The organism is Acinetobacter sp. IK31 (assembly GCF_035615195.1).
Lineage (GTDB): Bacteria > Pseudomonadota > Gammaproteobacteria > Pseudomonadales > Moraxellaceae > Acinetobacter > Acinetobacter calcoaceticus_C.
Genome location: NZ_JANBOB010000016.1, coordinates 346028 through 403698, shown reverse-complemented (window position 1 = coordinate 403698; position 57671 = coordinate 346028). Strand labels below are relative to the sequence as shown.

The following is a 57671-nucleotide window of genomic DNA, read 5'->3' as shown; positions in this document are numbered from 1 at the left end:
AAATGCAGTACCGTAATTTTCAATTAATGTATTACGGAAGTTTGTTTCAAACTGAGCACGTTGCGCTGCTGTACTATACTGATTTGTTGCATAAGTACCCATCACAATGCGTGTAAATGCTTGTGAATCAACATACGGGTCTAAATTCTGACGCACAATACTCTTCACTAATGCTGGATTACTTTGCAATTTTGCATGATCAGCTTTTAAACGAGTAATCAAACCATCAGCAACACGCTTGATGAACTCAGGCGGTGCTTCTGAAGGTGCAGCAAAAGCTGTACCGACAATCATAGTAGACAAAAGACTTGCTGTCAGGGTTTGTTTAAACAACGTATTCACCAGGAACCACTCCTTCAAATAATCTTTTACTCAACAAATGATGCTTGTGCACTGCTTGCAGGAGCATCTGCTTCTGTTGAGCCTGAACCGGCAGCAACTTTACCCGCCCCGCCACCAGTAATAAATTTACTAATTAAATCTTCTAAATCCATAGTTCCTTGAGTGTTTGAAATCGTGTCACCTCGTTTCAGGTAGTTCACACCACCGCCAGGTACAACTTTCAAATATTTCTCACCCAACAAACCATTCGTTGCTACCATTATATAAGCATCTTCATCAATACTAGTGATGGACGTCATGTTACTGGTCAGTTGCTGTTCCATTGTTTTTTGTTGCTCTGGAGAAGCTTGGGTATAATCCGAGCTATAACGCAATTCTTCCAGTGCATTTTTCTGAACTTCTTTTAATTGTTCAGGATTGAAACTTGTCAATTTGCCATCTAAACCAAATGTTACGGTAGCCAAACGCGTAACTGGATCAAGCGTAATTGAATCAACACGACCAATTGTAACACCACTCATTGTCACTTTAGCACGCGGCTTTAGCCCATTGACGTTATCAAACTGAGCCTTCATGGTATAACTATCACTTAAGTTCGTACCAACAAGACCACTGACTTTCATCGCTAAAAAAAACAATGCAATACCGAAGATAATAACAAAGACACCAACGGCCAGTTCACTACTACGTGATTTCATTAAATCCCTCCGAACATGACCGCAGTCAACACGAAATCAAAACCTAAAACACATAATGAAGAATACACAACCGTCCGGGTCATTGCCGTTGCAATGCCTTCTGGTGTCGGATCACACGCATATCCTTGATATACGGCTACCCATGTACAAATCAAAGCAAAAACAATACTTTTAATAATCGTGCCATTGAAAATGTCATGCCAGAAACGCACTGTATTTTGCATACCACTCCAGAAGGAGCCTTCATCAGCACCTAAAAAGTCAACCCCGACCATCTTGCCACCAATAATACCAATGGCTGCAAATATCACAGTTAACATTGGCAAACTGACAATACCTGCCCAAAGACGTGGTGATACGATTTGCTTTAAAGGGTCAACACCAATCATTTCCATACTGGCAAGCTGTTCGCTTTGCTTCATTGAACCAATTTCGGCAGTCAATGCAGAACCTGCTCGTCCTGCAAATAGCAATGCAGCAACCACAGAAGCAAGCTCACGGAGTAGTGTTAACGAAATCGCTGTACCCAACATCGACTCAGCACCGAAAGTGACCAAAATGCTATACATCTGCAAGCCAAGAACCGCACCAATAAACAAACCAGAAACGGTAATAATAAGTAAGGACATCACACCTACGCGGTGCATTTGGTAACCGAAACGACCGAAACCACCCTTGGTAGGAAATGAAAAAATAATCTGCAAGAGCATATGTGCCGCAGCACCAATGCCTCGAATCCGCTCAATAACGAGTCTACCTAACCAGGCAATCGTATTCATGGACGAACCTCGTTATTTAAATAAGTTTGATGACTAAACTGGTATTCAACCGGTCCTTCTGCCGAACCTGTTAAGAATTGGTGTACAAATGGAGAAGCATATTTTTGCAACTCTTCAGGTGTACCCTCTCCCTGAATTTTTCCTTCAGCTACCACATAGATGTAGTCAGCAATCGATAATGTTTCTGCGACATCATGCGAAACAATAATTGTTGTTAAATCTAACGCTTCACGTAGTGAACGAATTAAACGTGTCAAAACACCTTTCACAATTGGGTCTTGACCTGCAAAAGGTTCATCGTACATGATTAAATCGGGATCAAGTGCTATCGCGCGAGCCAATGCCACACGACGATTCATACCACCTGAAAGTTCTGTCGGCATTAATTGTTCAGAACCACGCAGACCCACCGATTCGAGTTTTAATGCAACCAGTTCAGCAATGAGATTTTCAGGAAGCTTAGTATGCGCTCGGATTGGAAACGCTACATTTTCATAAACGGACATATCCGTAAATAGAGCCCCACTCTGAAATAACATTCCCATACGTGCACGGGCTGAAAAAAGTTCCTGACGAGACATTTTGGCAATATCTTTAGAGTCGAGTAAAACTTCCCCCTGATCTGGAACTAATTGTCCACCAATCAGACGTAATAAAGTTGTTTTACCTGTACCAGAAGGTCCCATAATGGCCGTAATCTGGCCTCGACGTATATTTAAACTAATATTGTCATAAATGACGCGTTCCCCTCGATTAAAACTCAAGTTTTTCACTTCAATAAGCGGTTGAGTCGAGAGAGGAGTTTTATTATTCATAATGGCAATCGTTCCTGCACTTTTATGCACGCATACTATAACACTGAAAATTAGCAAACTTGTTGTAATTTTGACAAAAGCAAATCGAACTTATTTTATAGAAATAGAAGAAGTATATTCGTAAAAAGAGGTCAATTCAGAAGCTTGGAATTGCTCAACAGAACTTCCATTTATAAAAGCATAGGCAAAGTAAACACCATTACACAAAACGAGTGCAATAAAAAGATAAGGCAAACCATGCTGAAGCAAAAGATTCTTCAATTGTGCCATTACTGTTTCTTTTCGTTTACTTTTACGCATTATTTAATAAAAAATTGAACCAATTCACATTTTGTTAGTTTATAACAAAACTGAAAAATAAAAAAGGCCAGTATTTTTACTGGCCTTTTTTCAAACTAAATATTGATTAGCGGTCGAATTTACGACGCGGCGGTTTATCATCAAAACTACGACGCGGACGATCTTCACCACCGCCAAACGCTGGGCGTTCACCACGTGGTTTATCATCGAAGCTACGACGTGGGCGATCTTCACCACCACCAAAGCTACGTTTTGGACGATCATCGCCACCGCCGAACGCTGGACGCTCGCCACGTGGTTTGTCATCAAAACTACGACGTGGACGATCATCACCACCACCAAAGCTACGTTTTGGACGATCATCGCCACCGCCAAACGCTGGACGCTCACCACGTGGTTTGTCATCAAAACTACGGCGCGAACGATCTTCACCACCAAACGCTGGACGCTCACCGCGTGGTTTGTCATCAAAACTACGACGTGGACGGTCTTCACCACCAAAACTACGTTTTGGACGGTCACTCAAACCACCTTCACGACGTGGTTTATAATCTACGCGATTACCACGGTTGTCATCATTCGATTCAAAACGCGGTTTATCATTGAAACCACCTTCGCGACGTGGACGATCTGCACTGAACTCACGACGTGGACGATCTTCAAAACCACCTTCACGACGTGGACGGTCTGAATTGAACTCGCGACGTGGACGATCTTCACCACCGCCAAACGCTGGGCGTTCACCACGTGGTTTATCATCGAAGCTACGACGTGGACGGTCATCACGACCACCACCTTCACGGCGTTTAAAGTTGCTTTCGCCTTCAAAACGACGACCGCCACCAAAACCACCGCCGCCACTACGACGACCATCACGACCACCGCCGCCATTACCACTACGGCCACGACCACCGCCATCACGACCTGAACGAGCAGGAGGTGGAGATGGCTCTAAGCCTTCAATTTCAGAAACACTCAAACGTGCTTCTAAATATTCTTCAAGTGCACGGATCTTACCGCGTTCACGATAAGTCGCTAAAGTAATTGCTTGACCAGTACGACCAGCACGACCAGTACGACCAATACGGTGTACATAATCTTCATGCTTCATCGGAAGACCAAAGTTAATTACGTGAGAAATAGTCGGAACGTCAAGACCACGAGCAGCAACGTCAGTTGCAACTAAGATTTTTGCACGACCTTCACGAATACTACGTAAACGACGGTTACGAACTGTTTGTGGCATTGCACCATGAAGTGCAACAACAGAATGACCTGCTTCAGCAAGTTCTTCTGCCAACATATCTGTATCTTCTTGCGTGCTAGCAAAAACAACAGCTTGATCTAAGCTTTCATCACTTAACCAATGTGTAAGTAATTTTTTCTTATGTTCAAAGCCATCAGTCCAATGCAATGTTTGTGTAATATCTGTATTGGTTGAATGACCTGTTTCAATTGCGATACGCATAGGATCTTTCATCATGCATGATGCAAGACGAATGATACGATCAGCAAATGTTGCAGAGAACATTAATGTTTGTTTACGGTTAGCCGCTAATTCGCTAATTGCTTCTAAGTCTTCAGAGAAACCTAGGTCAAGCATACGGTCCGCTTCATCAACGATTAAAGCATCTACTTGATCTAATTTAATTTGACGACGATTCACCAAGTCAAGTAAACGACCAGGTGTTGCAACAACAACTTGCGCGCCTTTTAATTGTTGAATTTGTTTTGCAAATGGCATACCGCCCATAATGGCAGCAATACGAACACCTTTCATGTGACGTACAAGTGCAATTGCATCTTGACTTACTTGCTGTGCCAATTCACGAGTTGGTGAAATTACCAAAATATTCGGTTGAGTCACTGCTTTCATACGGTCTTTGAACGGTACAGCAGACTCTTGACCAGCTAAAGCATTTAATGTTGGGAGTAAGAATGCTGCAGTTTTACCAGAACCAGTTTGGCTTGATACGAGAAGGTCTTTACCTTCTAAAGCAGCAGGAATTGCTTGTTCTTGCACGGCAGTTGGGGTAGTAAAACCTAAACCTTCAAGCGCTTGTTGTAAGGTTTCATGCAAAGAAAATTCGGCAAAAGATTTGCTCATAGAGAGTTTCACCCTTGTGGGTGCTCCATTTTTAATAAATACAAAATAGACATCGGCAAAAAGCGGCAAAGCAAAAAGAGCTGAAACTTTTATTCAGCGGCAATCCGAGTAACGACGATGTGGACTAAACGCATGCTTGATTACGGCCGAACCTGAAGAATCGCTGAGCGATCGGGGCGCAAGAAATGGTCCTCTCTATGGACAGCGTGCGCTTACAATGAATAGAACAGAATGTTCAGGTAATGAACGGAAATTTAAGTGCGTTGGCGGATTATAGCAGAAATAAATTAAAAGTCATGTGTTTTAATCAACTTTATACATATTTCTAGAATTAATTTAATTTTACTCTTTACCAAAAACATAAAACCCTCTGATTAAAGAGGGTTTTATTAATAATACACTAAATTATTTTGCAGCTTTATCCCAAGCTGGAACAACTGTTTGCATTAACGGTTTTAGCATTTTAAGCGAACATGCGAGTACTTGACCATTTTCAAATGAGTTATTGCCACCACGTGCATCAACAACCGCACCGCCTGCTTCTTTAAGAATAAGTTCACCAGCAGCAATATCCCATGGCTTTAAACCAAGCTCAAAGAAACCATCAAAACGACCCGCAGCTACATATGCTAAATCTAGAGCAGCTGAACCGCCACGACGGATTTGTGCACCTGCTTGAGTAACCGCTAATAATGATGCGAAGTGCTGCTCTGCATAAGATACGATTTCACCATCACGTTTAGCACGGTAAGGATGGCCTACTGCCAAGAATGTATTTTCTAAAGTATCTTTTACATTGGCACGAATACGGCGTTGATTCATAACTGCACCGCGACCACGGCTAGCAGAGAATAATTCATCACGTACTGGATCGTAGATTACGCCGTGTTGAGTAACACCTTTATGCTGAACTGCAATAGAAATACAGAAATGAGGGAAACCATTAATAAAGTTTTGTGTGCCATCAAGCGGGTCAATTACCCAGCACCACTCTGCATCATGGCCTTTACCTTCTTGTAAACCAAACTCTTCACCTAAGAAGCTATGGTTTTTATAACTTTTACGCAACGTATCAATCGCTAATTGTTCTAAATAACGATCTAGACGTGTTACCGGGCCATCAATGCCTTTCTCTTCAACTTGTAAATCGAGTTTATGACGATTTTGATGCGCTTTTAAAAGCTCTTGACCAACTGTTTGAGCCGCACGCGCAGCCATAACCACCATAGGTTCCATTGAACACCCACTAGACAAATTTGAAGATTTTGACAAAGAATAATGCATAAAAGCGCAGATATTTTAGCAAATATATGCGCTTTTAGGGGGAAAATGTTTCAAATTTTTTATGAAGGCTTAAACTACCTGATTTAGCTTAAGCCAAGCTCGCTCAATTGAGCTCAAAATACCTTTAGCATCTAACCCGCAATCTTGTAGCATTTGTCCATGTGAAGCTTGTTGTAAGAACAAGTCTGGCAAACCTAAATTTAGAATAGGTTTCACAATTTGTTCTTGCGCCATAAATTCATTAACCGCACTACCTGCACCGCCCATAACAGCATGCTCTTCAACAGTGACAAATAAATGAGTGTGTTCAGCTAAACCACGAATCATTTTTTCATCAAGTGGTTTCACAAACCTCATATTTACAACACGCACACCCACATCATGTTTTTGTGCAAATTGTTCAGCAGCCTCTACAGCTACCATCACTCGGCTACCAAATGCCAAAATTGTAATCTGCTCTTCACAGCTCGTCTTTACTTCAGCAACAATTTCAGCTTTGCCTAATTCAATAGCGGTCAACTCTTGCTGAATTTCAACACCTACCCCTGCACCACGTGGGTAACGTACCGCAGCTGGTCCATTGTAGACATAGGCTGTATGAAGCATCTGACGGCATTCATTTTCATCTTTGGGCGCCATGATGACTATGTTTGGAACTGTACGCATGTATGCATAATCATATGCACCTGCATGAGTTGGACCATCTTCACCAACCAAACCTGCACGGTCAATCCCGAAAGTCACATCAAGATTTTGTAATGCAACATCATGAATAAGCTGATCATAACCACGCTGCAAGAACGTTGAATAGATTGCAACAACAGGTTTTAAGCCTTCACAAGCCATTCCTGCTGCAAGCGTTACAGCATGCTGTTCAGCAATCGCAACATCAAAAAATCTCTGTGGAAATTCTTTAGCAAACTGAACCATGCCTGAGCCTTCACACATCGCCGGTGTGATCGCGAGTAGACGCTCATCTTGGGCCGCCTCATCACATAACCACTGACCAAATACATCAGAATATTTAGGTGGTGTTTTACCTGCTGAGGTTGCATTAATTTTGCTAATTGCATGATAGGTAATCGGATCCGCTTCTGCGGGAGTAAAACCTTTACCTTTTTTAGTATAGACGTGTACTAAACGTGGACCTTTACGCTTCTTCAGAGCATTAAATACTTGGGCCAGTTGATTTACGTCATGACCATCGAATGGACCAAAGTAATCAAAACCAATTGCTTTAAATAAGTTATCGGCAGCATCTGTTGCTGATTGATGCAAACGAGAGTTATAAGTCCATTTTGGATGCGGCTGTATATATGCTTCGCCATCTTCATTAACGTTAACTAAATGGCCTTTTTCCCAAATTGCAGCCAAATGTTTAGCAAAGCCACCTGTACTACAAGAAATTGACATGTCATTGTCATTGAGCACAACAATTAAATCGGCATTATGTGCAACAGCATCGTTCATGGCTTCAAATGCCATACCTGCTGTCATTGCACCATCACCGACAATACAAACGACTTCACACGGGTCTTTTTGATAACGACGTGCTAACGACATTCCTAGCCCAGCTGAAATTGCTGTTGATGAATGTCCTACGCCGAATGTATCGAAAACTGATTCTTCTCTGGCTGGAAATGCGGCTAAACCGTTTTTAGATCGAATCGTGGTCATTTGTTCACGACGACCTGTCAGGACTTTGTGCGGATAGGCCTGATGTCCTACATCCCAAACTAATCGGTCATTTGGAGTATTAAAGCAATAATGCAGCGCAACCGTCAGCTCAACCACGCCGAGATTAGCACCGAAATGGCCACCACTCTGGCCTGCTGCATATAAAATATATTGACGCAACTCATCAGCCACTTGAACCAATTGGCTATGCTCGAGCTGACGTAATTGTTGAGGATGATCAATTGCATCTAACAATGGCGTAACAGGGCGTTGAGTTGGAATTTCGGTATACAACATATGTGGCAAAGCCTTTATAAGCCTGGCAAATCCTAAGCTGGGTCAAAATGGGTCGATCATACAATCGAATGAAGTCACCTTCAATCAGCCACATTTGCGAACGAGGTCATGCAAAGCAGTCTCTCATACATCATGGGTATGGTTGGCAGATTATCCTGAATAATCTGACTATTTATCAACTATTATCGTCTTCTTTATACAAAAAAGAAAACCTTCATACGCAAAATGATTATGACAATTCGACCAATCTCCCAGCATTACGCTATACTTTAAACCGTTTTCGGTTAAAAGATGAGTTAATCTGTGCCTATAGAGTTCATTGCAACATCAAAACTCCCGACCGCTTTTGGTGAATTCAATATTTCTGTTTTTCAAGATCCGGTATCAGGTGAAGAACATGTGGCACTTTCTAAAGGGTTAGAAAAACCACCCACAGGCCCTGTTTTAGTTCGTGTACATTCAGAATGTTTAACAGGTGATGCTTTTGCGTCATTAAAATGCGACTGTGGTCCTCAATTGCAGGCAACTCAAAAGCTCATCAACGATGCAGGCCAAGGCGTTATTTTATATTTACGTCAAGAAGGTCGTGGTATTGGACTAACGAATAAAATTCGCGCCTATGCTTTACAAGATCAGGGACATGACACCGTAGATGCTAACTTACTTTTAAATTTACCTGCCGATGCACGTCGTTACGATATGTGTAGCATCATGCTAGATCATTTAGAAGTGAAAGAAGTTAAGTTAATTACCAATAATCCTTTGAAAATTCAGGCGCTCAAAGATCAAGGAATTAATATTGTTGACCGCGTTCCATTAACCGTTGGGCGCAACCCTTTTAATGAAGAATATTTAAAAACCAAACGTGAACGTATGGATCACCTTTATCAAAAAGATGATTTTTAAACCAAAATTATAAATTTAAAAATAATTGGAAGGGATTTCTAAGACATTTCTTAAAAATCCCTTACTTTTTTTATGGTTTTGTGCTTTGATGTATCTATCTCCTATCTCAATCATCTTTGAGGGTCACTATGCAACATCCGACTTCCACAGATATTCAACGTGTCCGCGAATTTCTCCTCGATTTACAAGCCCGTATATGTGCTGGTTTAGAACAACAAGAAAAAGCTGGCGGCGGTACGAGTGAATTTATTATTGATGATTGGGAGCGCCCAGAAGGTGGCGGTGGCCGTTCGCGAGTTTTGCAAAATGGTATAGTGATTGAAAAAGGTGGTGTGATGTTTTCTCACATCAACATTAGTAAACTCCCCCCTTCTGCTACAGAACGTCACCCTCAAATTGCTGGTGCTAAAGCACAAGCACTTGGTGTTTCGTTAGTGATTCACCCTAAAAACCCCAATATTCCAACTTCTCATGCCAATGTACGTTTATTCGTTGCAGAGCCTGAAGGACAAGATCCAATTTGGTGGTTTGGCGGTGGTTTTGACTTAACACCATTTTACCCAGATGAACAAGATGTTATAGATTGGCATCAAGCCGCTCACGACTTATGTCAGCCTTTTGGTGACAATGTCTATGCTGAACATAAAAAATGGTGTGACGATTACTTCTATTTAAAACATCGTGATGAGCAACGTGGCGTCGGTGGTTTATTTTTTGATGATCTCAATGGCTGGGATTTCGAAACCTGCTTTAAATATATTCAAGCTGTCGGTAATGGCTATTTAAATGCCATCTTGCCGATTTTTGAAAAACATCGTGAACAGCCTTACACCGAAGCCCAACGAGAGTTTCAGCTTTACCGTCGTGGTAGATATGTTGAATACAACTTAGTGTATGACCGCGGAACATTGTTTGGTTTACAAACAGGCGGACGTATCGAATCTATTTTAGTCAGTCTACCTAACCTTGCAGGTTGGTCGTATCGTCCTGAATGGGATGAAGACTCTCCAGAAAAACGTTTAACTGACTATTACCTAAAACCACGTGACTGGCTAAATTCAAAAGAAAAAGTCGCTTAATTTTTTGCTTTTTGGAGATTCTTTGGCTTCCACCCTAAAGAATCTCCTTTTTTATTTTCAACTTCTTTGTTTCTATTCAAATATTTTTTCTGATTCCAATTTGGCTTATAGTGAGGCCTACTGAATATTCAGTATAGGTTTTATCTGCTTCATGCCATTTTAAAATTTTGGATATAAGAATGACCAAACAGTTTGCAGTAATTGGCAACCCGATCGAACAATCACGTTCTCCTGAATTGCATCATGCTTTTGCTCAAAAAACAGGTGTTGACCTGAACTATCAAAAACGTCTTGCCCCTCTTGATGGTTTTGAACCAAGTATGCGTAGTTTCTTTGCAGAAGGCGGAAGTGGCATGAACGTTACTGTGCCGTTTAAAGAACAGGCTTTCGCTTTGTGCAATGTGTTAACCGAACGTGCTCAAATTGCTAAAGCTGTAAATACGTTATGGATGGAAAATGGCAAATTGCACGGCGATAACACAGATGGCCAAGGCTTAGTCGCCGCAATTCAAGCTTTAGATTGGGACCTAGAAAATACAACTATTTTAATTTTAGGGGCTGGTGGTGCAACTCGTGGTGTTATTTACCCACTCGTACAGGCTGGCGCGAAGAAGATTGTGATTGCAAATCGCACCGAAGCCCGTGCTGAACAACTTGTAGATGACTTAAAAGCTGCAGCTCCACAAACTCAATTACAAGCAATTTCCCTCAATGAGCTAGAAGGGAAATTTGACATTGTGATTAATGCAACTTCTGCAAGCCTTTCAGGAGATGCTCTACAGCTTCCTGAAAATTTACAATTCGAACACGCTTATGAAATGGCATATGGCAAACCATCTAGCTTCCTTGATCAAGCTAAACAACGCAATGTGCCCTATTCTGAAGGTTTTGGGATGTTAGTGGGTCAGGCAATTGAAGCCTTCTATATCTGGAATGGCGTAAGACTTGAATTAAAAGATTTTCTATAAATATAAAAAAAGAACCTACATGATGTAGGTTCTTTTTTATTTCATTTATTATTTTTTGGTCGTAACCATTTGCTGATAAACGTCTCGGAAAATCTCATAATCAATAAACTCATTATGTTCAGGTTTTAAATTCTGAATTGTTTTTTCCGTAAGCTGTTGTTTACGTGCTGCAACATACACTTTCCCTAAAATATCAGCAGTTTGTGATAACAATGGTTTTTCTTCAGCAGAAGCACCATTTTGTTGTTCAAATTCTAATTGATATTGTTTCGAGAAAAGCTGCTCAGGCTGCTTATATTGTTTCTGTAATTTTTGCCATGCTTCACGCCCTGCCTTGCCTTGTATCGTTGTAATCACAATATGGTCTACAGCACGGCCTAACTCATTATCAAACTGATCTTCTTGCTCAAGATGATGCTTTTTCTGCAATGCCTCGATACGCTCTAAAGCCTTACCTTGAGGATTATAGGTTTCTTCTTCAGAGAACCAATAAGCATAAACTTCGGCAATTTCTTGCAACTGTTGAACTGAGTAATAATTAATATATGACGGTTTGTCGGCAGTCAATTTTGCAATAAACACAGCCTTATACGTTTTGTCATAGGCACGTGTTGCATCATAAGTTTGGTTAGCCAATAGCGCCAGACTCGAATCTAAATCTTGTATATCGCTATGTGAGCCAACTGGATGTTCAGAAACATCACTCTGCCCAAGTTTTTCACTAAAACCTTTTACGAAGTTTTCAAATAAAGAACCTTTGCTTGCCTCTGCAACTGATTTAGCTTGTTTAAGTTGCTGCTGGTCAATTGAAGTTGCTTTACCATAATTTAAAATTTGCATGTCTGCTTTAATATTAAAGCGATGATTAAACTCGGCTGGTGTATATGCAATGTCATAGTCTACGTTGACTAAACGGCCTTTTTCATCCAATCCCACATCAACTGCAATTGGATTTCTTTGTTTTGGTAAAGCTTGTTCAATCTCTACTTTATGTTTTAACCATAAAGTTTTGAATGCGTCATCATTAACAAACTGGCTCTGATCATAAGCAGCAAAAGTTTGTTTTAGTGCAGCTTGGCGAGCCTTATTCTGAGTTTTTTGGGTACTTTCAACACTTTGATTAAGAACATCAACACCATATATTTGACAGTAATTAACATCCCCTAAAACTACTGGTTTTTTAAGAGTCTGTAACTCAACACATTGTTCTTGTGTAAGGGTTGGGCCTTCTTCATCTTGTGCGATTTCTTCAGCATCTGCTACAGCAGCGTCTTCAGCTTGAGCTGAGTCAGAAGCTTCCTCTGCCGCAGCTTCTTGTGCACTCGCTTGTTCTTCATCGCCCTCTTCAGAAGCCAATGTACCGCCAAAATGAGCGTTAATGAGTGAATAAAGTTGCTGGCTGACTGCGGCTGCATCTTCAGACGAAACCTTCTGCCCCTCAGCACCAGCCGCCTTTTTCTTAGCTTCAGAAGTAGCAAGTTCAGTTGCTATAGATTCAGCAATCTTTTGGTCATCAAACCCTAAAACATTTTTTTGAAGATATTTTTCATTGACTTGACCATAGAGTTCCGATTGCAGCAGTAACTCTTCAACCGTACCTTTTAAACGAATTTTTTCTACAATTCCTGCCTTACGGTCAGCCTCTGTAATAGATAAACGTTGTAAATTTTGTGGTTCAGCTAGACGATAAGATACGGCACCAGAAGCTTTCGCATATTCAATAAACTTCTTCATATCGACGTTTGTAAACAGATTTTTATACTTTGAAAAATCGACATAAGCTAAGTTGTTTTGATTGTCTTTATTGACCAAATAAGGCATTAATCCGAAATAATTAACGTAAAATTTATAGTCTTTTAGATCAATGACCATTGGCAATTTTGCCTGCACCAATAAGGTCGGTTTCTCATATCTTGCAGTGAGATTAAAAGATCCCATTTTTTGACGATAATGAACTGAACCATCGTAACTAAATTGGAGGTCATTTAATAAATTGATTAATACGGCATTCACTTTTTCTGAACGAGATTCGCCTGATACACCCGAAGCTGATTGCTCATTTGCAATTGCAGTATAAAGCGCCTGCTTTTGTTTTTTATTCAAATTAATTTTTTGTTCACGTAAATATTGATCTACTTTTTTTTGTACTTCAGCATCAAGTTGAACCGTTTTCTCTACAGCGCTTATTTTCTTGGGCTGATTTGGATCAACATTAACTTTAAAATTCCCGCGGTAGTCATAGCTTGGGTATTCATACATTGCATTCATACCCTGAATGACTTTTTGATCTAAATTAGCAGATGCCACTGAGGGGCGTAGGTTATGCTGCGCACAAGCGGTCAAACCCAAACTGAATAAACATAAACTGAGATATTTTAAATGCATAACCTTTTTTAAAACCTTATCGCTTTATCTTTTTAGCAAAACTTGCTAAAAATAAAAAATAGTTGTTTTTTCACATAAAAGTATAAGTCCTGAATGTAGCAGAAAATGTATTTTCAGGTGTATTTATTTTCGACAAAATTCGCTTTTCTGACATTTCTTTCGGATGTGATTATCATTGTATTTTTATCATGCGAGTGAATAATCAAATCATCGATTCAGATAATCCCACAATGATTCAAAATTAGGATTAAAGCCATGCCAGCATATAAAGCCCCGCTACACGATATTCGCTTCTTAATGAATGAAGTATTAGATTACCCTGCTCACTACAAAACTTTATCAAATGGTGAAAATGCAGATCCAGATACGGTTGATATGATTCTTGAAGGTGCGGCAGATTATTGTGAAAACGTATTATCGCCACTTAACCAATCTGGGGATGAAGAAGGTTGCCATTTTGACAACGGCGAAGTAACTACACCTAAAGGCTTTAAAGAAGCTTACGACCAGTTCGTAATGGGCGGTTGGCAAGGCCTTTCTTATCCAGAAGAGTTTGGTGGTCAAGGTCTACCAATGTCTTTAAACCTCATCAAATCAGAAATGATGGGTACGGCAAACTGGTCATTTACGATGTACCCTGGCTTAAGCTCAGGTTGTATGAACACCATCTTACAATTCGGTACCGATGAGCAAAAACAAACGTATATGCCTAAACTTGTTGAAGGTACTTGGAGCGGCACAATGTGCTTAACCGAACCTCAATGTGGTACCGACTTAGGACAAGTTAAAACTAAAGCTGAACCTCAAGCAGATGGCACTTATAAAATCTCTGGTACGAAAATCTTTATTTCTGCCGGTGAACATGACTTAACTGAAAATATTATTCACATTGTACTTGCACGCCTTCCAGATGCTCCTGCTGGTACTCGTGGTATTTCATTATTTATCGTACCTAAATTCATCCCTACTGCTGAGAGTGGTATCGGTGAACGCAATGCAGTAACTTGTGGTTCAATCGAACACAAAATGGGGATCCGAGCTTCTGCAACGGCTGTACTAAACTTTGATAATGCCACTGGTTATTTAATCGGTGAAGTTAACAAAGGCCTACACGCAATGTTTACCTTCATGAATACAGCACGTATTGGTACTGCTGTTCAAGGTATTGCGCACGCCGAGTTATCTTTCCAAGGTGCACTACCTTATGCGAAAGATCGTATGTCTATGCGTGCACTTTCTGGCAAAAAAGATCCAGACAAAGTTGCTGATGCAATCATTCATCATGCTGACGTACGTCGCCTGTTGTTGACTCAAAAAGCAATTGCTGAAGGTGGTCGTTCAATGATCTATCATGCTGCAAAACTTGCAGACAAAATGACAGATGCATTAACACGTGGTGATCAAGCTGCTTACGAAGACTACGATGACAAACTTGGTTTCTATACACCAATTTTGAAAGGTTTCTTAACTGAACTTGGTTTAGAGGCTGCAAACAACGGTATGCAAGTTTACGGCGGTCATGGCTACATTAAAGAATGGGGCATGGAACAAATCGCTCGTGATGCTCGTATCTCAACGCTATACGAAGGTACAACAGGCATTCAAGCACTTGACTTGATTGGTCGTAAAGTATTGCTTAGCTCAAAAGGTAAAGTGGTTCGTGATTACACTGCTGAAATCTTAAAATTCTGTGCTGCACACGCACGTAATAAATACTTACGTCGTTTTGCTTGGGATTTAACTAAGCTTTGTGCCCAGTGGAACACTTTAACTGTTCGTATCATGCTTGCTGCACGTAAAGACCGTGACATCGTATCTTCTGCTTCTGTAGACTTTTTAATGTTCTCTGGTTACGTAATGATGGCTTACTTCTGGGCTCAACAAGCAGTTATTGCTTCTGAGAAACTTGAAGCAGGTGACGGTGCAGAAACGCCTGAATTCTATAAAGCAAAAATCAAAGTTGCAGACTTCTACTTTGACCGTATGTTACCTCGTACTCAAGGTCATGCAGAGTCGATGGTGACAACTTCTCGCACATTAACATCATTACCAGTTGAACACTTCAGCTTTGACTACTAATGATTTTTAAATCGTGAAATAAAAAAGAGCGCAATTCATATTGCGCTCTTTTTTATTTAAGTAAAATTGAATATTTATTCTTTAGTCAGAACATAAGCTTGCTTTGGAACAAAATAGTTTTGCTCCAAAAACTCACGGTTTTTACCGTGGTCGCTATAAAACAGTTTTTCTAGATTCACGATCAATCTTTTTTTTGAATCAGTCTTAAAATAAAAATTAACGTTAGATAAAGGACAGTGGATGGTTAACTCATGCTCTCTTTCATCTACTTTCCAATTTAAAGAAGGGCACAATTCATTTACAGCAGCGCTTTTGGCTCCATCTTTACTCCCCACGCGACCAAAATGAATCACATTCCAATAAGCCGATCCATTGGGCAATAAATTTAAAATGTACTCCGCTTCGCCTGATTCACAATCGGCAAAAGCATCCTCACATGAAATTCGAGTGTGATATCGCCCTACATACTGCAATGCAATTCCGCTTAATTTTTCAGTTTGATCTAAATTTTGCTGAGGTAAAAAAGTACGTCCTGCTACATAGTCTAATGTTTTTGTAGATGTACTATTTTTTATTAAATTTTCTTCATGCATAGAATTAGAACTTGCACTAGAGTGATCTTTTGAGTTGGTATGGTTTATATCACAAGCACTAAGTGTCATACACATCATAGCCGCGACAGCCAAATGCTTAACTACAAAACCAGACCACTTCAAAGACATATACATTATTCACAGATAACAGCAATAACCAAGTTCACATTGATTTCAGGCACTAGCTTTATTGCTGTCATAAACCTCTAAGCCCTGAAAGGGTGCATTTTATTAGATGTTGGTTTCTTTCTTTTCAATCCTTTACATATTTTAACCATTTTACTTTTTAGAAGACTTTAAACCCGTTATTTCGTCTCCATATTTTTATTAAGCAAGAGAATAAGCAATTCCTTGTAACTTTTTATCTTTAAGGAGAATTAGATGGCCAGTTCTGGTTTATATCGCTCGAACCGACATAGCATGATCGCCGGTGTAATGGGTGGTATTGCTGAACGTTTTGGTTGGAACGTGACTTTATTACGCATTATTTTTATTGTGATTTCAATTATGAGTGCGGCCTTTCCCGGAATCTTAGTTTATCTGGTTTTGTGGGTAGTCATTCCGAAAAAGCAGCCAGAACATATTGAAGGCTATCGACAAGCCGTCCGAACTGTACATGAAGAGCAAACACGTTAATTAATTTTGGTCGCTACGGTTGCATCCCCTAATCAACCGTAGCTTTTTTTATTCTTAAAAATTATAACTTTCGATTTAACTGTTGCTGTAGTGCAGCAATCATATCGGCTCGGCTAATCATTCCTATAAGCTTGCGATCTTCAACTACTGGAATATAGTTAAACGACTTCTCAACGAAGTATGGCACAAGATCTTGAATGGGCTGTGTTGGCAATACCGTGACCACTCTCCGGCTCATAATCTGTTTTACATAGTGCTGCCAAGAGTTTCGTGGGTCTGCTGCACCTTTAAACCATTCAACAACTTCATATAAAGCTAAAGTTCCCACTAAATGATTTTCAGCGTTTACAACAGGTAAGCTCATTAAATTGACATGTTTAAACTTATCTAGCGCCTGATGAATATCATCATCTTCATGTAGCTTAATCACATCACGGCTCATAATATCCTGACAGGTATATTGATTGACTATGCGCTCATTGGCATGTTCTTGAGCTTCTAAAATGATCTTTTCTAAATCGTACTGACTAATATCTAGCAATTCAGTGTGATGCTCTAATGCGTACTCAATATCTTTCGGCTGAATTGATACCTTTTGAGTAGGTGTTGGGTCTTTACTACGCTCATTAAGATGAGCAGTAACCGGATAATGTCTTCCAATTAATCTATTAAAAAAGACGGCGAAACCGAGTAAAAGTAAAGAGTTAAGTAAAACTGGGTAAAAAACAAAATAAAAGCCTAATTTATGAATTGCTGCCCCACCCAGTACAGCCGTAATGGCTACAGCGCCACTCGGTGGATGTAAAGAGTCGGTGGTCATCATTAAAAATATAGCAAAACCCACAGCCACACTAAAAGCCGTGGTTAAATCAGGAATCCACTGCGCACAAGCAACTCCAATAATGCCCGCTAAAGTATTACCAACAATGACATTCCACGGTTGAGCCAATGGACTAGTGGGCACAGCAAATAATAAAACAGATGAGGCACCCATAGGTGCAATGTACCAAGCATTAATTCCGCCAAGAACATACCAGCTAATTAAGGAAGAAATTGCTAAACCACACAATGCTCCAACGCCGCAAAGCAACCGTTCTTTTAAAGGTAAAACCTTAAAATTCGGTTTTAAAATCTGTAACCATTGTCGCTGTATAACACTCACAGTACACCTTTGGGGATATGCCGTCATTTATAACGGGCAAAAGTATACGCCCAAAGCCACATAAAGTGCATTTAAATTATATCTTCAAAGAGAAGAAAACCTGTTGAACCAACTTCCACCCTTTTAAAACTTTAATATTCAATTAATTTTTCATTTAAATAGCGCCAGTAGCGTTTTGGTAAATATTGCACATGAAGCTTTATATTTTGGCGTTCTGTAATATTAACGCTTTTAAAATAATCTTTCCAAAGCTGGTCATATAAAACCTCTTGCTCGTCTAACTCGAGCTGAAAGCTTTGGCTCATTCCATTTTTTAAATTACGGTCAACCTCAGAAGCCTCAAGTGAAACTTCATGTATTTCTCGTAAATCATAATAAAGCCCAAACTTACGTTTTTCATCATAAATCAGCCAACGCTGATCTTGGTAACGTCGTTTAAAATGAGGCTGAATAAGCGGTAAAACATTAAAATCGGGCCGAACCAGACTTAAAAAAAGCTCATCTTTGGTTTTTTTAAAACGGATAAAAGCTTCCATCCGATGCTTTTCTCGTCCGACCTTTTTCGTCCACTGTGCAATCGCTAAAACACTAGGATTTGAATAATCTCTTTCTATGGAAACATGGCTAGTAAACACATAAATACAGTAATTAAATAAATGCTGATAGGCATCTAAAGACTCAGATAAATAAGCAAAATAAAATTGTCTTAACGAAGAAAATAACAGCTTTTTTTGCAGCGCGGACCAAACACGCTCAGCATGTTCCTCGTTATTTATAACCTCAATTTTATCGGCAAATAAACCATGTTGAGCAGCATCGTTCAAACAGAGTCTGACCTGTAATTCTTTAAATTGAAATGCACGAAAAATACAGCTTAGCAGCCCAACCATTGAACCATCAAAATAGTAAGCGACTTCATCATTAAACATCGCTAAAACCCAAGGCTTAATTGTGGCGAAAGCTGCTGCACATATTTCGAAGATCCCTGCGTTAAAATCTGCTGCCGAATAAAACTTGAAGACAGTTCTTTTTGGAATTTTGGACTGTCTTCACAGCGAATAAAGAATTTGGCTCGCTGGAAGGCCACGCCTAATTTTTTAAGTAAATCGATATGAATTTTTCCAAAACGGCGAGCCTGCACAATTTTCTTAGCCGATTTCACCCCAATGCCCGGCACACGTAAAATCATTTGATAATCTGCACAATTTAAATCTACCGGAAACTGCTCAGGATGTCTTAAAGCCCAACTTAATTTTGGGTCTACATCTAGATCTAAATTTGGGAATTTTTCATTGACGATTTCATTGACCTGAAAACCGTAAAAACGCATCAGCCAATCACTCTGATAAAGCCTATTTTCCCGAAGTAACGGCGGTGCAGAACCAACTGCTGGCAAGTAATTATTTTCGGTATTAATTGGAATGTAACCCGAAAAATAGACTCGTTTAAGTTTAAATTCTTTGTAGTGCTTGTCTGCCATAAACAAGACATCTTGGTCTGACTCTTGATGAGCACCCACCACCATTTGGGTGGTCTGCCCTGCTGGCACATATTTCGGTACATGCTTAATAATTTGACGTTCGTCTTTAAGCTGGATGAGCCTGTCACGTACTAACCCTAAATCTTTTTGCACTTCCTGATGAGATTTTTCTGGTGCAAAAGTCTTTAGCCCAATTTCAGTCGGCATCTCTAAATTAATACTCATCCGGTCAGCATATAAACCTGCTTCATGAATAAGTTCAGGCGATGCTCCCGGAATGGTTTTTAGGTGAATATAGCCATTAAAATTTTCTTCAAGGCGCAACTTCTTCACGACTTGAAGCATACGCTCCATTGTATGGTCGGCCGATTTAAAAATACCCGAGCTTAAAAATAAACCTTCAATATAATTACGGCGGTAAAAATTAATGGTTAAGTCCACCACCTCTTGCACCGTAAATGCTGCACGTTGAACATCATTAGAACGACGCGAAACACAATAAGCACAGTCAAAAATACAGACATTACTAAATAGAATTTTTAAGAGGGATACACAGCGGCCATCTTCGGTGTAGCTATGGCAAATTCCTGAATGACTGGCATCACCTAGACCTTTATCTTTATTTTTACGGTCGCTGCCACTTGATGAACAAGACACATCATATTTGGCAGCATCTGCAAGAATCTGTAGTTTTTCTCGAATGCGATCAGACATATCAAACGACTCATTTATGGCATCGTTTAAAAAATATCATGTCGCATTCTTAAACTTAATCTATTGAAGTACCCTAAGCGTCATGAGGTGACGTCTAAAATAATCTGTCTTAATTAACGTATTCTTCTAGTTGCTTTACACGCGCTGCATACTCTTGCATTGGGCAATATGAATACATCGGTGAGCCAATGTATGAACCTGCATTATTACATTCCTGATCTACATAAGCTTTCCAAAGTCTCTGAGACTTTAAAATATCTTGGTAACGCTCTGGCTGTTGGTATTCTTCACTTTGTGCACGAATTTGATCAATGAGAGCAACAATTTTTTCTTCATAAGTCTTTTTAGCTTGTTCAGAACAACTATGCACAACCATGTTGTTAATGCTCTCAAGCTGCAATTCTTTAATGGTCTGGTCTACACATTGGTTGTACTCGTCTTGCTCATCAATGTTGGTTTGTGCATATAGCCATGGACTACAAAAAAGGCTGGATAAAACAATGAGTTTGCAGCAAAATTTCAGCATAACTAATTCTCGATTCTATAATTTTTAATATGCCTCAATATAACAAAAAAACGATTATTCGCGCACTTGCGCTTGCTCCCATCCCTTTGTTGAGTATATCCACCTTAGGAATAATTATATTAAATTCGGAATTTAGCTTTTATTCGGTTGGAGTTATTTTTCTAGCCCATTTCTTATTTTATTTACTATTTTATGGCCTTCTAGTTATTCCTTTCTCGTATAGCATTTCGTATTTTCTCGTGCGTAAAAATCTTTTAAATCTGATGAGTATTTTCATCTACGCAACTGTCATCTGGATTTTGATTAGCCCTATTGCACGCTTGATTTTTGTCGGTTCATTCCCTTCTCCTTGGTGGCATATTTATAAGATTTATAGTTTTTATCTCATGATCTTATTTACCAGCTTTTGCTACTGGTTAGGCTTGAAATGGCTGACTCGACAAAACAAATGAGCTAAGCATGCATTCCTTTGATTAAGCCTTTGCCACTCCTCTACAAAATCCTTATACTTAGGGGCAATTTTTCTCATAAATTCGTGGATGCTACATGAGTCGCGCCATCTCGCATATTGATACATTTCAGGGCTTAATTCTTGCCCTACAAAACTACTGGGCCGAACAAGGCTGCGTCGTATTACAACCTTACGACATGGAAATGGGCGCTGGAACATTCCACACCGCAACATTCTTACGTGCTTTAGGGCCAGAAACTTGGAATGCTGCATACGTTCAACCTTCACGTCGTCCAAAAGATGGCCGCTATGGTGAAAACCCGAACCGTTTGCAACACTACTACCAATTCCAAGTGGTACTTAAGCCAAACCCAGACAACATCCAACAGCTTTATCTCGATTCTTTAAAGGCAATCGGGATTGATACGCTTACTCACGACATCCGTTTCGTAGAAGACAACTGGGAATCTCCGACACTTGGGGCTTGGGGCTTAGGCTGGGAAGTTTGGCTTAATGGTATGGAAGTGACTCAATTCACTTACTTCCAACAAGTCGGTGGTGTTGAATGCTACCCAGTAACAGGTGAAATCACTTATGGCTTAGAACGTCTTGCAATGTACCTTCAAGGTGTTGACTCGGTTTATGACCTTGTTTGGACCAAAGGCCAATTTGGTACTGTGACTTACGGTGACGTATTCCATCAAAATGAAGTTGAACAATCGACTTATAACTTTGAATACGCTCCGGTTGAAAAACTATTTGAACTGTTTGACTTTTACGAGTCAGAAGCAAACCGTTTAATTGAAGCAAAACTTTCTCTTCCTGCTTATGAGCAAGTTGTTAAAGCGTCTCATACTTTTAACTTGCTTGATGCACGTGGCGCAATTTCTGTGACTGAGCGTCAACGCTACATTTTACGTGTACGTACTTTAGCGCGTGCGATTGCACAAAGTTATGTACAAGCACGTGCAGAGCTCGGCTTCCCAATGGCAGAACCACACTTGCGTGATGAAGTATTGGCACAGCTAAAAGCACAAGCTGAAAGTGAAGCAGCAAAGGCGGAGAAAAACTAATGAGCAAACATACTGTTTTATTCGAACTTGGCTGTGAAGAACTTCCACCGAAAAGCTTAAAAAACTTACGCGATGCATTACAGGCAGAAACGGTAAAAGGCTTAAAAGATGCGGGCTTAAATTTCGCATCTATCGAAGCTTATGCAGCTCCACGTCGTTTAGCGCTTAAAATTGTTGATATCGATGCTGCTCAAGCTGATACACAAAAACGTTTTGACGGCCCTGCCGTTCAAGCGGCTTACGATGCTGAAGGTAAACCGACTAAAGCACTCGAAGGCTTTATGCGTGGTCAAGGTATTACTGTTGACCAACTTTCTACTTTCCAAGCAGGTAAAGTTGAAAAAGTTTGTTATTTAAAAGATGTAAAAGGTCAAAGCCTTGATGCTTTACTGCCACAAATTTTGCAAACTGCGCTAGACAACTTACCAATTGCTAAGCGCATGCGTTCTGCTGCAAGCCGTACCGAATTTGTACGTCCAGTGAAATGGGTTCTCTTACTTAAAGACGACCAAATCGTTGACGCGACTATTCAAGATCATAAAGCTGGTAATGTGACGTATGGTCACCGTTTCCATGCACCTGAAGCTGTGGCTTTAGCGCATGCAAATGACTACTTAGCTGCTTTAGAAAAAGCATATGTGGTTGCAAACTTTGAAAAGCGTCAAGCGACCATTCAAGAACAAGTGAAAAAGTTAGCTGATGAAGTTAACGCAACTGCGATTGTTCCAAGTGACTTACTTGATGAAGTAACAAGCCTCGTTGAATGGCCAGTTGCCCTTCGTGCAAACTTTGAAGAGCGCTTCCTTGCTGTTCCTCAAGAAGCACTCATTACGACAATGCAAGACAACCAGAAGTATTTCTGTTTGATCAATAGCGAAGGTAAATTACAACCTTACTTCATTACTGTTTCAAATATTGAGTCTAAAGACCCGATTCAAATTATTGAAGGTAACGAAAAAGTTGTTCGCCCTCGTTTGTCTGATGCTGAATTCTTCTTTTTACAAGATCAAAAGCAACCGCTTGCATCTCGTAAAGAAAAACTAGCAAACATGGTATTCCAAGCACAATTGGGTACGCTTTGGGACAAATCAACACGTATTGCAAAACTTGCTGTTGCGTTATCTCCAATTACTGGTGCAAATGCAGCAGATGCTGAAAAAGCGGCCTTACTTGCTAAATGCGACTTAACGTCTGAACTTGTTGGTGAGTTCCCAGAACTTCAAGGTATTGCTGGTACTTACTATGCGCGCATTGAAGGCGAAAATACTGAAGTTTCAGAAGCTTTAGGCGAACAATATTTACCAAAATTCGCTGGCGATGTTTTACCAAAAACCAAAACTGGTACAACGATTGCCCTTGCTGACCGCTTAGATACGCTGGTTGGTATTTTCGGTATTGGACAAGCGCCTACAGGTTCTAAAGACCCGTTTGCTCTTCGTCGTTCAGCAATTGGTATCTTACGTTTAATCATTGAAAATGAATTGGACGTAACGATTGAAGAACTGGTAAATCTCGCACTTCAAGGTTATGGCGACATCGTTAAAGACCACGACAAAACGCGTGCTGATGCTGTTGCATTCTTGGAAGGTCGTTACCGTGCCAAGTATGAAGACCAAGGCGTTGCTGTTGATGTGCTTCAAGCCGTTCAAGCGCTTGCACCAAAATCTCCACTTGATTTTGACAAGCGTGTAAATGCTGTAAACCACTTCCGCGCTCTGCCTGAAGCTGCCGCACTTGCTGCTGCAAACAAGCGTGTTGCTAACATTCTTGCAAAAGAAGCAGCACCAGAAGGTTCTGTAGTTGAAGCAAACTTAGTTGAAGATGCTGAAAAAGCATTATTTGCTGAGCTTCAAGCAGTGACACCTGTGGTTGAGCCATTACTTGCCGCAAAAGATTACACAGCTGCTCTTTCTAAGCTTGCAGCACTTCGTGCTCCGATTGATGCATTCTTTGATGGTGTCATGGTAATGGCGGATGATGCTGACCTGAAAGCAAACCGTTTACGCTTATTGGCTCAGTTACGCAACCTGTTTACTGCTATCGCTGATGTAAGTGTATTACAGGGTTAAAATTATATAGAAATTAATTTTTGTATAATTAAGTCTTATTAAAACCATGTTTTTGATTTAAATCGGAAACATGGTTTTTTAATGATTTCTTATTGAAGAATTTCGCTCAGTAAAATTATAAACGATTATTTTGCAATCAAGTAATAAATAAGAATTATTTACTACCTTCACATTTAATCCATAATTCAATAAACTAGAACAAATAATTACCAAACTTAACAAAGTGCCATTGCAATGAAAAACTTAAATTTATTACTTATATCAACATTATTATTTACTGGATGTGCAACAACAAAGTCTATTCAATATCCAGCTGCGGGTAAACAAACATCTATTTCTGTTTCTTCAGAACAACTTTCTTCAATGACAGAATCAGGTGCAGGCGATTACTTTGTAAAGAACAGCCAAATATTAGTTGGTGATTCAAGCAATGCTTCGGCCAGCCCAGCTTCTGGAATGTTTGGTCTTATTGGAGTAGGTGTTGCGATGGCAATTGACAAAAGTGCAAATAGTTCAGCCATTGAAAAAAGCTCTCTTAATCAACCTATTAAATTTGACCAGTTAATACAACAAAAAATTACCGACTCTTTTACCCAAAATAAAGCAGATCCCACACTCAAACTGCTAGGTTTAAATCAGGCATCAGAAGTCAAAATTGTGCCTTATTCACGTCTTTCTTTTCGTGAAAAACCAATTGTAAAAGTAAATTTTGGTTTAAAGACTCAATTTAAAAATGCGGCAGATAATAATGCAGACACAAAACGCTTATATCACTATGTAAGTAAGGAGCGCATTTCTTTATCTGAATGGGAAGCCAATAATAATTTATTATTTATGCAAAAAGCAGATCAAGCATTTAGCGCTCTTAGCCAAGTGTTCACTTTAGATTTACAACATCAATTAAATTTAACAGCATTTGATGAGAACAAGCAAAAGAGCTGTAAAACTAATGCAGATACATCCTTACTTTCTTTTATCCAATCTCCTAACAATTTATGTGTTGGTGTAGTTAAAACAAGCAAGGGAGATGTATTTCAAACTAGTATTTATATTGTTGAACAATAATATAAATTATTAAATAAATATCAATAAAATAGATGAGAGAACTACTTAAAATTAAGTAGTTCTCTCATTTAATTAAACAAACTCTTTAATTTCTTCTAAACTTTTCGATGGCTCAAACCACATAAAATCATAATCAGCCACGCCATGAATATAAAACGGATCATTTTTCATGATCTCTTCGACCTCTTGAATCGAAGAGCTTAAAACTAAAATTACTCCACCTACTCTATTTTCTCGACGCCCCGATGCCAAAAATTTCCTCTGCTCATAGTAATGGTCTAAAAATGCAATATGCCCTTTTAGTACAGCATCAACTTCGGCTAATGGTTTTTTATAGGTCAAGGTAACAACAATCATTTCATTCTCTTAAAGCAACTAGCGCATGACATAGCATTAATCTACAGATCGTTTAATTATCTATAGCTTATTCGATGGTACGCCGATTCCCCCAATTCATCCACACCAAACTCCCTACAATAATCACTCCACCTAACAGCACAATCATTGATGGTTTTTCATTTAAGAAGAGAACTGCTAAACTCATTGCGACAATTGGCGAGCAATACAAAAAATTCGATGCGATCGTCAACGGCATATTTTTAAGTACATATCCCCAAAATACATAAGCCATCGCACTAGGGAAAATACCCAACAAGACAATCGACATATTGGCCTGCCAAGTAGCATGCAAAATTTCATTAGGTAAATGAGCACTATAAAATAGTAAAGGAATGGTTCCGAACCAAATGATGTAACACATCATGCTCAGAGCATCATAATTTAAAGCAAATTTTTTATATAAATTAAAATAAAGACCCCATGCAATTGCAGCTAGAACAATCAATAAACTATAAGGACTTGGCACGCCAAGACCATGATCTCCACTGACCACTAATACAGCACCGCAAAGCCCCAATAAAATACACAACCACTGTTTGAAGCGGATTTGCTCTTTAAAAAGTAAAGCTGAAATAATAAAGGTAAATAGCGGAATGGATTGGCTCAAAATGCTGGATGCAACCGCACTCACATATTGCTGTCCCGTATTTATAAGTAAGTGATGCAAGGTCACAGAGAAAAATCCTAATACACCAAGTGCAGGAATATCTTTCCACTTTAAAGGCTGAATTCCTTTTTTCATAATCAGTAAAAATAAGAAAACTGAGGCAATCAAGAAGCGGAGCAAAGCAATATGCTGCGGTGTATATGAATGCAGAGCACTATGTACGCCAATAGGTGAATAGCCCCAACAAAAGACGGTCACAGCAATACATAGATAAAGTTTAAATGCTGGAGGTTGGGTTTCGGCAGCAAGAGAAATTGCCATGTTAAATCTACACTAATGGAAAGGAACTCTTTCATCATATGCGCATAGATAGTTGAATAAAATTAACTTATATTGAGTTAAATATTCATTAAAAGTGAATGATAAAATATGGATATCGCTCAGTTAAAAATGTTTCAGACTGTAGTTGAGTGTGGCACGATGACTAAGGCATCACTGCAACTGCATTGTGTCCCATCCAACATTACGACACGCATTAAACAACTCGAAGAAGAACTGGGTTCATCTTTGTTTTATCGTGAAGGAAAAAGTTTAAAGCTCACTCCATCTGGAGAAATTTTTCTTAATTATTGTCATAAAATTTTGGCGCTATGTGATGAAGCCAAACGTAGTATTCATCCTGACGCACCGCCGTCTGGCCCACTAAAAATTGGGGCTATTGAATCTTCTGCCACAACCCGTTTACCCAACTTACTCGCGAAATATCATCAACGCTATCCAGAGGTTTCCATTCAAATTATTACTGGCACATGGAAACAGCTATTAGTTGATATTTCTCAGCATAAACTCGACGGGGCTATTGTCGCTGGTAATATTGAGTTTCCAATGTTAAATAAACTCGGTATTTACCAAGAAGATATGGTCTTGATTGCATCTCATTCTTTAGGAGAAATCCACTGCCAAGAAGACTTGATTGGTAAAGAAATTTTTATGTGGACTGAAGGTTGCCCTTACCGCGCTGCTCTTGAAGAATGGCTTAAGCTCAAAAATATCTCACTTCCAATTACCAGCATTACCAGTTATGCCACTATTATCGGTTGCGTAAGTGCAGGCTCCGGTGTGTCTTTAGTACCAAAGAGTCTTTTTGAGCAATATAAAAATTTAACCAATATTCGAGGTTATAAATTTGAACATCTTGCCTTTATGCAGAATCAATTTTTTTGGCACAAAAATGTAACCAACCATAAAGCTCGAGATATGTTTTTAGAATTGATTAAGTCAGAATTTATAGCTTAGCTGTGCATTCGAATGAAATTATCTATGTAAAACGCTATGCTTTACATAAAATAATGATGCATAAAACACATCGCGACATTTTAAATATTTTAATTTTATTTATATAAAACAATATCATATTAAAAATTAAGAATCAATTATAAAAACATAAACTGCATGACCCATCCGCTTTTTGCAACGACATCACTCAAAAGAAGCAGATGCTAAGTACATAACGTATTTTTTGAGTCATTCAACATGAATAAAGCAATTGGAATTTTAGGTGGTATGGGTCCACAAGCCACGATTGATGCCATGGATAAAATTATTAAAAATACGCCAGCACATTGCGATCAAGAGCATATTCCTGTCATCACGGTTTCTATTCCAGACATCCCAGATAGAACACAATCGATTATCAATCATGATGATAAACCACTCGAAAAAATGGCTGAATATCTTAAAATTTTAGAAGCGGCACAGGTCGGCTGTATCATTATTCCCTGCAATACTGCCCACTTTTGGTTTAACCAGTTACAGCAACGTACCCAAACCAAAATGATTAGTATTATTGAATCTGCGGTTCATTTTATCCAAGACAGCCAAATTGCTGAAGTTTGTATTCTTGCGACGTCTGCCACCATAAGCACTCAGCTTTATCAAAGCCAGTTCATCCAAAACAATATTCGTTTCTCTACCCCATCTGTTGAGATGCAACACAAAGTGATGCAAAGTATCTATCAATACAAAGCAGGAAATATCGAAAAATCAAAACAACTTATGAGTGAGGTTATTCATTTTTATAGACAAAACAAAAGCATAAAATTCTTATTAGCGTGTACTGAAATTCCACTCATCTTACAAGACAGTATCCAAGAAAATCCTGAACTGTTTGTTGATGCTACCGATTTACTCATTAAAAATGCGATTGCGTGGTATCAGAACTCATTAACAGCATCAGCCGCATGATCAAATAAAATTTAATGCAAATTATGCATAATTAATTTAGGCAATGGTCCAATCAATTGCCTTCACAAAATTCCATAATCCTTCAGAAGTCGCATTAAGCCTAGCACTACTGCGATATAAATAAATATCGACAGACAGTACTGACTCTTTCATTGGTACGATCATCAACTGATTTTGTTTTAACTCATCTTGAATGCTGTAATCAGGTAACCACCCTACGCCATAGCCACCTTTGATCATATCCTTAAGTAATAGACTCATTGAAGACACAAAATTTGTCTCAAACTTGTCCGGATGATGATCTTGTAGAAATTTATTTACCTTTTTCCCCATGTAACTGTCATCGGTATAGTTCATGAGTGGAATTGAAGTATCTTCTAGTGAAAATTTAGGTCGACTTAAATGATTTGGAGCCGTGACTAAATAAAGCTTTGCAGAAAACAACTTATGGCACAAAAATTGTGGATTCATTAAGTCATCATCATAAAAAGATGCAATAAAGTCACATTGACCATTTTTAAGAGAATCTACGGTTTCATTCACATTGATTGCTTCAACATGAAAAATCTTTTCTTGGTAATTTTTTAAATTTCCTAAAATTTTAGGAAAAATATAACCCGCCAAAGAATGCGCAGAAGCAATCGTGACTTTGCTTCGCACATGATTGTCACCTTTAATTTGATCTATATTAAACTCAAAATCATCCAGTAAATTTCTAGCATGTAATATAAAAAGCTTCCCCTTCTCCGTTAACTGTAAAGGAGAAGTTTCTCGATCAAACACTTCAAAACCAAGACTACTTTCTAAGGCTTGAATACGACGACTCAGCGAAGACTGAGAAATATTTCTAATATCAGAAGCGACTGTAAAATTTCGGTATTTTTCTAGAACAATCAGGTCATATAACCATTTTAATTCAATGTTTTGTATCACTTGAGGCTCCAGATCATTCTAGAAATTTAGATACGGTATTTAATTATATTTGAAATGATGATTTATCGTAATCAAATCGTATGGGTTTTATCTCATTGCAGTACAAGCTTTATTTTTAACAGTAAGATCAGCACTTCATCTTTTGATTCTGGTTGGGGAGATTTATCCAAAATGAAAACCATACAAATTTTATGTATTGCGACCTCTATGTTGGCTTCATCAACCTTATTTGCAGAAACAACGCAACCACAACAAGTGGGTGAAACAACTTCTAAAGCACAACCATATGGTGATAACCCAAGTTTAGGTCGTGTATTGTTATACAAAACAGGAAAAGGCATACAAAATTTAGGAGACAATATTCAAGGTGCTTCCGAAAAAACCTCAAATAAAATTAGTGAAAAATGGAAAAACACCAAAGAATTTACTGCTGAAAAAGCAGAAGTCGTTCAGCAAAAAGCAGATACAGCCAAAGCTTTTACAGAAACAAAAATAGATCAGGCGAAGCAAAATATTACTAGTAGTCGAAACGGTGAAAGTATTCCGATAGAGCAAGGTGAATTAAGTAAATCGAGCACAACAACGAACTAATTTTTTTGGATAGCGCGATAACTTCGCGCTTTTATAAATACAGATATTCATCTAGAAATAATGATCATCAACTATAAAGAGCTAGGAATCTGCCTTATGAATAGTCAAAAAATTCTCTTTTCAACACTATGCTGCTTGGCTTTAACTGCATGTGCGACCTCAGCACCTGTTTCTTCTTATTCTCAGGCACAAGTTTTAGAGCAAGATACGAATATCGAAGCTTATCCATCAACTACAGGTAATGTAGCCAAATTAATTAAACAAGATAAGCAAGCTTGTATGATTGAATTTACGGGATATTTAGGGGGCGGACACGTTACTGAACACTGGATATTTAATGATAGAGGTTTAATTTCAGCCACATCATTCACCCAACAATATCCTGATGAGTCTGGCATATTAAATCAAGCAACTAACACGACAACCAAAAGCTCGACCACCTTTAATATTCAAGATCCAGAAATTCAAAATAATTTCAAAAAACTCCAAAGTAATTTTAATGCAGCTAATTTAGCAAAATGTAATTAATACTCTTTCATAGAAAACCCGTTGCAGAAGCTAACTTTTGCAACGGGCTATAGCCATTTTAAAATTTCTTGGACCTCATTTTAAAAATTATAAATAAGCTATTTAATTAGCAATCAAGCCATTTGTTGCTGCCAGCAAATCAATACGCGGGAAAATTAAGCCCGTTCTTGAGTCAGTAATTGGCTTACCTGTCGTTTTTAAACGGCTAATGGTTTGATCAATACTTTCAGTTGGACTCACCCTATTTGCTCGTAATAAAGCAATCGCGCCCGCTACATGTGGTGTCGCTTGAGATGTACCACCCATAGTGTATCCACCTGCCGTAATCATTGCTCCAGGCGCTAATAAAGTTACAAGGCTGCCACCATTACTAAAGCATGCCACCTTGTCTGCGGCGGTGGTTGGGTCAGAACATTTCACTGGATTTCCCCATGACACGCCACCAATATTACTGTCATAAACAGCACCCACTCTTACTGCACCAGCAACGCAAGCAGGAGATGAAATACCATCTGAAAAAGCATCATTTCCTGATGCTACAACCGGAACCACACCTGCTGCACGTGCATTGGCAAATGCGGTTGCATAACTGCTATTACTACACTCTGAAGTATATTTAACACCTGGCACACCAAGGCTTAAATTCACCGCTTTAATATTATAAGTTTGCGCATTATTTACAGTCCAATTTAAAGCCGCCAGGATATCGCTGTCATAAGCAGTACTCCCCCACTGACCATTCACTCGAACACGTCGGAAGGTATCAATACCAATAATTTTAGTCTTAGACGCAACTTTCGACACAATGCCTGAAACATTACTACCATGTCCATTATCATCTAAAGTGCCATCATCTGGTGCACTATCAAATGAGTAAACAACCCGACAAGTGTTTGAAGGTGTGTTCACTGCCGTACAACCAAAATCAGAGTGAAGATAATTCACACCTGTATCAATCACTGCCACACTAGAGCCTTCTCCAGTAAAACCATTGGTGTTTGCCTGTGGTTGATTAATTAAAGATAAGCTTTCGTTGGTCGTGGTTTGATTAATACGATTTGGATAAACTGCTTTAACATTCGGATCATTTAATAAAGTAACTAATGCTTCGCGGTTACTCACCCGATAAAAAGCTAAAGGCAAATTATTGTAGTCTCGCAGTACTTGAACGCCACCAGCGCGGTTAAACCTTGCCTGTAAATTCTTCTTATTTGTTGCAATATAACTTCGCCGTTCTAAACCTGAAGGTACACTCACCGAAGGAATATTATATTCGACAATAAGATCATTCGAATCATTATTGACCAAGGCATCTAAATCGATTTTACCCTGAAATACTTTTTGTTTTGCTGCTTGATTTAACCGCTGTTTCGCACCTTTAGAATCTAAAGGAAGAGCGGATGCGGTTGTACTTAAAATCGTAGTACATAGACCTAATAGAAATAACGTTTTACTTTGCATTATTTTTCTCCGTAGTTTTTCAACTAACAATTTGCTTATTTCGCTTTTATTTCATTTGCTGGATCTTTTTCTGGATCAATCGGTTGAATCGAAAGATCACTTTTTGTGTCGTAAAAAGGAACGGTATCAACCGATACCACTTGAGGATGAGTTGAATGTTGAGATAAATTTTTAGGTTGAGTAGGCTCCTTAAGTTTAGAAAGAAAAGACGATGTATCTGGTTGTGCTGAATTCGATTCACGTAAAGCCGAATTGAACACATCAGATGCACCACTTGTGGGCTTAAAATAGAGAACAACGGCGACCAAGCCGACCAATACAAGAAAGGAAGCAATAATTTTCATCATTTAAGATCTCTGTTCTTTTGTTTATAGACATCTATTTTTATTTTTGATTATTCGAAACAAAGAGGCATTTCTTAAAATATATTTCATGTGAAAAATCTAATGAATGAAATATATACCCACAAGAGAAGTAGAAATATCCACAACCGAATAAGCAAAAATGTTGTTCTGCCCTGTACATTTATATTTCTGACAGAAGGCGGTTCAAAAAAGTGCTAAAAAGCATCTTATTCTTATAATAAGCAATAACTATGCCGTCCCCCACTAATAAATAATGAGACTCAAATCACAATTAGAGATATCAGTACCTGATGAAAAGAAGAGTAACTTCAAGAAAATTTGAACTTTAATTTTTAAAAAAGAAAAAGATAAAATTAGGCCAATTTAATTAGAATAACTAACAAATAAACATTCTTTTTCACTTTATTATTAATTTTTATTAATCTTCACAATTTATCCCTAGTGTGTTTACTCAACGTAACACTGTTGTAACATTTTGATGAAGACAATTCCCAAGCTTGTAAGTGTTGGCTATGATGCCCTAGCGTTTATGAAATACCTCACTAAAAAGGTATATTCTTTGAAGGATATCGCAATGAAAATGATGAAAACAGCTATCGTTACTGCAAGTGTTCTTGCTTCTGCCTCTATTTTTGCACAAAGTGCGGGCGTTAATGCAGATGCTTCTGCCCAAGTCAATGTACAACCAGGTGGTCTTGTTAGTGGCGTAGCCAACACAGTCAAAAATACTGCACATACTGTAGGTAAAACGGCAAAACATGCTGGTCATGTCGCTGCTGACACTACGGTTAAAGCAACTAAAAAAACAACTGGTAAAGTGACTGAACTTTCTTCTAAAGCTGCAACGGGTACTAAACACTTAGCGACTGAAGCTGCAACGGGTACTAAAAACCTAGCAACTGAAGCTGCAGTTGGTACTAAAAACTTAGCAACTAAAGCTGCAACGGGTACTAAAAACCTAGCAGTTGAAGCTAAAGCGGATACGAAAGCAAGTGTTGATGCTGTAAAAACTAAGTTTGCTGAAAAACAAGCTGACAAAAAAGAATTTACTGCTGAAAAACAAGCTGATGCTCAAGCGCATGTAGATGCTGTAAAAACTCGCGTAGCTCAAAATCAAGCTGAGCAAAAAGAGTTTGTTGCAGACACTAAAGCAGATGCTCAAGCACAGTTAAATGCTGCTCAACCAGCGCATTCAATTAATGCTAATACTGGCGTAAATGTTGGTGTTAACGTTGCACCTGTTGGAATTAATGCAAGTGTAAATGCAGATGCGCAAGCGTCTACACAAAAAGCGGAAAAGAAATCTTGGATTAAAGGTCTTTTCGGTACTAACTAATAAGTGATGCACAAAAAAGGGCGATTAATCGCCCTTTTTTATTTATTTGAAAGCAACCATTCAGCTCATTTCAGTTAAAACCAAACCTGCACGCAAACCGAGCTTCACATTTGGATTTGGAAATAAAATCCAGACCTGATCTTGCTCCACTACATAATTGCCAGAAGGTTGGGTCGCAATGATTTCACCTTTTGCAAAAGTCGAAAAATTCGGAGCTTCAGTTGATAAGTTCATCTGAAAATCTTCATCTTTTTTAATTAAAGAGTCCGATACTTTAAATACCCGAATTTTCGCTTTATTGCGTGTCGGCAAAGCCTGTTCAGAAACGACATGACGAATAACTTCATCAATTGCAGCAAACTGACTCAAGTCATTTTGTCCAAATGGCAAAGCTTTACCCAACTCTAAAGTTGCACTGGCTGCTTTAAAATTCTCACTGGTAAAATGTGTAAACGTTTTGCCTGCTGCATTGTGATAAACCAAAGCATCTAAATCGGCCGCCTCTAGACTTGCCGTCAAATCAACATCATAAGCATGCGTTTGATAGGGAAACAAGGCAAACGTCGGCAATAAAGAAGCGCGAATTGCGGTGTGCAAATCATAATGATAACGTTTTGCTTGGCTCGAACTTTCTTGAAAGAAAGTCGTGACAACTTGCTCTAAAACCTCAGCTCGCTTTGATTCTTCAGTCTCTGGCAGAGTTTTATATCCACCACAAAACATCCGGTTCACATCGTCATGCACATAACGCTTACCTTGACGCATTGCATATGGATTACCCAATACAAACAATAACCTCACAGCAAGGTTTAAGCGTCCGGCAAATAAATCGGTGCAAAGATGAGACAACAATTCAATTGGTGCTGTTTCATTACCATGTACCCCAGCTGACAGTACGACGGCTTTGTCGTACTGTGCATGTGGCGTACATTCAAGAATTCCCTCACCCAGCCAACGCCAAGAAAAATTATCTTGTTTTCCTTCACGTGTTGTAGGCTGCTCACCTTGTAAGGTTAATGCTAGAAAATCTTGCATGTCACCTCCTCCTTATTTTTGGAAAGGATAAACTGAACCCAAACCTAAAATTTTGGTCAGCTCATCAAGCGCCATACGGCTTTCCATCAATAAATGCGGATCAGCTAAATCTTCTTGAGTTAAACGATCACGATAATGTTTATCTACCCATTGATTGAGTGTGCCAAACAATTGATCATTCATTAATACTTTTGGATTTACAGCATTTAACTCGGTTTCATTTAAAGCTACGCGTAAACGTAAACATGCTGGTCCACCACCATTACGCATACTTTCACGTAAGTCATAAACCTGAATAGCATCGATTGGTGTGCCCATCTGAACCATATCGTTCAAATAACCCCACACTGCCTTATTCTGGCGCGACTCTTCTGGTACAACAATGGTCATTCCACCATCTGGACGAGTCAAAATCTGGCTATTAAATAAATATGTTGCTACTGCATCATCAACGGTAACGCGATTTTCAGGAACTTCAATCGAGATAAAGTCTTCACCGATGCTTGCCATTTTTTGACGGATTTCAGCAAAAGCCTGATCTTGATTTAAAAAGGCATGTTGATGATGGAATAAAACCTGTTGGTTGCTGACCGCAATCACATCATTATGAAAAACGCCTTGATCAATCACATCTGGATTTTGTTGAACAAAAACTGTATGTGCATCATCTAAACGATGCAAACGCGCGATTGCTTCGCTTGCTTCACGAGTCTGACGAGCAGGATAACGTTTTGGTCCCGGCAACCCATTATTTAAATGTTGTTGACCGTAAACAAAAACTTGAACCCCACGCTTAGCATAATCACCACCTAAACGATTGTGATTCGCTGCACCTTCATCACCAAACAAAGCCACTTGTGGCAATGCTTCATGGTGTACAAAATGACGTTCATTTTTAAAGATCGCTTGCAAAACTTGGCTTGTTGTTTCCGCTTCAATCGAACGGTGAAACTTATTATTTAAGTTTGCTGCGGTAAAATGCACACGTTCATCTTGGCTATCTGCCGAAGGTGAAACTGTTGCCGCATTTGCAGTCCACATTGGCGAAGCTGAACTTAATGATGATAGTAGTTCAGGTGAATGACGCATTGCTTGAGCAACAACACTAATGTCATCTCCTGTAAAACCTAAACGGCGTAACATTGGAACATGTGGACGCTCATGCGGGGCAAGTACACCCTGCTTCATACCTAAATCAGCTAAAGCTTTCATTTTTAGCAAGCCTTGTTTGGCTGCTAATTTTGGATTAGAGGCATTATTACGGTTTTTTGTCGATGCTTCATTACCAAACGACAAGCCCGCGTAGTGATGTGTTGGTCCCACTAAACCATCGAAATTTACTTCATATCCTTTCATTTTTCTTTCCCTAGTGTTTAAGGCAACACAATCCCTGGAGATAATTTTTCTGGTAAGGTTAAGCTGTCACTTTCAAGTGAAGCCATTGGCCAAGCACAATAATCAGCTGCATAAAAGGCACTCGCACGATGGTTACCCGATGCCCCTACACCACCAAATGGTGCAGCACTTGAAGCACCTGTTAGCGGCTTGTTCCAGTTCACAATACCGGCACGCGCTTCAATAAGTACTTGATCAAACAATTCACGTTTTGGAGAAACCAGACCAACAGACAAACCAAAGCGAGTTGCATTCGCAATTTTCAATGCTTCATCAAAGTTGTCATAACGTTGAATGGTCGTCAGTGGACCAAAATATTCTTCATCTGGAATATCTGTCACACCTGTTACGTCAACAATACCCGGCGTAAGTAGCGAACTGTCATCTTGCGGACGCGTCATTGGCAATAAACTTTTTGCGCCAAGCTCAAGCAATTTTTGCTGAGCAAGCATCATGTTTGTTGCGGCAACTGACGAGATCACACCACCCATAAATGGTTGTTGTTCATCGTTCCAACGACCAACTTTTAGGTTTTTAGCAACCTCAACAAAACGTTGAATGAATGCATCGCCTTCTGGGCCATTTTTTACCAAGATGCGACGTGCACATGTACAACGCTGACCTGCCGAAACAAAAGCAGATTGAATAGTAAGATTAACCACAGCATCAATATCGATAATTTCATCAATAATCAATGCATTATTGCCGCCCATTTCTAGCGCAAGGATTTTCTCTGGAGCACCCGCCATTTGTTTATGTAGGTGATAACCTGTGTTCGCACTTCCGGTAAACAATAAACCATCAATTTCATGTGAAGCAGCTAGCGCTTCACCAGTGGTACGACCACCTTGCACCAAGTTCATCACACCATTTGGCAAACCAGCTTGCTGCCAAAGTTTTACAGTTTCTTCAGCAGTCCAAGGCGTTAATTCACTTGGTTTAAATACCACGGTATTGCCAGCAAGTAATGCAGGAACAATATGCCCATTTGGTAAATGGCCCGGAAAGTTATATGGACCGAAAACTGCAAGCACGCCATGCGGACGATGGCGTAAAGATGCCACACCATCAGCCATTTCAGTTGAGGTCTCACCTGTACGCTGGTGATAGGCACGAATTGAAATCGCAACCTTACCAATCATTGACTGAACTTCAGTTAGCGTTTCCCAAAATGGCTTGCTGGTTTCTTGGCTAATGACTTCCGCTAAGTGCTTTTTATTTTCTTCAAGCAAAGCTGCAAACTTTTCAACAATCGCTACACGCTCTGCAAAAGGTAAACGCGCCCATGCTGGAAATGCAGTACGCGCAGCCTGACAAGCTTGCTCAACATCAGCAGCAGTTGCTTCAGCACCTGACCATACAGTTTGGTTATCAACTGGATTTGTTTTTACAAATGTTGTGCCGCTGCCTTGTAACCAGACACCGTTTATAAATAAAGAGTTTGACATCAGGATACTTCCATTGGATTGAGTGATAGCACACGAACAACATGACCTTCTTGTACACCGAGGTTCTCAGCTTGTTCATGCGTTAAATTTATAGTGTTATCAACAAGATCAAGCTTCATCAGCATTGCGCGATAGTCATGATAATTATCATTAGCAACGAGATATTGGGTCTTACCGACCGCAGCTTCACTTATAATTTTGACGTTTAATAACTGACTTTCTTTTACTGCGCGTAATTCATCAATATTGGCTTCAACCGTTGGACCCGCATCAAAAATATCGACATATCCTTGATAGCGTAAACCTTCTGACTCAAGCACATGATAGGCAGGCAAAGTTTGTGGATGCATTTTTCCAATCACCTCTTGCGCATCTTTTGGCAAGAGATCTACATAGACCGGAAAACGTGGCATAAGCTCTGCAATAAATACTTTTTGCCCAATTCCGCTTAAATAGTCGGCAGTTGAGAAATCCATATTAAAGAAATGGTGACCAATCGCATCCCAAAATGGAGAACATCCATTTTCGTCTGAGAAACCACGCATTTCGGCAATTAATTTTTTCTCGAAATATTGCTTAAAGGCAGCGATAAACATAAAACGGATTTTCGATAAGAATTTACCGTTTTGGTTTTCACGACGCGCTGGATCTAAAAATAATGTACAGAGTTCACTACTACCTGTTCTGTCATTACTTAAAAATAAAGTCGGTAATGACTTATAAACATTTAATGCCTTTGAAGCGTGTACTTGTGTTCCAACATGAAAGTTGTACCAAGGTTCCATGAGTCCTACAGCAACTTCAATTGCACTTAACCCAATAACACGTTGAGCTTCTGTATCTTCAAGAACAAACAAATAGCCTTGTTCACTTTTATGGACATTGCCATTTAAAGTATTGCGAGTACGTGAAATTCGAGCCGAAAGTGTATCCATATTTTGTGGCAAGGAAGTCAGGCCTACACCCGACTTACCTGCTAATTTATAAATATCTTCAAGGTCTCGAAACTCGGCATGACGGACAATCATCATGGCTAGCTTTCCTTTTTTTTATTTAGCCAACTTTGCCAATGCTCTTTTTAAACGAGCAATACCTTCATCAATATCTTGTTCAGGAATAATGAGAGACGGAGTAAAACGAACAACATCTGGACCTGCAATTAAAGCAAGTAATCCTTCCTCACCTGCCCAAGTCGTAATATCTTTCGCTTTTCCTGCATATTTAGCTTTTAATACGCAACCAATGAGTAAACCTTGACCTCGAATTTCTTCAAAAATCTGATGTTCAGCATTTAAAGTATTAAGTGCGTTAAGGAAATATTGATAACGATGCTTTACGCCTTCAAGCACTTCAGGTGTATTAATAAATTCAAATACTGCACCTGCAACTGCACTTGCTAACGGATTACCACCGTAAGTCGTACCGTGCGTACCGACTGAAAAATGCGGAGCAAATTTATCAGTTGTTAACATTGCACCGACTGGGAAACCACCACCTAGTGCTTTTGCAGTTGTAAGCACATCTGGAATAACACCGGTATTCATGTAGGCATAAAGTGAACCTGTACGGCCTACACCAGTTTGTACTTCATCAAAAATAAGTAAGGCACCAAACTGATCACAGAGTGCACGTAGGCCTTTTAAAAATTCGATGTCAGCCGGAATAACGCCGCCTTCACCTTGGATCGGTTCAACAATAACTGCACATGTTTGTTCATTAATTACCGCTTTTGCTGCGTCTAAATCATTAAAGGCAACATGATTGATACCATTTGGAAGCGGTGCAAAGTCTTGTGAATATTTAGGCTGACCACCTGCTGAAACGGTAAATAAGGTACGACCATGGAAAGCATTTTTAAATGCCACGATGCCACTTTTACCAGCAACACCGCTGTCTAGACCCACTTTACGTGCAAGTTTTAGTGCCGCTTCGTTAGCTTCTGCACCTGAGTTACAGAAGAATACCTTGTCTGCAAATGTATTTTCGGTGAGTTGTTTTGCAAGGCGTAGAACGGGTTCATTGGTATAACCATTGCCCACATGCCAAAGTTTTGTCGCTTGTTCTGTTAAAGCATTTACTGCCACTGGATGCGCATGACCTAATGCGTTTACTGCAATCCCGCCTGCAAAATCAATGTATTCTTTATTTTCTTGATCCCAGATACGTGAACCTTCGCCACGTACAGGAATGAAATTTGCCGGTGCAAAAACTGGAACCATCCAGTCGTTAAAGTTGCTTCGAGTTACAGAAATTGGCTGTTCCATGCTTACCTCAGTATTTATTTAATATATTCGATATCACTTGAATTTTAATAATTCAGAAAAAGCGGCTGAACAAATAGACCCTATAACATCCTTTATATTTGCTCAGACCACTTTTTCTAAAAGTAATTTCCGCAGATTAGCCTGGGAAAATACCGCGCTCTTTACGAGCTTTTAAAATACGCTCACATGCCAAGATGTAAGCTGCTGTACGTAAAGTACAAGCATTGCTATTCGCTGCGTTCCAAACGTCATCCATAGCTTGAACCATCAATTTGTCTAAACGCTCATTGATTTCTTCTTCGGTCCAGAAGTAGCTCGCCATGTCTTGAACCCATTCGAAGTAACTTACAGTTACACCGCCGGCGTTACATACAACGTCAGGTACTACAACAATGCCACGCTCAACCAACACATCTTCAGCTTTAGGATAAGTCGGGCCGTTTGCACCTTCTAAAATCAACTTAGCTTTAAGTTTTTGAGCACGTTCAACAGTGATTTGACCTTCCAATGCAGCAGGAACAATAATGTCAACTTCTGCTGTCCAGAAATCTTCATCAGCAATTGATTGCGCACCAGCGAAGCCGCCAACACCACCTTGATTTGCATTTACGTGATCACGTAACGCTTCAAGGTCAATACCATCAGCATTGAAAATAGTGCCTGTATGGTCTTGAACGTGTGTAACTTTCGCTTTCGATTCAACAAACAAGAAAGCAGCTTCACTACCTACGTTACCAAAACCTTGAATAGCAATTTTCGCGCCTTCAATTGGTAAATTGATTTTTGCAGCTACTTCGCGGCCTGTAACAAATACACCACGACCAGTCGCTTTTACACGACCTAAAGAACCACCTAGGTGAACTGGTTTACCAGTTACAACACCTGTTACTGTGTAACCTTGGCTCGTAGAATAAGTATCCATCATCCAGCCCATAATGTTGGCATTTGTACCAACGTCTGGAGCAGGGATATCTTTTTGAGGCCCAATAATGTGACCGATTTCAGTCGTATAACGTCGAGTCAAACGCTCTAATTCACGATTTGATAATTTACGTGGATCAACACGAATACCACCTTTTGCACCGCCAAATGGCAAGTTCAAAACAGCAGTTTTAATTGTCATCCATGCAGACAACGCCATCACTTCATTCAAATCAACATTTGGATGGTAACGAACACCGCCTTTACCGGGGCCACGAGACAAGTTGTGTTGTACGCGGTAACCTTCAAAGTGCTGGATAGAACCGTCATCCATTACAATTGGCACATCTACAATAAGCGCACGTTTTGGGCGTTTTAAAGTGTCGATAAACTCTTCTAAGTGACCTAAATATGGAGCAACACGGTCAATTTGTGCCAAGTAAGTTTGCCAAGCATCGCTGTTTTCATTTACGTATGAAAGATCTGCCATCTTTTTTCCTATATACCTTCATAGATTCAGATTTGATAAATCTGCAATCTTTATTATTTAGCAACTAAAACTTTGCAATAACAATGCCTTAGTTTATTTACCAAATCTTTTGCCCTTCTAAAGCATCAGACTTTTTAAATTCCATTTGTTGATACTAAAAGTACGATCTACTTTTATATATCGATATCTTTTACAAGTTTTCTTTTGTCTAAATTACTTTTATAAAGAAAGCTTTATAAAAGCAAAAACTAACCACAACCCACTAAAACCAGCCGGCTGAAATATGAATACAAAAGAAGTGACATAACCGTTTGGGAGTTAAAAAGAACCATGATTCACAAAAACCATGAGTCCATAAAATTATTTTTGACTAATCGATAGATCCCTCCATTAGTCTTTTTAAAAATAAACTTTGTTCAATAATCCTACAGATTAATTATTTCTACACATACGGCTTAAAATTAAGCCGTAGCATAGATATAAAATCTTCCAATAAATATAGCATAGAGCACGCTCATTTAGAACATTTTAAAATAAATAAGCAAAGAAAAAATAATCAAATCGCATTATTTTTTATAATAAAAAAACAACAAATATTAAAAAACCCTTAACTCTAATAAAAAAAAATTATAGAAATTAAAAACTCATAAATTTAAAAAATGTAAAAAATTTCTATATTAAATAACAAAGACTTAATGAATTTAATTTTTTAAAAAATCACCAAAAAACTAACTATTCTCCACAATAAACCCATATTATAACGACCCTACCCATCCACTTTAAAAAACTAAAAATACCTATTAATTAAATAACAAGACTAAACATAGACTTAATCAAATATTTATAATAAATAAATATTAATAAAAAACTGACAAATGGTAAATTTACAAAACAACATTTGTTTCCATGATTAAAAACAAAAAAACATTTTTTTAAAAAATATATAATTCACCCGTTTTTAATTTCCTACAAACCATAAAAAAGGTCCCAAATGGGACCTTTAGACTACGCTTGAGAAGACATATACGGATTAGCTCTGTACCACATCTTTCTTGTGATAAAAAATGAAGTAGCTGGCATAACATAGAAGAATAAAAATAATACAACAGATAAAGCCGACGTGCATCGAAGGATCAGCCACCATACTGATACACGTAATAGCACAGAACAGACCACCCACAATTGGAGTCAAAGGAAATAAAGGGGCAGCGAAACGTAAATCTTTTGCTGTTTTACCAGATTTATACCACTGTCTACGGAAATTGAATTGAGATACACAAATTGCAATCCACACAACCACCATAGTAAATGCTGCAACACCTAATAAATTTTTAAAGATCGTCTCAGGGGCAAACTGCTCTGAAAGCAATCCAGGTATTGCACCAAACATCGTCACAATAAGAGCAACGATTGGCGTTCCTGAAGGAGTAAGCTTTGAAAATATTTTTGGTAATTGGTTTTTTACTGAAAGTGACCACATCATACGTGAAGCAGCAAATAAACCAGAATTGGCAGCTGAGAGTAAAGCCGTAATGATTACAAAGCGAATAATGTCTTCTGCATAAGGGATACCAATGTAATTAAAAACAGTCACAAAGGGGCTATTACTCACTTCATTTGCATTCAACCCGGCAAGCTCGAATGGCAATAGCGAAGTAATCACAACAATTGTGCCAACAAAGAAAATTAATAGACGCCAAATGGCTGCATTAATCGCTTTTGGAACAGTCTTTTCAGGATTTTCAGTTTCACCAGCCGCCACTCCGATTAACTCAGTACCCGAAAATGCGAAATTAACAATCAGCATAGTTGCAAAAATTGGAAATAAACCGTGAGGGAACCAACCTTGTGCAGTCAAATTACTAAATAATGGTGCTGTCTCATGTCCGTGGAAAGGAATAACACCAAAAATTGCCAACAAGCCCAAACCAATAAAACAGATAATTGTAATAACTTTGACGAGCGCCAACCAAAATTCTGACTCGGCAAACAATCGCGTTGAACTAACATTCAGAAAAAAAACTAACGCGCCAAAACACAAAGTCCACGCCCAAACAGAAGTAGTTGGAAACCATTCACGAACCAATAAAGCCGCGGCAGTAAACTCAGTTCCCAAAGTGGCAGTCCAAGTTAACCAGTACAGCCAAGTAATCATATAGCCCGTACCAGGACCGATATAACGGCGGGCATATTCGCCAAAAGAACCCGATTCAGGTACATGAACTGCAAGTTCACCGAGACATAACATTACGGTATAGGCGATTAAACCGCCTAAAAAATAAGAAATAATTGCGCCAATCGGGCCAGCTTGGGAAATGACATCACCCGACCCTAAAAAAAGACCTGTTCCTATGGCACCGCCAAGGGAGATCATCACCAAATGTCGAGTACTCATTGCTCGTTTCAAAGGTGCAGAACTTCCATGTTGCGATGCATCATTATTCCGATAATTTAATGATTGCATATAAAAAACTGTAACGACAATTTAGTAAAAAATCATTTTAGGATAAAAAAATAAATATGCAATTATCTTTGAAGAGTGAACTTATTTTAAACAACCTCTCACCACATAAATAACATATTAATAAAAAACAAATACTTATTTAAATTTAAAGTTATAGTTGTATTTTAATTAGCCTTTAATCATTTATTTAATTTATACATTCACAAAGATCATTTACTTTAAAGCATGATATTTTTTCCACTAATTTATAATGCTTGTATTTAATACGCTATATATTCACAAAACAAACACATCATTTATTTAAATAATGACTTTGAATTTAATATACAAATAAATTAATAAAAAAATATTTTTTAAGCAAAAAATAAAGCCCAAATCTTTAGACTTGAGCTTTATTTAACCACTATAGCGTTTTAATAGCTGATTGAGAGCAGTTGTTCAGTAGGCTGGATTGAACCTTCTATAAATTCACACATCCCATGTTCGTCACAAGATAAATTTAATTGTTTATAGCTGATTGCAAAAAAGTCGGAATACTTTTTGATTACAAATGGACTCATATCAGATGTTAAAGGCTCTTCGCGCTTGAACAATTTAATGACTTTTCGATCATTCATTCCTAACAAATAAGTTTCATTATTTAATTCAATGTGCACTACACCAGTGTGTTCAACCACAATTGGAATCAAATAAGACTTATTTGCTAACAGAACATCTAGAGCATAACTCTCAAACTTTGAATTAATGAGATTGAATACCAAAATTGAGCCGAAGCTGTTCTGTAACCCCTCTTTATAATTCACCTCTTGCTGAGTTTGTTGTACCTTAATACCCAGTTTTTGGAAGTCTAGCTCAGTTGCCTGCTTTGCTTTTATAAGACTACGGGTAATAGCCTGTTTAAGTGGATTATCAAAATAACGTTCATCAAGCTGAAAATCATTTTGGCGTAATATTTTTAACAACATGTCATCATGATGGGTAAGAACATGTGCAAGTACATTACGGAAATAAAATTTACTTTGCTTTTTGACTTTGCGAACCTGTTGATAAAAATAAATTTCGTCAAATTCATGCTCAATAAAATCATGCAATAAACTTGAACTTGCTAATACTGACAATGCTTCATGACCAGTAAATGGCAAATGAATCGTATGTAAGTTTGGTAATAGCTCTTTTATTTTTAGGTAATGTTCGCGGTCAATCGAGAAATAAGGGTCATAAACAATGACGTATTCACGCGCTGCATCCACATCTGGTAGCTGGATCTGCATATCTTTGTTTGCTACAGCATCGAAAAACTCAGCATAGCGTCGGTCTTCAACCTGAGTAGGATCAATTGAATATTGAGGTACAAATGCAATCACACGGTTCATATTCAATAAATTAGAATATTTGATTGCTGCATAGCCGCCCATCGAACCGCCATAACCCACAATATTTTTAAAACCCTGAAGAACAGGCGAAATTGTTTTCGCCAGCTCAATCATGCTCGCTTGAGGAAACCATGATTTTTGTTTTGGCATTATTCCAATAACATTGTATTGGTATTTAATTAGGGACTTTTCAGCATTGATAGATAAGCCACTCGCTCGGGTAATCAAATCGCCAAAAGAGAGAACCAATGTATTAGAATCGCCTGGTAAAAAAATGGCTCTAATGTGTTCGTCTTCAAAAATAATTTGCTTATCCATGCTCACACCGAAAGAAAATTTACTCCCACATACAATGTCAAAAATGAAACAAAATAGGTGTTTTGCCAATTTATGATTGCGGAGTATCTTATTTTATAGATGCCAGTCAGATTAAAAAGCGCAAAATATGACACAATCCTTACATCCTGCCGCTCAAAAAGGCTTCAGCTCAGCTGCTGAACTTTATCAGCAAGTTAGACCTAATTATCCCGCAGAAATAGTAAGTTGGCTGCAAAATTACCTACAAATACAGGAAAATTCTACTGTTATCGATCTTGGATCAGGTACTGGCAAATTCTTACCCTACTTAAAACAAACACATGCAGATGTTATTGCGGTTGAGCCAATTGGCGAGATGTTACAGCAGCTTCAACAAGTTTATCCTGATATCAAAACATTACAGGCTTTTAGCCATTCAATTTCTATAGCAGACCATAAAATTGATGCCATTATTTGTGCTCAATCTTTTCACTGGTTTGACAACCTTGATACCCTAACAGAAATGTATAGAATCTTAAAACCCCAAGGACATTTAGGGTTGGTTTGGAATCAACGCGATGAGCGTATAGATTGGGTCAAAGCTTTAGCTGATTTTCTACTTCCCCTTGAAGGGGACACCCCTCGTTATCATAGTGAAAAGTGGAAACGTGTGTTTGAAGAACAGAATTTATTTGTATTTGACAGCCTCCAAACATTTACACAGTCACAACGTGGTAGTGTCCAACAAGTGGTGAGTAAACGATTACTCTCGACAAGTTTTATTGCTGCAATGACTGAAAAAGATCAGTTACAGCTCAAAGCACAGTTCGAAAAAATTGTTTATGATTTTACGGGATTAGGTCCTCAAGATCAGATTGATTTTCCATATGTCACATATGCATATCACTTTCAGAAAAGTACGTTACCCGTTAAATAATTAGTGAATAGGTTTGGTTGAAAGTTATGAAGAAAACACCTCAAATCATATTAATGTCTTTGCTTTGCTCTAGCCTATTTCTTACTGCTTGTAAAAAGGCGGATGAGCCTGCTAAGACTGAGCAACCTTCTGCCACCTCATCTACCGATCAGGTCTTAGAAAAACTGAATGAAAGACCTGTTAAGACCTTTCCAGCAACGGCTGATGATGCGCACGACATTAGGCTTTTAGAGGACTATGACCGCCGCTTTACAGAAATGAGCGATGAGATGGAAACTGAATTAGCCAAAATGCATGAAGCAGGAACTCTAACCACAGAGTTTGAGCAAAAGCGTACTCTTGATAATGTGCGCTCTGCACTTACCATGTTAAAAGATTTAGATTTAAAGACTGAACAAGGCCGTTATATACAAGGCTTACTTTATCAATATTGGGAAAATCAAGAAAAACACTATAGTGATAAGCAAGCGACTAAAGATGAGCAGATCAATGATCTTGCTGACTACTTACAAGCACAAAACCAATTAAAATATTGGAAAGCATCACAACAGAAGTAAATACTCCATTCCTTAATAAAAAGCCTTCATATTTATGAAGGCTTTTTTAAATTATATATTTTGCTTTTCAACCCAATGAATAGATTGCACACGGAATAGTTCACACGCACCATCGCCTGTATCAGTTGGGGTAAGTGAAGATTTCCAGACTAGATCTTTATCTTTAATTTCGACAAGGTCACCTTTGAGATAGACCAGATCTCCACGTTTAACCTGTTTAATCTGCTGAGCAATTTCAGGGTTTGCAGGAATGATGTGCATGTTAGACACCATTTGCATCGCCTGCTCTGCTGGAACAGGTAATTTAGGAATTTTCCAGTTTAAATAACGGTCATACTGTTTAACTGAAATATGACGTGCAATCTCAGGCTGTGCAAACAGCCCCCAACTTACCGCATAGTCAATAGGTGAAAACTTTGCTTGCTCATCAGTGTGATATATTTTTGAACCGAGTATTCTGAAATTCCCCTGAAAAGGTTGCAATACAGAAATTGACTGGTCTTTTTCAACGGGGCTCAGACCTTTGGCAATATTATACTCACTTGAGGTCGATGCAAATGCTGAACTCATGCTAATAGCAGCTAACAAGCCCATCATTAAACGTTGTTTTTTCATCGCTTTACACCTCGAATATTGCTAGATCAAATTAACAAGATCTTCAATTTATAGTAGCCTTAAGCCATAAAAAAAATATCGGAATTTAGTAACAATACAGCTTAATTTCGTCTATTTTTGTGCATTCAACTTTTCTGTTTAATCGTCTAACTGAATTCTTAAAGTTTCGAAACGAACATTGCCTTGCTGGACAGCTTGCGCAATTGCCTGTTGGCCTTTAGTGAGCCTTGCACCACCACTTTTTACATCAAGTAAAATAATATTGATGTCTTCTGCCGCACCGTCACCATCCCGAAAATCGGTGTATCCATCAAAAATAATATAATCCACTGGATCACCCATGAATTTTGCATCGCTCGGTAGATACTGAAATTCTGGCAAAATGGGGGCAAATTGTTCTGCCATTTTTCCTTTCAATACCGCACGGCTTGTATTCACGCTTCTCTTTTGTGCTTGAGTAAGGGCTTGTTGATGCTCGAGTTCAAGTTCAGCAATATATTGCTCATATTCAGCCTTAATTCGGCCATTACGAGTATTTGATAAAATAAGAGTAGTGATAATGATACCAATTCCAGCACCAATAAGCATGGCAAGCCATACAGACATAAATTTTCCTTAAAAAGCGCGAATCAAAATTACAGATCTAATCATATCTAAAATAACGAAACAGCTTAAACTTTTGTCAAATGTGGTCATCTCCTTCACATAAAAAGATGCTAAGGTATAAAACATAAACAAATGTGCTGCTGAAAATAACTGAATTTATGAAAACGATACTTATTGCAAATCAAAAAGGCGGATGCGGAAAAACCATGACGGCCATTACGTTGGCAACAGCATTGGCACAAAAAGGATATAAAGTAGCATTAGCAGATTCGGACAATCAAAAATCGGCTTTACAGTGGTTAAAACAGCGCCCCGATACTGTCGCAACAATTCAAAGCCTCGACTGGCGTCATGAAAAATCAATTGGTGACGCGCCTAAAAATCTGGATTATTTAATTATTGATGCGCCTGGTGCACTTTCAGGTGAACATGCTGAGCAACTCATCAGCGAAGCTCATGCCATTATTACTCCACTTCAACCTTCATTTTTTGATATAGACAGTACTCGTCGCTTTTTGAAGCATTTACAAGATATTAAGCGGATTCGTAAAGGCAAAGTACAGATTTTACTTCTTGCTAATCGTGTAAAACCGAATAGTGCCAGCTCAAAAGATATTCAACAGTTTTTTGAAAAAATTGAACAGGAGCCTGTTGCGTGGATTGCCGAACGCACTGCTTACGGTAGCTTAGCTATGCAGGGTTTAAGCGTTTTTGATAAATCGCAAAAAAACTTTATTAGTATTCAAGATCAATGGCAACCTGTTCTAAACAAGTTAGTTGAAGACAAAGCTGAGTGGTTTTAAGTAAATTTTGATTTTTTAAAATTAGGTATGAGTATTTTTACATTCCAGCCTTAAAATTTGCCTCAGGTTATTTTTCAGTTAATATGACTTTATTCTACGTAGAAAATTAGAGAAATATTGTTCGTGCATCCATACGCTCCTAATTTACAGCGCGTTTTATTGTTTGGGCTGTTTTTTATTTTGATTTTTTTAGGATTTAATATCCTGAAATACTTTATTGTTCCTGTACTTTGGGCTGCCATCATTGCTTATATGACTTGGCCTATTTATCTAAGAATTCAGCGTTTTTTTGGAGAGACCCGTAATACTTTAAATGCAACACTAATGATTAGCCTAGTCATTTTGGTTGTTGGTGTACCTTTTACATGTGCTATTTTTATTTTGCAGCATGAAGGGCGCAACTTATATTTTGACTTACAACGACAGGTTTTTTCAGGACATTTAAGTGTTCCTGATTTTATTCGCGAGCTTCCTTTTGTTGGAAAAGAAATTTCTCGCACCCTCAATGAGTTAAATAACGATCCTAATAGTACCATTCAGAACATTGCAGCTTGGGTACAAAGCCATTTAAGTTATGGCCGTGTGCTGCTTGGTGAAATTAGTAAAAATATTGTTAAACTTGGCTTTGCCGTATTTAGTCTCTTTTTCTTTTACCGTGATGGTCAACTCATCTTAACTCAGGTGAGTAAAGCATTAGAAATGGTTATCGGTCCTCGCATTCACCATTATCTTGATACGATTTCTGAAACGACTCGTGCGGTAGTCTATGGCGTCGGTTTAACTGCAATTGCTCAAGCTTTTTTAGCTGGATTAAGTTATTTCGTAGCAGGCGTACCAAACCCAATGGTACTCACCATTGCTACTTTCATATTAGCTTTAATCCCATTTGGTACACCAATTTCCTATTTAGGCGTCGGCCTATGGTTGTTCTCTCAGGGACAAACCATGGAAGCCATTGGCGTGATCGTTTGGGGTGTGGTAATTGTTAGTAGTTCAGATAACGTAATTCGGCCTCTTGTTATTTCGGGCGCGACTAAAATTCCATTCTTACTAATTATGTTTGGTGTGTTGGGCGGTATTGCTAGTTTCGGATTGGTAGGTTTGTTTATTGGTCCTGTAATTTTGGCTGTTTTATTGGCAATTTGGCGTGAATGGTTACATGAAACTATTGAACCTGAACCAATGCCCAAAACAACCATGATTTATGATCCTGAGAGTGAATCTTCTAATCATAAAGAGTGACATACTTATTTAATTTAAAAATGTTTCAAGATACAAAGTGCCTATTTAAATTAACTTGTAGGCTAGGCCTTCCTTTGTTTGAATCAAACAATCATATATATTTATAAGGACATCCAATCATGCAGACTTTTAATAAAATTGGCGCAGTCTTTGCGCTTACAGCATTTTTTGCAGTCGGCTGTAGTTCAGTCACAAAAACTGTATCCGATACGGCTCACGCGTTAACTACAATGCATATGAAAAAAGTGGTAGATGTAAATGAAGTTACAGCAAATGGTGTTGGTAAAAAATTAGGTACTATTAGCTTTCAAGATAGCGACAAAGGTTTAATTATTACCCCTGCTTTAGCTGACCTACCAAGCGGTACTCGTGGTTTCCATATTCATGAAAATGCTTCTTGTGCACCTGCTGAGAAAGATGGAAAACTTGGAGCGGCTTTAGCTGCTGGTAGTCACTATAATCCTAACCAAGCTCCTCATCACGGTACCCCAACGACTGGTCATTTAGGCGATCTACCCGCATTAGTGGTCGATAATACTGGTGTTGCAACCACTGCTGTAATTGCACCTCGCTTGAAACTTGCAGATATTCAAGGCCGCGCAATCATGATCCATGCGGGAGGCGACAATTACTCTGACTCACCTCTACCTCTCGGCGGTGGCGGAGCACGAATTGCATGTGGCGTGATTAAATAATTTATTTATCTATTACATTGTGGGTATCTAAAAAGATATCCACAATTTTGTTACTTTATTGATCACTATCACTTCCTTTACTCATAATAAAATCTTAAAAAATTGACTGACTTTTGTAGATAAAAAGAATAATATTTTTGAAGTAATAAAAATTTAAAGTTACATACTGCTTTCTCACGTATTCTCTAATTTAGAACAAAAGCCGTGAATTATCTGACCCAAATATTTAATAGTTTTAAGACGAACTCGATTTTAATTTATTGCCTGCAAATTTTGATTGTACTCACAGGCACAACTTTAGGTTTGCTTTCACTAGGCCATAACGAGCTTATTGTTCCTGTGACTTTAGGGGCAATTGCAGCAGCGTTAACCGACTTTGATGACCGTTTAAGTATTCGATTACGCAACTTAGTCTATGTCTGCCTGCTATTTTTTACAGTCAGTAGCATTCTTGGATTTCTCGCTCCCTACAAAATCTTCTTTATTCTCTATCTCTCAATTTCTAGCGCTTTTTTCATTTTATTAGGGGCTTTAGGGCAACGTTATGCCACGATTTCGTTTGGCACTATTTTGCTTTCCATTTATAGCATGTTTGGTTTAGGAGAGTATGCTCATTGGTATCAGCAGCCTACCTACTTTGTTTATGGAGCTTTGTGGTACGGTTTCACCTCTATTTTATTTTTTATTATTAAACCTACACTTCCCTTACAAGATAAACTCTCACAAATTTTTAAAGAAATTTCTGGATTACTTCAAGCCAAAGCACGTTTGTTTGATCCCGACAATAAAGAAAATGTAGAACAGCTCTTATATGAATTATCCCTACAGAATACACAAGTTGCTCAAAGTCTGAATCAAATACGCAGCTCCCTACTCACTCGGTTGAAGGCTTCACGGGTGAGTAATAAAAGTATTTATTGGCTAAACCTGTATTTTTTTGCACGAGACATTCACGAACAAGCCACCTCTAATTACTTACATTACGAACATATTCAACAGAACTTTAGCCGTAGTGATCTTATTTTCCGTTTCCAAAAAAATCTGCGCCTACAAGCACAAGCTTGTCAGGACTTAGCCCAATGTATTTTATATAATCGACCATCTCAGCCTTCGCAAGAAAGCCAGACAGGATTAAATCATCTAGAGAGTTCTTTAAAGGACTGGATACAACAGCATCCACAAAATTTTGAAGTTAAAAATTTAAGACTCATTTTTGACAATTTAAAAGGAATGCATGAACAGTTTGAACAACTGCAATATGCACAGCCCTTCCCTGAAAATAATACCCAAACAAGGCAAGAGCACTTAAATTTACTTGATGATGATATTCAAGGATTTTCAGATCTGATCTTGAAACTTCGGCAACAGCTTACCCCTCAATCTGCATTGTTCAGACATGCGATAAGAATTGCAGTCGTTTTCGCCGCGGGCTATGCCATTTCATTATTACCCTTTGCTCAGCATGGCTACTGGATTTTACTGACCAGTTTATTTGTTTGTCAGATTACTTATTTTGCGACTAAAAGCCGCCTTAAGCTTCGAACAATTGGGACATTAATCGGTGTTTTATTAGGAATACCCATTTTATATTTTGTACCGAGTATTGAAGGCCAGTTAATCATTACGATTATTTGTGGAGTATGCTTTTTTTACTTACGGCAAAAGAAATATGCCTTGGCCACCCTTATGGCTACCCTCATGGTGCTATTAATTTTTAATTTAAAGGGTGCAGGCTATAGCATTATTTTACCTCGCCTTATAGATACGCTATTAGGCTGTTTTATTGCATGGCTCGCTGTAAGTTTTATATGGCCTGATTGGAATTTTCGCAATATTCCTAACAATATTAAGAAAAGTAGCAAAGCGACGCTTGACTATTTCAATGTGATTGTGGAGCAATACCAATATGGCAAAAATCAAGACCTAGAGTACCGTCGAATTCGTCGTGCTGCCCATAATGCTCAAATTGAGCTATCAAACATGATCTCAAGCTTAAGTGCCGAGCCCAATCCTAATCCAGAGCTCATTCATTATGCTTTCCGTTATTTGGTTTATAGCCACAGTCAACTCAGCTATGTGGCAGCGTTAGGCAGTCAACGACAAAAAATTGATGAAGAACAAGTTTTACAATTATTACTGAGCTGCCAAAAAATTCTTAGCCAAAGCGTACTTGAGCAATCTCTACCTGACCATGAATTTATTGAACAACTATTACAAGAAATTCAAAATCTGACAGCTCATGAAAAACTTTCCGAGAAATATACATTAGTCTTGAAACAAATCAGTTTATTATTAGAAACGTTACCTGAATTGCTGATGCTTAAAGACAAACTTTTAGAGCAAGGGATTAAGTGAAACAGACCGTGAAGAAATGGAAAAAATGTTAAAAGAATAGTTAAAAAAATACCGGAATATAAATTCCGGTATTTTTAAATTAATCATTCCCTTGCAGCTTTCTTTCTTGCATTTCCTGTTTTAAAGCATTACGTGGCTGGGTAAACCAGAGCGCAATAAATGTAAATGCAGATAAAGCAAAAGCTAATAAATGAAATTGCGTATAGAGATAACGTACTAGCTCAATCATGGCAAAGAAGCTCATCATAAGTAGCATCGAAACGGCTGCCGCAACGGTTCCTTTTGATACTTCAGATGACATCAGAGCAAAGCGATATAAAACTGAAAAGCTAATTCCCTCACCAAAACAGATGAGTGTCATGCCGGTAAGCAAACAAGGAATTAAATAGGTTTGCCATATCACGCCCAAGACCAAAATCAGAGTACCAATCAGCATAATAGGTAAACCAATCAGGATGGTTTTGCCCAAAGCTAAACGGTCAATAATTTTAATTAAGACAATATTCCCGACAATTAAGCCTAGAAATACCGGAAATTGAGCTAAACCATATTGCACACTCGTTAGCTTCAATTCATCTACCAAAATGATTGGAGATAAAGCAATCCAGAGCATTAAAGGCATACCCACCAAAGGTAAAGCAAGGCTTAAACCTAAAAAGCGGCTGTTACTAAACACTTTTTTAAAATCATCAAAAAGATAACTAAAAGGTTGCTTGGTAACACTGACCTGCTGATTTGGCATTTGTTTTTTTAAACCTACCCAACTGAGTAATGCCAATACAGCGATGGCTACAAAGCCCCAGTGCCAAGACACATAATCAATTAAGAAAGCACCGAGTACGGGTCCTAACAAAGGTGCAAGCAATGAAATATTTGCCATGAGTGCCATGACTTTAATTGCATCACGTTCAGCAAAACTCTCTTGAATAGCAGCATAACCCACTGCTGAAATTACACTTAAACCAATACCTTGTAAAAAGCGTAATGTCAGAAAGTGTTCCATTTGTCGGGTTAGTAAAATTAAAAAACAGCATAAGGCGAAAAATAAGACACCAGCCAAAAGTACTTTTTTACGCCCAAGACGATCTGACAAAGGCCCAAGTAACCATGCAACCGAGGCACCGCCTAATAAGTAAAATGACATTGAAGACGGTGCCCAAGTTGCACTTACACCAAAATCTTCAGTAATTGCCAACATCGCTGGCTGAATCAGGTCATTACCAATATAAACCGCAAATTCAAATAGCACTAAGGCCAAAGGAAACATCAACGTTGTACGGTTCAACGTTGTCGTTTGAATATTTTTCATGAGTTGTACACTTCAAAATAGCGGCCATATGTCTCTACAACTACATATAAAATAGGATGTAGTCATGATGATGACAGTATGGTCAATCAATCTTTAATTAAGTTTTTATATGCCGTGAGAGTGCATGTTTAGAATGTGAAACACCGTATTCACAGGGTGTCTAAGAATAGAAAAATTATATGGCGTGAGATTTGATAATTTTTACCAGTTGGCATAATTACCGAGCGCAACAATAGCATTTTTTGAATTGCTCAGCAATCAGACAATTATAAGAAGTTTAAACGTTATTCTTTTACCGACAGCCATACTTTTTTATTGTGAATAACCTTAGAGTTATCCACATCTTTAATAAAAATTAATCATTAAGGACAAGGATTAACTTGGAAATCTGGGGTTTCCTGTCCTTTCGTACATTGATAACTTTGCTTTTTATTCACAATTTTCCAGACTTGCTGATCTCGCTTTAATAAATATTCAGTCCGTGTTTTTGACACCGCATCTGGACTAGGTTCTGTTTTCAAAATGATAACTTGTGCATTCAAGGGATCATCGGCAGCATTCATTTGCTGTGAAATGTCCAAATTACTTGCATCATTTAGAAGATCGGGTTGATCAAGTAATACGGCTTGTATCGGGCTATCAGCAAGTTGAGCAGAAGAATTTTTAGCTGGAGCACAAGCTGTTAGCATGGTTAGACTAAAAATAACCAATAAACTCATTTTTCTCATATGTAATCTCTTCGCTCTACTCAAACTTAATGCTAAAGCTCACAAATATTTTTTTCCGTAGCACTTTGTAAGTAAGATCAAATCTCTTGATATTATTCAATTAAGTTTATTTAACAACTAAAATTTATATTTAATTATTGATTTTTAATCAACAATATTTTTCCAATTCATGCATTTTTCTATAAGAGTAAATTCCGTAAAGTACGCTGCGTATTGAAGAATTTAATTAGAGTAACTCCCATGAGTAAGATTTTAGTGATTAATGGTGCCAAGCAATTTGCACATTCAAATGGCGAATTAAATGACACATTAACCACACTAGCAACCTCACACCTCACTGAACTCGGACATGAAGTTCAAGTCACTCGTGCAGATAGCAATTATGATGCAGAAAGTGAAGTCGAAAAGTTCTTATGGGCTGATGTCGTGATCTATCAAATGCCGGGCTGGTGGATGGGCGCTCCTTGGACTGTAAAAAAATATATTGATGATGTATTTACCGTTGGTCATGGCTCACTCTATGCAAACGATGGTCGTAGCCGTTCTGATACATCAAAAAAATATGGTTCAGGTGGTTTAATTCATGACAAAAAATATATGCTTTCATTGACTTGGAATGCCCCGATGGAAGCATTTGATGATGCAGACCAATTTTTTCATGGCGTGGGTGTTGATGGTGTTTATTTACCCTTTCATAAAGCGAATCAGTTTTTAGGAATGAGCACACTTCCTACTTTTATTGTCAATGACGTGATTAAAATGCCTGACGTTAATAGTTATATTGAAGAATATAAAACCCACTTAAATAGCGTATTTGCAGCAGCTTAATAAGGAAAAATCCATGCTTACTATTATTGCGGAAATTCATACTAAATCGGGTGGACAGCATCGCCAAAACGTATTGGATGCCTTTCAAAAAATCATTCCAACTGTTTTAGCAGAAGATGGTTGCCATGGCTATGAGCCTTTGATTGATCACATATCACATGCCAGTTTCCAAACCAAAGAGCCTGACATGATTGTGATGTTAGAAAAATGGGCAAGCGTTGCCCATCTTGAAGCACATTTGGCTACACCTCATATGCAAGCACATCATGCAGCAGTTAAAGATGATGTAATTGATGTGAAAATTAAAATTTTAGAAAGTGGTGTATAATTTAGCCCATAAAAAAAGACGATATATTTATCGTCTTTTTTATTTTTAAGAACAAAGCTGTGTCTGGAAACCTCTAGAGCCTTTCCCTCTAGCGCATTGATAACTTTTTTGCTTATTTTGCAATTGCCACTTTTCATCAACCAATTTAAATGCATATTCTGTTCGGATTGCAGAGACAGAATCGTCCATTAAACCTGTTTGAATGACAGTAATACGAGAAACAGTGGGTGATTCCACACGGTTAAACACTTGCTGAACTGAGGTATTATTGTGCTCTTTTGCAATCTCTGGTTGAGCTTTAAGCACTTGTTGCATTGGGGTTTCTGAACCCACAAAAGGTATTAATTTACTGGTTGTCGCACACCCAGTAAAAAGTCCAGCACAGAGAGCTGAAATTAAAAATAAACGTTGCATTTTTATCACCAAAAACAAAAGCCATCGCTTTATGATGCTATGCCTTTGTCGGTTACTCTGTAGAAACTATGTAGTTCTAAAGATGACTAATCACTTAAAGATCAAATAATTTATCCTGTTCACCCAACCTTAATGATCATGATTTGATAAAATTAATTTCTATTCCCTCTAATAAATAGGATCATCCATGCAATTGACTTATGCAGGGCAAGTTTTCTTGGTAGTCGTTGCAATTTTAATGGTTTGGTCATTTGTGCTTACCAAGTTTTGGATCAAGCGTTTAGCTAAAAATCGTAAAAGCAGTAAATTTGAATTCGCATATTTATTCGCAGTCGTTTTTAGTATTAGCGCTTTATTTTTCCCTTTTACGTATTGGGTTTCGCAAGCAGTATATGGTTTAGCGACTAAACCAAGTTACGATGCAACTGTAGTGAACTATACCTCTGAATGGGTCGATACTGAACGTACAGACTCCAATGGGCGTAAATATAAAACTAAAACCCTCATGCACACCGCTCAGGTTCAGTTCAAAGATGATCAAAACAAAACACTAACTTTAGATAATTCGGTCCGCTCTGGTGATATGCCGGTAGTGGGAGAACATATTACTGTTGTTTA

Annotated in this window: 55 protein-coding genes (2 of these 55 running past the window's edge); 23 read left to right on the top strand and 32 right to left on the bottom strand. The window is 38.5% G+C overall.

Translation table 11 applies throughout. The features are described 5' to 3' along the window. The 8 genes from MSG66_RS10555 to dxs form a co-directional block, all read right to left on the bottom strand. On the bottom strand, positions 1-342 hold the 5' portion of the coding sequence (locus MSG66_RS10555) for an MlaC/ttg2D family ABC transporter substrate-binding protein (protein ID WP_262473495.1). 300 nt of this gene lie to the left of the window's left edge; the window shows 342 of its 642 coding nt (coding positions 1-342); the start codon lies at positions 340-342; the stop codon falls past the left edge of the window. Positions 343-368: 26 nt separating this feature from the next. After that, positions 369-1040 (bottom strand): outer membrane lipid asymmetry maintenance protein MlaD, encoded by a 672-nt coding sequence (locus MSG66_RS10550; protein WP_133971615.1) that lies wholly within the window; start codon positions 1038-1040, stop codon positions 369-371. Then, on the bottom strand, positions 1040-1819 hold the full coding sequence (gene mlaE / locus MSG66_RS10545) for a lipid asymmetry maintenance ABC transporter permease subunit MlaE (RefSeq protein ID WP_005038455.1): 780 nt from the start codon (positions 1817-1819) through the stop codon (positions 1040-1042). The genes MSG66_RS10550 and mlaE overlap by 1 nt, the downstream gene beginning before the upstream one ends. After that, complete coding sequence (locus MSG66_RS10540; RefSeq protein WP_016140089.1) at positions 1816-2634, bottom strand: ABC transporter ATP-binding protein; 819 nt, start codon at positions 2632-2634, stop codon at positions 1816-1818. The genes mlaE and MSG66_RS10540 overlap by 4 nt, the downstream gene beginning before the upstream one ends. Positions 2635-2724: 90 nt before the next feature. Beyond that, a complete protein-coding gene (locus MSG66_RS10535) occupies positions 2725-2934 on the bottom strand; it encodes a hypothetical protein (RefSeq protein WP_202743295.1) in 210 nt (69 codons plus the stop codon). A 106-nt stretch (positions 2935-3040) separates the two neighbouring features. Continuing rightward, positions 3041-5041, bottom strand: a complete 2001-nt coding sequence (locus MSG66_RS10530) for a DEAD/DEAH box helicase (protein ID WP_324654092.1) — start codon at positions 5039-5041, stop codon at positions 3041-3043. 405 nt (positions 5042-5446) lie between these two features. After that, on the bottom strand, positions 5447-6277 hold the full coding sequence (locus MSG66_RS10525) for an inositol monophosphatase family protein (protein ID WP_133971607.1): 831 nt from the start codon (positions 6275-6277) through the stop codon (positions 5447-5449). A gap of 117 nt (positions 6278-6394) precedes the next feature. Then, a complete protein-coding gene (gene dxs / locus MSG66_RS10520; RefSeq protein WP_324654090.1) occupies positions 6395-8299 on the bottom strand; it encodes a 1-deoxy-D-xylulose-5-phosphate synthase in 1905 nt (634 codons plus the stop codon). Positions 8300-8602: 303 nt separating this feature from the next. On the opposite strand from dxs, the gene ribA reads away from it, so the two are divergent. From ribA to aroE, 3 genes are all read left to right on the top strand, one after another. Next, positions 8603-9205 carry a GTP cyclohydrolase II gene (ribA, locus tag MSG66_RS10515; RefSeq protein ID WP_133971604.1) on the top strand — a complete coding sequence of 201 codons (603 nt, stop codon included), beginning with the start codon at positions 8603-8605 and terminating at the stop codon, positions 9203-9205. 128 nt (positions 9206-9333) lie between these two features. Further along, the gene (gene hemF / locus MSG66_RS10510) at positions 9334-10284 is read left to right on the top strand and encodes an oxygen-dependent coproporphyrinogen oxidase (RefSeq protein ID WP_324654089.1); all 951 of its coding nucleotides are present in this window, start codon (positions 9334-9336) and stop codon (positions 10282-10284) included. A 179-nt stretch (positions 10285-10463) separates the two neighbouring features. Continuing rightward, complete coding sequence (aroE, locus tag MSG66_RS10505) at positions 10464-11252, top strand: shikimate dehydrogenase (RefSeq protein ID WP_324654087.1); 789 nt, start codon at positions 10464-10466, stop codon at positions 11250-11252. Positions 11253-11300: 48 nt separating this feature from the next. On the opposite strand, the gene MSG66_RS10500 is transcribed toward aroE, so the two are convergent. Then, the gene (locus tag MSG66_RS10500) at positions 11301-13637 is read right to left on the bottom strand and encodes a hypothetical protein (protein ID WP_324654085.1); all 2337 of its coding nucleotides are present in this window, start codon (positions 13635-13637) and stop codon (positions 11301-11303) included. Between the two features lie 255 nt (positions 13638-13892). On the opposite strand from MSG66_RS10500, the gene MSG66_RS10495 reads away from it, so the two are divergent. Then, a complete protein-coding gene (locus tag MSG66_RS10495; protein WP_042895262.1) occupies positions 13893-15716 on the top strand; it encodes an acyl-CoA dehydrogenase C-terminal domain-containing protein in 1824 nt (607 codons plus the stop codon). A 74-nt stretch (positions 15717-15790) separates the two neighbouring features. Here the strand turns inward: MSG66_RS10495 and MSG66_RS10490 are convergent, their stop codons facing one another. Beyond that, positions 15791-16438: a hypothetical protein gene (locus MSG66_RS10490; RefSeq protein ID WP_324654082.1), complete on the bottom strand. Its 648-nt coding sequence runs from the start codon at positions 16436-16438 to the stop codon at positions 15791-15793. Positions 16439-16690: 252 nt separating this feature from the next. On the opposite strand from MSG66_RS10490, the gene MSG66_RS10485 reads away from it, so the two are divergent. Continuing rightward, the gene (locus MSG66_RS10485) at positions 16691-16945 is read left to right on the top strand and encodes a PspC domain-containing protein (protein ID WP_202743302.1); all 255 of its coding nucleotides are present in this window, start codon (positions 16691-16693) and stop codon (positions 16943-16945) included. Between the two features lie 61 nt (positions 16946-17006). Here the strand turns inward: MSG66_RS10485 and MSG66_RS10480 are convergent, their stop codons facing one another. The 4 genes from MSG66_RS10480 to MSG66_RS10465 all read right to left on the bottom strand — a co-directional run bounded on the left by MSG66_RS10480 (position 17007) and on the right by MSG66_RS10465 (position 20827). Continuing rightward, entirely contained in the window at positions 17007-18107 is a 1101-nt protein-coding gene (locus tag MSG66_RS10480; RefSeq protein WP_324654079.1) for an HPP family protein, read from the bottom strand. 131 nt (positions 18108-18238) lie between these two features. Then, the gene (locus MSG66_RS10475; RefSeq protein WP_324654078.1) at positions 18239-19036 is read right to left on the bottom strand and encodes a TIGR03915 family putative DNA repair protein; all 798 of its coding nucleotides are present in this window, start codon (positions 19034-19036) and stop codon (positions 18239-18241) included. A 2-nt stretch (positions 19037-19038) separates the two neighbouring features. Then, the gene (locus MSG66_RS10470; RefSeq protein ID WP_324654077.1) at positions 19039-20301 is read right to left on the bottom strand and encodes a putative DNA modification/repair radical SAM protein; all 1263 of its coding nucleotides are present in this window, start codon (positions 20299-20301) and stop codon (positions 19039-19041) included. A gap of 109 nt (positions 20302-20410) precedes the next feature. Further along, positions 20411-20827: a lysozyme inhibitor LprI family protein gene (locus tag MSG66_RS10465; protein WP_324654076.1), complete on the bottom strand. Its 417-nt coding sequence runs from the start codon at positions 20825-20827 to the stop codon at positions 20411-20413. A 29-nt stretch (positions 20828-20856) separates the two neighbouring features. On the opposite strand from MSG66_RS10465, the gene MSG66_RS10460 reads away from it, so the two are divergent. From MSG66_RS10460 to MSG66_RS10445, 4 genes are all read left to right on the top strand, one after another. Then, positions 20857-21279: a hypothetical protein gene (locus MSG66_RS10460; RefSeq protein WP_324654074.1), complete on the top strand. Its 423-nt coding sequence runs from the start codon at positions 20857-20859 to the stop codon at positions 21277-21279. A gap of 94 nt (positions 21280-21373) precedes the next feature. After that, positions 21374-22351, top strand: a complete 978-nt coding sequence (gene glyQ, locus MSG66_RS10455; protein ID WP_002044989.1) for a glycine--tRNA ligase subunit alpha — start codon at positions 21374-21376, stop codon at positions 22349-22351. Continuing rightward, positions 22351-24420, top strand: a complete 2070-nt coding sequence (gene glyS, locus MSG66_RS10450; protein WP_324654072.1) for a glycine--tRNA ligase subunit beta — start codon at positions 22351-22353, stop codon at positions 24418-24420. The genes glyQ and glyS overlap by 1 nt, the downstream gene beginning before the upstream one ends. 234 nt (positions 24421-24654) lie before the next feature. Next, positions 24655-25485, top strand: a complete 831-nt coding sequence (locus MSG66_RS10445) for a hypothetical protein (RefSeq protein WP_133971585.1) — start codon at positions 24655-24657, stop codon at positions 25483-25485. 72 nt (positions 25486-25557) lie between these two features. Here MSG66_RS10445 and MSG66_RS10440 read toward each other — a convergent pair whose 3' ends face one another. Then, positions 25558-25842 (bottom strand): YciI family protein, encoded by a 285-nt coding sequence (locus MSG66_RS10440; protein ID WP_324654070.1) that lies wholly within the window; start codon positions 25840-25842, stop codon positions 25558-25560. 67 nt (positions 25843-25909) lie between these two features. Beyond that, complete coding sequence (locus MSG66_RS10435; protein ID WP_324654068.1) at positions 25910-26812, bottom strand: DMT family transporter; 903 nt, start codon at positions 26810-26812, stop codon at positions 25910-25912. Positions 26813-26920: 108 nt separating this feature from the next. Between MSG66_RS10435 and MSG66_RS10430 the strand changes: the two genes are divergently transcribed. Both MSG66_RS10430 and MSG66_RS10425 read left to right on the top strand, forming a co-directional pair. Next, positions 26921-27787, top strand: a complete 867-nt coding sequence (locus MSG66_RS10430) for a LysR family transcriptional regulator (protein WP_324654066.1) — start codon at positions 26921-26923, stop codon at positions 27785-27787. Between the two features lie 237 nt (positions 27788-28024). Next, complete coding sequence (locus MSG66_RS10425) at positions 28025-28735, top strand: aspartate/glutamate racemase family protein (protein ID WP_262473463.1); 711 nt, start codon at positions 28025-28027, stop codon at positions 28733-28735. Between the two features lie 36 nt (positions 28736-28771). On the opposite strand, the gene MSG66_RS10420 is transcribed toward MSG66_RS10425, so the two are convergent. Next, on the bottom strand, positions 28772-29668 hold the full coding sequence (locus MSG66_RS10420; RefSeq protein ID WP_133971578.1) for a LysR substrate-binding domain-containing protein: 897 nt from the start codon (positions 29666-29668) through the stop codon (positions 28772-28774). A 171-nt stretch (positions 29669-29839) separates the two neighbouring features. Between MSG66_RS10420 and MSG66_RS10415 the strand changes: the two genes are divergently transcribed. Together MSG66_RS10415 and MSG66_RS10410 are read left to right on the top strand one after the other, a co-directional pair. Further along, a complete protein-coding gene (locus MSG66_RS10415) occupies positions 29840-30259 on the top strand; it encodes a hypothetical protein (protein WP_324654062.1) in 420 nt (139 codons plus the stop codon). 96 nt (positions 30260-30355) lie between these two features. Next, entirely contained in the window at positions 30356-30787 is a 432-nt protein-coding gene (locus MSG66_RS10410) for a hypothetical protein (protein ID WP_324654060.1), read from the top strand. A 102-nt stretch (positions 30788-30889) separates the two neighbouring features. On the opposite strand, the gene MSG66_RS10405 is transcribed toward MSG66_RS10410, so the two are convergent. Next, positions 30890-32248: a S8 family peptidase gene (locus MSG66_RS10405; RefSeq protein ID WP_324654058.1), complete on the bottom strand. Its 1359-nt coding sequence runs from the start codon at positions 32246-32248 to the stop codon at positions 30890-30892. Between the two features lie 35 nt (positions 32249-32283). After that, positions 32284-32592, bottom strand: a complete 309-nt coding sequence (locus MSG66_RS10400; protein ID WP_202743397.1) for a hypothetical protein — start codon at positions 32590-32592, stop codon at positions 32284-32286. A gap of 595 nt (positions 32593-33187) precedes the next feature. Between MSG66_RS10400 and MSG66_RS10395 the strand changes: the two genes are divergently transcribed. Then, complete coding sequence (locus MSG66_RS10395; RefSeq protein WP_324654056.1) at positions 33188-33949, top strand: hypothetical protein; 762 nt, start codon at positions 33188-33190, stop codon at positions 33947-33949. 60 nt (positions 33950-34009) lie between these two features. Here the strand turns inward: MSG66_RS10395 and astE are convergent, their stop codons facing one another. From astE to MSG66_RS10355, 8 genes are all read right to left on the bottom strand, one after another. Next, positions 34010-34984: a succinylglutamate desuccinylase gene (gene astE, locus MSG66_RS10390; RefSeq protein ID WP_324654054.1), complete on the bottom strand. Its 975-nt coding sequence runs from the start codon at positions 34982-34984 to the stop codon at positions 34010-34012. 12 nt (positions 34985-34996) lie between these two features. Further along, entirely contained in the window at positions 34997-36340 is a 1344-nt protein-coding gene (astB, locus tag MSG66_RS10385; RefSeq protein WP_005043961.1) for an N-succinylarginine dihydrolase, read from the bottom strand. A 17-nt stretch (positions 36341-36357) separates the two neighbouring features. After that, a complete protein-coding gene (gene astD / locus MSG66_RS10380; RefSeq protein WP_324654051.1) occupies positions 36358-37827 on the bottom strand; it encodes a succinylglutamate-semialdehyde dehydrogenase in 1470 nt (489 codons plus the stop codon). Next, positions 37827-38858, bottom strand: coding sequence for an arginine N-succinyltransferase (astA, locus tag MSG66_RS10375; RefSeq protein WP_324654049.1), 1032 nt, complete (start codon positions 38856-38858; stop codon positions 37827-37829). The genes astD and astA overlap by 1 nt, the downstream gene beginning before the upstream one ends. Positions 38859-38876: 18 nt before the next feature. Further along, complete coding sequence (locus MSG66_RS10370; protein WP_324654047.1) at positions 38877-40091, bottom strand: aspartate aminotransferase family protein; 1215 nt, start codon at positions 40089-40091, stop codon at positions 38877-38879. A gap of 136 nt (positions 40092-40227) precedes the next feature. Beyond that, positions 40228-41502, bottom strand: a complete 1275-nt coding sequence (locus tag MSG66_RS10365; RefSeq protein ID WP_133971565.1) for a Glu/Leu/Phe/Val family dehydrogenase — start codon at positions 41500-41502, stop codon at positions 40228-40230. A gap of 1030 nt (positions 41503-42532) precedes the next feature. Further along, entirely contained in the window at positions 42533-43966 is a 1434-nt protein-coding gene (locus MSG66_RS10360; RefSeq protein WP_324654044.1) for an amino acid permease, read from the bottom strand. 413 nt (positions 43967-44379) lie between these two features. After that, positions 44380-45657 carry a hypothetical protein gene (locus MSG66_RS10355; protein WP_324654042.1) on the bottom strand — a complete coding sequence of 426 codons (1278 nt, stop codon included), beginning with the start codon at positions 45655-45657 and terminating at the stop codon, positions 44380-44382. A gap of 127 nt (positions 45658-45784) precedes the next feature. On the opposite strand from MSG66_RS10355, the gene MSG66_RS10350 reads away from it, so the two are divergent. Together MSG66_RS10350 and MSG66_RS10345 are read left to right on the top strand one after the other, a co-directional pair. Beyond that, positions 45785-46573, top strand: coding sequence for a class I SAM-dependent methyltransferase (locus tag MSG66_RS10350; RefSeq protein WP_324654040.1), 789 nt, complete (start codon positions 45785-45787; stop codon positions 46571-46573). A 26-nt stretch (positions 46574-46599) separates the two neighbouring features. After that, positions 46600-47130, top strand: a complete 531-nt coding sequence (locus MSG66_RS10345) for a hypothetical protein (protein ID WP_324654038.1) — start codon at positions 46600-46602, stop codon at positions 47128-47130. Between the two features lie 51 nt (positions 47131-47181). Here MSG66_RS10345 and MSG66_RS10340 read toward each other — a convergent pair whose 3' ends face one another. Beyond that, entirely contained in the window at positions 47182-47745 is a 564-nt protein-coding gene (locus tag MSG66_RS10340) for a hypothetical protein (protein ID WP_202743321.1), read from the bottom strand. 138 nt (positions 47746-47883) lie between these two features. Further along, entirely contained in the window at positions 47884-48351 is a 468-nt protein-coding gene (locus tag MSG66_RS10335; RefSeq protein ID WP_042895331.1) for a Holliday junction resolvase-like protein, read from the bottom strand. A gap of 158 nt (positions 48352-48509) precedes the next feature. Between MSG66_RS10335 and MSG66_RS10330 the strand changes: the two genes are divergently transcribed. The 4 genes from MSG66_RS10330 (at position 48510) to yccS (ending at position 53446) form a co-directional block, all read left to right on the top strand. Beyond that, positions 48510-49154, top strand: a complete 645-nt coding sequence (locus MSG66_RS10330) for a ParA family protein (protein WP_324654036.1) — start codon at positions 48510-48512, stop codon at positions 49152-49154. Positions 49155-49277: 123 nt separating this feature from the next. Continuing rightward, positions 49278-50396 carry an AI-2E family transporter gene (locus MSG66_RS10325; RefSeq protein ID WP_133971551.1) on the top strand — a complete coding sequence of 373 codons (1119 nt, stop codon included), beginning with the start codon at positions 49278-49280 and terminating at the stop codon, positions 50394-50396. Between the two features lie 119 nt (positions 50397-50515). Then, the gene (gene sodC, locus MSG66_RS10320; RefSeq protein ID WP_202743322.1) at positions 50516-51091 is read left to right on the top strand and encodes a superoxide dismutase family protein; all 576 of its coding nucleotides are present in this window, start codon (positions 50516-50518) and stop codon (positions 51089-51091) included. Between the two features lie 204 nt (positions 51092-51295). Then, the gene (gene yccS, locus MSG66_RS10315) at positions 51296-53446 is read left to right on the top strand and encodes a YccS family putative transporter (RefSeq protein ID WP_324654033.1); all 2151 of its coding nucleotides are present in this window, start codon (positions 51296-51298) and stop codon (positions 53444-53446) included. A gap of 79 nt (positions 53447-53525) precedes the next feature. Here the strand turns inward: yccS and MSG66_RS10310 are convergent, their stop codons facing one another. Further along, positions 53526-54755 carry an MFS transporter gene (locus MSG66_RS10310; protein ID WP_324654031.1) on the bottom strand — a complete coding sequence of 410 codons (1230 nt, stop codon included), beginning with the start codon at positions 54753-54755 and terminating at the stop codon, positions 53526-53528. Between the two features lie 362 nt (positions 54756-55117). Further along, a complete protein-coding gene (locus MSG66_RS10305; protein ID WP_202743326.1) occupies positions 55118-55483 on the bottom strand; it encodes a hypothetical protein in 366 nt (121 codons plus the stop codon). Between the two features lie 240 nt (positions 55484-55723). Here MSG66_RS10305 and MSG66_RS10300 point away from each other — a divergent pair, with 240 nt between their 5' ends. After that, entirely contained in the window at positions 55724-56311 is a 588-nt protein-coding gene (locus tag MSG66_RS10300; RefSeq protein WP_202743327.1) for an NAD(P)H-dependent oxidoreductase, read from the top strand. A 13-nt stretch (positions 56312-56324) separates the two neighbouring features. Then, positions 56325-56639, top strand: coding sequence for a putative quinol monooxygenase (locus MSG66_RS10295; RefSeq protein ID WP_324654028.1), 315 nt, complete (start codon positions 56325-56327; stop codon positions 56637-56639). Between the two features lie 45 nt (positions 56640-56684). Here the strand turns inward: MSG66_RS10295 and MSG66_RS10290 are convergent, their stop codons facing one another. After that, positions 56685-57053 (bottom strand): hypothetical protein, encoded by a 369-nt coding sequence (locus MSG66_RS10290; protein WP_042895372.1) that lies wholly within the window; start codon positions 57051-57053, stop codon positions 56685-56687. A gap of 187 nt (positions 57054-57240) precedes the next feature. Between MSG66_RS10290 and MSG66_RS10285 the strand changes: the two genes are divergently transcribed. Further along, positions 57241-57671, top strand: partial view of a xanthine permease gene (locus MSG66_RS10285; protein ID WP_324654026.1) — the 5' portion only. It continues 358 nt past the right edge of the window; the window shows 431 of its 789 coding nt (coding positions 1-431); its start codon is at positions 57241-57243; its stop codon lies beyond the right edge, outside the window.

Coding starts and splice junctions, on each gene's coding strand:
- hemF (WP_324654089.1), top strand. CDS start 9,334: ATGCAACATCCGACTTCCACAGATATTCAACGTGTCCGCGAATTTCTC.
- glyQ (WP_002044989.1), top strand. CDS start 21,374: ATGAGTCGCGCCATCTCGCATATTGATACATTTCAGGGCTTAATTCTT.
- MSG66_RS10425 (WP_262473463.1), top strand. CDS start 28,025: ATGAATAAAGCAATTGGAATTTTAGGTGGTATGGGTCCACAAGCCACG.
- MSG66_RS10290 (WP_042895372.1), bottom strand. CDS start 57,053: ATGCAACGTTTATTTTTAATTTCAGCTCTCTGTGCTGGACTTTTTACT.
- MSG66_RS10360 (WP_324654044.1), bottom strand. CDS start 43,966: ATGCAATCATTAAATTATCGGAATAATGATGCATCGCAACATGGAAGT.
- MSG66_RS10485 (WP_202743302.1), top strand. CDS start 16,691: ATGGCCAGTTCTGGTTTATATCGCTCGAACCGACATAGCATGATCGCC.
- MSG66_RS10470 (WP_324654077.1), bottom strand. CDS start 20,301: ATGTCTGATCGCATTCGAGAAAAACTACAGATTCTTGCAGATGCTGCC.
- MSG66_RS10540 (WP_016140089.1), bottom strand. CDS start 2,634: ATGAATAATAAAACTCCTCTCTCGACTCAACCGCTTATTGAAGTGAAA.
- MSG66_RS10490 (WP_324654082.1), bottom strand. CDS start 16,438: ATGTCTTTGAAGTGGTCTGGTTTTGTAGTTAAGCATTTGGCTGTCGCG.
- MSG66_RS10500 (WP_324654085.1), bottom strand. CDS start 13,637: ATGCATTTAAAATATCTCAGTTTATGTTTATTCAGTTTGGGTTTGACC.
- MSG66_RS10295 (WP_324654028.1), top strand. CDS start 56,325: ATGCTTACTATTATTGCGGAAATTCATACTAAATCGGGTGGACAGCAT.
- MSG66_RS10330 (WP_324654036.1), top strand. CDS start 48,510: ATGAAAACGATACTTATTGCAAATCAAAAAGGCGGATGCGGAAAAACC.
- astD (WP_324654051.1), bottom strand. CDS start 37,827: ATGTCAAACTCTTTATTTATAAACGGTGTCTGGTTACAAGGCAGCGGC.
- MSG66_RS10460 (WP_324654074.1), top strand. CDS start 20,857: ATGCCTCAATATAACAAAAAAACGATTATTCGCGCACTTGCGCTTGCT.
- MSG66_RS10495 (WP_042895262.1), top strand. CDS start 13,893: ATGCCAGCATATAAAGCCCCGCTACACGATATTCGCTTCTTAATGAAT.
- aroE (WP_324654087.1), top strand. CDS start 10,464: ATGACCAAACAGTTTGCAGTAATTGGCAACCCGATCGAACAATCACGT.
- MSG66_RS10305 (WP_202743326.1), bottom strand. CDS start 55,483: ATGAGAAAAATGAGTTTATTGGTTATTTTTAGTCTAACCATGCTAACA.
- MSG66_RS10435 (WP_324654068.1), bottom strand. CDS start 26,812: ATGGCAATTTCTCTTGCTGCCGAAACCCAACCTCCAGCATTTAAACTT.
- glyS (WP_324654072.1), top strand. CDS start 22,351: ATGAGCAAACATACTGTTTTATTCGAACTTGGCTGTGAAGAACTTCCA.
- MSG66_RS10335 (WP_042895331.1), bottom strand. CDS start 48,351: ATGTCTGTATGGCTTGCCATGCTTATTGGTGCTGGAATTGGTATCATT.
- MSG66_RS10350 (WP_324654040.1), top strand. CDS start 45,785: ATGACACAATCCTTACATCCTGCCGCTCAAAAAGGCTTCAGCTCAGCT.
- astE (WP_324654054.1), bottom strand. CDS start 34,984: ATGCAAGATTTTCTAGCATTAACCTTACAAGGTGAGCAGCCTACAACA.
- MSG66_RS10410 (WP_324654060.1), top strand. CDS start 30,356: ATGAATAGTCAAAAAATTCTCTTTTCAACACTATGCTGCTTGGCTTTA.
- MSG66_RS10395 (WP_324654056.1), top strand. CDS start 33,188: ATGAAAATGATGAAAACAGCTATCGTTACTGCAAGTGTTCTTGCTTCT.
- MSG66_RS10415 (WP_324654062.1), top strand. CDS start 29,840: ATGAAAACCATACAAATTTTATGTATTGCGACCTCTATGTTGGCTTCA.
- MSG66_RS10365 (WP_133971565.1), bottom strand. CDS start 41,502: ATGGCAGATCTTTCATACGTAAATGAAAACAGCGATGCTTGGCAAACT.
- MSG66_RS10465 (WP_324654076.1), bottom strand. CDS start 20,827: ATGCTGAAATTTTGCTGCAAACTCATTGTTTTATCCAGCCTTTTTTGT.
- sodC (WP_202743322.1), top strand. CDS start 50,516: ATGCAGACTTTTAATAAAATTGGCGCAGTCTTTGCGCTTACAGCATTT.
- MSG66_RS10535 (WP_202743295.1), bottom strand. CDS start 2,934: ATGCGTAAAAGTAAACGAAAAGAAACAGTAATGGCACAATTGAAGAAT.
- MSG66_RS10430 (WP_324654066.1), top strand. CDS start 26,921: ATGGATATCGCTCAGTTAAAAATGTTTCAGACTGTAGTTGAGTGTGGC.
- MSG66_RS10340 (WP_202743321.1), bottom strand. CDS start 47,745: ATGAAAAAACAACGTTTAATGATGGGCTTGTTAGCTGCTATTAGCATG.
- astA (WP_324654049.1), bottom strand. CDS start 38,858: ATGATGATTGTCCGTCATGCCGAGTTTCGAGACCTTGAAGATATTTAT.
- astB (WP_005043961.1), bottom strand. CDS start 36,340: ATGAAAGGATATGAAGTAAATTTCGATGGTTTAGTGGGACCAACACAT.
- MSG66_RS10550 (WP_133971615.1), bottom strand. CDS start 1,040: ATGAAATCACGTAGTAGTGAACTGGCCGTTGGTGTCTTTGTTATTATC.
- MSG66_RS10445 (WP_133971585.1), top strand. CDS start 24,655: ATGAAAAACTTAAATTTATTACTTATATCAACATTATTATTTACTGGA.
- MSG66_RS10300 (WP_202743327.1), top strand. CDS start 55,724: ATGAGTAAGATTTTAGTGATTAATGGTGCCAAGCAATTTGCACATTCA.
- mlaE (WP_005038455.1), bottom strand. CDS start 1,819: ATGAATACGATTGCCTGGTTAGGTAGACTCGTTATTGAGCGGATTCGA.
- MSG66_RS10405 (WP_324654058.1), bottom strand. CDS start 32,248: ATGCAAAGTAAAACGTTATTTCTATTAGGTCTATGTACTACGATTTTA.
- MSG66_RS10525 (WP_133971607.1), bottom strand. CDS start 6,277: ATGGAACCTATGGTGGTTATGGCTGCGCGTGCGGCTCAAACAGTTGGT.
- dxs (WP_324654090.1), bottom strand. CDS start 8,299: ATGTTGTATACCGAAATTCCAACTCAACGCCCTGTTACGCCATTGTTA.
- MSG66_RS10475 (WP_324654078.1), bottom strand. CDS start 19,036: ATGTTTAATGATGAAGTCGCTTACTATTTTGATGGTTCAATGGTTGGG.
- MSG66_RS10440 (WP_324654070.1), bottom strand. CDS start 25,842: ATGATTGTTGTTACCTTGACCTATAAAAAACCATTAGCCGAAGTTGAT.
- MSG66_RS10355 (WP_324654042.1), bottom strand. CDS start 45,657: ATGGATAAGCAAATTATTTTTGAAGACGAACACATTAGAGCCATTTTT.
- MSG66_RS10530 (WP_324654092.1), bottom strand. CDS start 5,041: ATGAGCAAATCTTTTGCCGAATTTTCTTTGCATGAAACCTTACAACAA.
- MSG66_RS10370 (WP_324654047.1), bottom strand. CDS start 40,091: ATGGAACAGCCAATTTCTGTAACTCGAAGCAACTTTAACGACTGGATG.
- MSG66_RS10345 (WP_324654038.1), top strand. CDS start 46,600: ATGAAGAAAACACCTCAAATCATATTAATGTCTTTGCTTTGCTCTAGC.
- MSG66_RS10400 (WP_202743397.1), bottom strand. CDS start 32,592: ATGAAAATTATTGCTTCCTTTCTTGTATTGGTCGGCTTGGTCGCCGTT.
- MSG66_RS10310 (WP_324654031.1), bottom strand. CDS start 54,755: ATGAAAAATATTCAAACGACAACGTTGAACCGTACAACGTTGATGTTT.